This window comes from Pseudomonas sp. 25 R 14 (assembly GCF_900004755.1).
In the GTDB taxonomy this organism is placed as follows: Bacteria; Pseudomonadota; Gammaproteobacteria; order Pseudomonadales; family Pseudomonadaceae; genus Aquipseudomonas; species Aquipseudomonas brenneri.
This window is the reverse complement of the sequence record NZ_CVTS01000052.1, coordinates 172,776-228,285: the sequence shown is the minus strand read 5'-3', so window position 1 is coordinate 228,285 and position 55,510 is coordinate 172,776. Positions and strand designations below refer to the sequence as shown.

Sequence of the window (55,510 nt, the reverse complement as noted above, 5' to 3'; positions counted from 1 at the left end):
CATCGCTGCGCCCAGCACCAGCCAGATCAGGTAGAACATCTTTTCCCCCTGGTCCAGGGAAATTCCGCCGAGGGAAATGGCTGGCAGCCCGCCGACGCCGGTATGGCCACCCAGGGGTTCCAGGGTGCCGAACAGATAGTAGAGCGAAAGCCCCCAGGCGATGGTGCCCAGTGGCAGGTAGTGCCCGGACAGGCGCAGGGTCAGGGCGCCCAGCATCAGCGCCACCGTCACCGTCAGGGCCACGCCCACCAGCAGAGTCAGCCACGGCGAGGCACTCGCCCATTGCAGCCAGGTCGGCAGTTGCTCGGCGGTAGTCAGCCATGCCGTGGTGTAGGCCCCAAGGCCGACAAAAGCGGCCTGGCCAAAGCTGGTCATGCCGCCGACCCCGGTCAACAGCACCAGGCCAAGCACCACCAGGGCATACAGGCCGATGTAGTTGAGCAAGGTCACGTAGTAGGGGGCGAGCACCAGCGGCGCCAGACCCAGCAGGGCAATCAGTCCGAGGATCAGGTAGCGTGGTTTCATTCGTGTTCCTCCACGTGACGGCTGGTGAGGGAGCGCCACAGCAGGAACGGAATGATCAGGGTGAAGACAATCACTTCCTTGTAGGCGCTGGCCCAGAACATCGAGAAGGCTTCGATCAGGCCCACCGCGAGGGCGCCCAGGGCTGCCACGGGGTAGCTGACCAGTCCACCCATGATCGCACCGACAAAACCCTTGAGGCTGATGATGAAACCGGAGTCGAAGTACAGGGTGGTGATGGGGGCGATCAGAATCCCGGACAGGGTGCCGATCAGGGCGGCCAGGACGAAGGTGCTCTTGCCGGCCATCTCCGGGGAAATGCCCATCAGGCGTGCGCCCATGCGGTTCACTGCCGTGGCGCGCAGGGCCTTGCCGTACAGGGTGCGCTCAAAGAACACAAACAAGCCGATGATCAGGCCCAGGGACGCGGCGATAATCCACAGCGTCTGGCTGTTGAGCGCCACCGGGCCCAGTTCCAGGCCTTGTTCGGAGAAGGGCCGGGTTCGCGCGCCTTCCGGGCCGAACAACAGCAGGCCCATGCCCACCAGGCTTACATGCACTGCAATCGAGACAATCAGCAACACCAGCGAGCTGGCCGAGGCGATGGGTTGGAAGGCCAGCCGATAGATCAACGGCCCCAACGGCACGACCAAGGCCAAGGTCAGCAGGGCCTGCAACGCCATGGGCAGTTGTGCCAGCGGCAGGTTGTTGACCAGGCCCACCATCGCCGCCGCGTAGGCGATCTTTACCAGGCTCTTGCGCGGCAAGCGCCAGGCGTGGGGGCGGCGGATCGAGGCGAGCAGGTCGAGGGCGCCATCGAGCAGGGTCAGGGCCAGCAGCAGCCAGACCAGTGCAGTGGGCTGGCCCGCTTGCAGGCTGGCCATGGTCAGGGCGCCATAGGTGACGAACTCACCCTGGGGGATCAACAGGATCCGGGTCACGGTAAACACCAGGAGAATCGACAAGGCCAGCAGCGCATAAATGGCGCCATTGGTGATGCCGTCCTGGCCAAGCAGCAAGGCTATCTGGGCATTCATAGGGCAACTCTTTGCACGGGGTCATCAGGCTTGCGGCGCCCGTCGGACACGGCTGGCCGAGCGGGCGATGGGGTGCGCTCTCAGTCTTTAAGCAGGGTCCAGGTGCCATTTTTCACCTGGATCAACTCCCGGCCTCGTTCATCGAACCCGCTGTGGTCGTCCGGGGTCATGCTGTAGACCCCTTGGGTGCCCGCCAACTCGTGGGTGCTTTCCAAGGCGTCACGCAGCGCCCGGCGGAACTCCACGGTGCCCGGCGCGGCCTTGGCGGCAGCCAGCGGGATTGCCGCTTGCAGCAGCAGGCCGGCATCGAAGGTATTGGCGCCGAAGGTGGCGGGCTTGCTGCCATAGAGTTTTTCGTAGTTGGCGGTGTAGTCCGCAGCGATTTTTTTCGACGGATTGCTGTCGGGGATTTCATCGAGCACCAGCATCAGGCTGGCGGCGAGGATCGTCCCTTCGACTTTCTTGCCACCCAGCTTGAGGAAGTCCGGTAGCGCGGCGCCATGGGTCTGGTAGACCTGGCCACGGTAGCCCTGGTCGAACAGCGTGGCCTGGGGCATTACGGCCGGGCTGCCAGGCGCGGCTACCAGTACCGCGTCGGGGCGTGCGGCGAGCACTTTCAGGCTTTGCCCGGTGATTGAGGTGTCCTGGCGCTGGAAGCGTTCGTTGGCGACGATCTTGATCCCATGCTCGGTCGCCAGCGCCGTGGCTACCTTGGCCCAGTTCTCGCCATAAGGGTCGGCGGTGCCAATCAGGCCCAGGGTTTTTACCTGATGCCTGGCCATGTGTTCGAACAGCGCCTTGGCGATCAGTTCGTCATTTTGGGTGGTCTTGAACACCCATTTCTTCTCTGCCGTCATCGGCAGGATCACCGCCGCAGTGCCCACGGGCGACAGCAGCGGGACCTGGGCCTGGGCGACAAACGAGATCACTCCGATGGCATTGGGCGAGCCGCTTGGGCCGATGATCGCATCCACGTTGTCTTCGCTGATCAGCTTCTTCAGGGCCTTGACCGTGGCCGTCGGGTCGCTGCCGTCGTCCAGCGCGATGTAGCGGATGGCCTGGTCCCCGACCTGGGTCGGCAGCAGCGCCACGGTGTTTTTCTGTGGCACGCCGATCATGGCCAACGGGCCTGCGGCCGAGGTGATCACGCCGACCGTGACTTGCGCCTGGGCCAGGGATACGCAGGCCGCACTCAGTAGCAAGGTGGACACAGCTTTTTTCAAGAGCATGGAGTTCTCCGAAGCATTGCAAGGCTAAGCAAGCGCCCGTCCCTCGGCCCGTCGCCGCTTGAACAGCGGTCGCGATGCGCGATGGAGGCGAGCCCTTGGCGGTTGCCGCAACGGCGCGAGCCGCTGTTGATGGGCGAGTAGGGCGATAGCAGGTTGCATGCCAGAAAAATTCGGGACAGCGGTGTGAAGCAGGGTTTATCCCGGGCAGTGGACGTTGTGTTTGTCGTTCCGTGGCGAGACAAACCAGCGTTATGCGAAGGCGCTAGCTCGCGGTTTTATCGCTGTTTTTTATGATTTTTTAATTTAAAAAACATGCAAAAACTTAGACTTATATCGATGGGTTTTGTTGCGAAAAAACAATCGGTAATTTTTCGTTTCTGCGCATTTTTTAAGATTTTTTGTGCTTCAGGTAAACAGAAGGAAAGCGTGGGCGATGTTGTATTTATATTTTATGTGTTTGAAATATAAGTATTTATTTTGATTTTTATTTTTTGTTTTGCGTTTTTTAGAGTGTTACCGAAATGCACGGCTCCGGTGCATCTCGTGGGAAATGTGCACCGAAAATACCCATATTTTAAAATAGATAATTCAATTGACATTTCACGTAAATATTATGATTTTAGATTTAAGCGTTGGGCAGGGGTTGATCTGTCCAGTCCACTGACAGGCGACGCGCAGGCGTCACAACATTGAGCGGGAGGTGGCATGACTATCGTCGTCGAGCATATGGCGTTGGGGGGGAGTGGTCTGTCGGTGATGGTCAAGGACACGATCGACATCGCAGGCTTTGCAACCCGTGCTGGCAGCCAGGCTTTGGAGAGCGCAGCAGCGGCGCAGGAACATGCCCCAGTGGTCGAGGCCCTGCTCGCGGGCAACTGTCGGATTCTCGGCAAGACCAGCCTGCATGAGTTGGCCTTTGGCACCACGGGGATCAACCACTGGAGCGGCACCGCCGACAACCCGCTGTACCCCGGGTTGATTCCTGGCGGCTCCTCCAGTGGTTCGGCGGCGGCGGTTGCGGCAGGGCTGGTGGACTTCGCCCTGGGCACCGATACGGGTGGCTCGGTGCGTGTGCCGGCCGCCTGTTGTGGCGTATTTGGCCTCAAGCCGACCTTTGGCCGGATCAGCCGTGCGGGGGTGATGCCCGGCGTCTCCAGCCTCGATTGTGTCGGCCCCTTTGCCGCCAGCATGGAACTGTTGATCGCGGCCATGCAGGTCATTGACCCTGGGTTTATTGCCCAGTCCTGCCCACCCAATCTCAGCATCGGCGTGGTGCCCGTCACGGCGCACCCGCAGATCCTGCAAACCCTCGACGCGGCATTGGCCCGCAGCGGTTTTGCCCTGCACCCAACGCCGCTGCCTGGCATGGAGGCGGCCTACAACGCGGGCCTGGCCGTGATCAATCGTGAGACCTGGAACGCCTGTGGCCACCTGCTGCCCAGCGGCCTGCTGGGCGCGGACATCGCAGCACGCCTGCAAGCCGCGGCCTTGACCAGCGACGAAGCTCTGCAGCAGGCCGAACAGGTGCGCGAAGCGTTCACCCATGAGGTGGACGCGGCCCTGGCGCAGCACCCGATCCTGGCCTTGCCCACCCTGCCCGATTACCCCCTGCAAGTGGCGCAGGCGGCAGATACCCGCGCTGCCATCGGCATGACTAGCCTGGTGCGCCCCTTCAACCTCACCGGCCACCCAGCCCTGAGCCTGCCGTTGCAAGGTCCGAGCGGCCTGCCAGTGGGTCTGCAACTGATCGCCGGCAAAGGCCAGGACGCGTTGTTGTGCGCCGTGGCCCTGATGATTTCGCAACGCCTAGAACAACAATCAGCCTGATTCTTTTTGGAGGTATTCCATGACTGCACTCCGTGCACAAAGTCCGAGGTCCGACCTGTCGATCATCGACGGTGAAGACTTCCAGCAACTGTTGGATGTCATCCGTCGGCGCGCGCGTAGCGGTGAGTTCGACCAGCAAAAACACATCAGTCAGGACATCATCGAGCGCTTCCGCACCCTGGGCGTGTATCGGGCCCTGGTACCCAAGCGTTTTGGCGGGGACGAGTGTTCGCCGGCGCAGTTCTGCCAGATGGTTGAAGACATTGCCCATGCCGACGGCTCCGCCGGCTGGGTCGCGAGTTTTGGCATGAGCCTGGTGTACCTCTCGGCCTTGCCCCTGGCGAGTATCGAGCAGGTCTACGCCAACGGCCCGGATGTGGTGTTCGCCGGAGGGATCTTCCCGCCGCAACCGGCCGCGTTTGTCGACGGTGGCCTGGAGGTCAACGGGCGCTGGAAGTTCTCCAGCGGCTGCATGGGCGCCTCGTTGATCGGGGTTGGTATCGCCCCGAAAAACGGCGACATGCTCGGCCTGCCACGCATGGCCGTAATGCCCAGGGACAAGGTGCGCATCGAGCAGACCTGGGACGTGACCGGGCTGATCGGTACCGGCAGCCACGACCTGGTGGTCGAGGGCGTGGTGGTACCGGAGGAGTGGACGTTTGTGCGTGGCGGGCCGTCGAGCCTGACCGAGCCGTTGTTTCGCTACCCGTCGCTGTCGTTCGCCACCCAGGTGTTGTCGGTGGTCGGGCTGGGCGTGGCGCGTGCTGCACTGGATGAACTCAGTGGCATGGCCAATGGGCGCATTTCGGTGACTGGCGCGCCGTCCTTGTCCGATCGCCCCCTGGCCCAGGTGGAAGTGGCCAAGGCCGAGGCGGCCTTGCTTTCGGCGCGGGCCTGGTTCTACCAGGCCATCGATGATGCCTGGAGCAGCATCCTCGCCGGCGACCCGGTGTCGGTGGAACAAACCAACCTGCTGCGCCTGTCGTCGACCCATGCCACCCGCGTGGCCGCTGATGTGGCGCGCACCGCGCAGATGCTCTCGGGGATGAGCGGGGTGTACCGCAGCAGCCCGCTGTCGCGCTTCGTCAACGACGCCCAGGTCATTACCCAGCACGCCTTTATGGGTGACATGACTTACCAAAGCGCCGGTGCGATTTTCTTTGGCAACAAGCCGTTGCCCGGCTACCTGTGACGTTCAATTCTCAAGAAAAAAGGTGACTGCAATGAGCGATACCAAAGCCTTGCGCGTGCTGTTTTGCATGGGCATCAACCAGAATTTCTTCGACGCGCCGCGGGACGAACAACTGCAAGTCTGGGCGGCGTTCAGCCAGATGTGGAATGGCATCCATGACCTGCCGGGCGTCAAGGTGTTCGGCAACATGGATGACGACCAGAGCATGGTCGGCCCGTCCGCCGGCTACCCCTGGACCACCTACCTGCTGGCGGACGTGCCGGATATCGCCAGCGTGCATGCGGCTTGCAACCTGTTTCGCAGCACCCCGGTGGGGGACGGCACCTACAAGCTGTGGAAGTACTGCAAGGTCGAGGCCCGTACCGGCCGCGAACTGATTATCCAGCGCTGAGGCCCGGCTATGAACGACTCACTCCAAGCCCTGGAACAACGCCTGGACGCCCTGGAAAGTGCCAACGCCATCCGTGCCTGCATGAACCGTTACATGCAGCTGTGCGACGACCTGGGCGCCCACTCGCCACTGGACGAACTGGCCGGCCTGTTCACCCCCAACGCGATCTGGGAAGGCAAGGGCAGCAAGTACCAGGAGGCCTTTGGTGGCTATCACGGGCGTTCGGCCATTCGCGGGATGTTTGCCACCTACATGGTCGAGCCCGCGCACTTTGCCCTCAACGTGCACTTCCTGACCAGCGAACAGATTGAGGTCCGGGGCCTGCAGGCCGGCGGTGCCTGGGTGATGTTGCAGACCTCGACCTTTGCCAGTGGCGCGTCCCATTTGAACAGTGCACGGCTGAGCGTGACCTTCGAGTGTGAGGACGGCCAGTGGCGGATCGCCCATTTCCAGACCGAGAACCTGTTCAGCCGCCCCGTGAGCCTGTGGAACCACAGTGCCCGGTTGCCGGTGCCCCATAAGCCGGGTGAGTGAAACCCGCATTCAAGTGAGTCGGCCCGGCGGGTCGACGAGGAGACATCGTGAATAACCTGATTCAAGCCGTGAACCTTGAAAGTTGCCCGTCCGAACGCGTCCTGCCGGACCGGGTGCACACGTCGCTGTACACCGATGCGCAAGTCTTCGACCAGGAGCTGGAGAAGATTTTCTACAAGACCTGGATCTGGGTCGGCCACGTCAGTGAAATTCCCGACGCGGGCAGCTACAAGACCACCTTCGTCGGCAAGCAGCCGGTGATTGTGGTGCGTGACCGCAAGCAGGCGATCCATGTGCTGCTCAACCGTTGCCGCCACCGCGCCGCGACGGTGTGCGAGCACAAGAAGGGCAAGACCAACAGCTTCGTCTGTCCCTACCACGGCTGGAGCTACGCCCTCGACGGTTCGCTGCGTGGCGTGCCTCATCCGGAGAGTTACGCCGACATGCTGGACAAGGGTGAGCACCCCTTGGTGAGCCTGCGGGTCGAGCAATACGCGGGGATGATTTTCGCCACTTTCAACGACGCCATCGAGCCGTTGGAAGACTTTCTCGGTGCGGCGAAAAAATGGATGGATCTGTTTATGAAACAAGGCGGTGGCTACCCGATCAAGGTCGCCGGAGAACACCGCTTCCGCTTCCCCGGCAACTGGAAAATCCAGCTGGAAAACACCACCGACGCCTACCACTTCCCGTTGGTGCACAAGTCGTTCCTGTCGTCGGTGGATAAGCAGACCGAAGAGATGCTCAATTTTGTCGGCGGCAGCGGTTATGTCGAGGACCTGGGCAACGGTCATAGCGTGATGGTGATGATCCCCGACCTGATCGACCTGGAAGCCAACCTTGAGTTGCCGATCCCGGCGCGTTTCGAAGAACTGGCCGGGCAACTGCGCGAAGAAGGGCATGACGAGCAAGCAGTGCGGCGCATCGTCCGCGCCGTGGGCGGCTCGGGGTTCAACCTCAATCTGTTCCCCAACATCGCGTGCTCAATGGCGTTCTTCCGGGTGCTGCAACCGATTGCCGTGGACGAGACCGAGATCCACCACGCAGTGATCACCATGGACGGCGGCCCGGCGGTCGCCAACCGCTACCGCTTGCGCCTGCATGAGCACTTCCAGGGGCCGATGGGCTTTGGCACGCCAGACGACTCCGAGGCGTGGGAGCGGGTGCAGAAGGGCGCCAGTGCCGGCACCGACCTGTGGGTCATGCTCAATCGCGGCCTGGCGGGCGAGCAGGCCAGCACCGATGGCCTGGTCAGTGATGTCAGTGCCGAAACCGGCATGCGCGCCGGCTATCAGCAGTGGAAAAAAATGATGTCGGCCCAGGAGACCCAGTGATGATCAACCTACAACTGCTCAACCAGGCCAGCGCCTTTATCTGGCAAGAAGCGGACATGCTCGATCACGGTGAGTTTGAATCATGGCTGGCGCTCTGGACCCAGGATGCGACCTACATCATCCCCATCGACCCGCTGGAAACCGACTTTGAGAACACCCTCAACTATGCCTATGACGACCATCACATGCGCCAGTTGCGGGTCACACGCCTGACCAGCGGCGAGTCGATTTCCACCACGCCACGGGCGCGCACCGTGCGCACGCTGTCACGGTTTCGCCTGCTCGCCGATGACGGCAAAACCGTCACCGTGCGCTGCGCACAGAACCTGCGCGAATGCCGCAAGGACGTGCTCAAGCACTACACCGCCGATATCACGTTCGAGCTGCTGCGTGACGGCGACAGTTTCAAGATCCAGCGCAAGCTGATCCACCTGATCAACTCCACCGACACCCTCGCCGGTATCGGTTACATCCTGTGAGGGCGCCGGCATGACACACATAGCCTTAGTGACGGGCGCTGCCCAGGGCCTGGGGTACGCCATCGCCGCCCAGTTGTACGCGGCGGGGTACGCGGTGGTGCTCAGCGACCTTTCCCTGGAGGCGGCAAACGCCAGCGCCCGGCGCCTGGACCTGAGCGGCGAGCGCGTGTTGGCGCTACGTCTGGACGTGGGCTGCAAGGCCGATTTCGAGCAGGCACTGGCGGCGACCCTAGAGCGTTTCGGCGCCCTGCATGTGTTGGTCAACAATGCGGCCATGACCCTGGCAACGCCGTTGATGCAGATCAGCCCCGAGGAGTTCGAGCGGGTCACCAACATCAACCAGCGCGGCACCTTTGTCGGTTGCCAGGTATTGGGGGCTTACCTGGCTGACCAGGGCTATGGGCGGATCATCAACATGGCGTCCCTGGCCGGGCAGAACGGCGGGACTGCTACCGGTGGGCATTACGCGGCATCCAAGGGCGCGATCATCACTCTGACCAAGATCTTCGCCAAGGAACTGGCGGCACGCGGGGTGACGGTCAATGCCATCGCCCCGGGGCCGATCGACTCGCCGGCAGTGCATGCCGTGGTCGCGCCCGAGCGCATGGAGCAACTGCTCGAAGCGATCCCGGTCAAGCGCCTGGGCAGTGCCGATTACATCGGTCGCCTGGTGGTGCAACTGGCGGAACAGGATGCCTATTTCGTCACCGGAGCGACCTGGGACGTCAACGGCGGGCTATTCATGCGCTGATGCGACAACGGGCCGACCGTGATCGGCCTTGGCCAATAATAACCAGCGGAACGAGCCGATATGAGCGTGCAAACATTATTGAAAGTGGTGGTGCAAAAACGCCAGGAACAGGGCCAGGGGGTGGTGGTCCTCGACCTGGCCGACCCTGATGGCCAGGCGTTGCCGGCCTTCGAGGCCGGGGCCCATGTGGACATTCACCTGCAAGCGGGCCTGGTCCGCCAGTACTCGCTGTGTGGCGACCCGGCCAATTCCCGGGTCTATCGCCTGGGCGTGTTGAAAGATCCGGGCTCGCGCGGCGGCTCCCTGGCGGTACATGAGCAACTGCTCGAAGGCCAGGTGGTGCAGATCAGCGCACCGCGCAACCTGTTTCCCCTGGCGGCCGATGCGCAACGCTCGATCCTGATCGGCGGTGGTATCGGCATCACGCCCATGGTGGCCATGGCGTATGCCTTGCAGGCCCAGGGGCGGGAGTTCCAGCTGCACTATTGCGCGCGGTCACGCAGCCTCTGCGGCTTTATCGATGAGCTGCAGCACGCGTTATTCGCGTCGCGGGTACACACCCATTTCGATGACGAAGACCAGGGTCAACGGCTTGACCTGCAAGCGGTGCTCGGAGTGCCCGGCGCTGGGGTCCATGTCTACGTCTGTGGGCCGGCCGGCTTCATGGATTGGGTCATCAGTGAGGCGGCCAAGGCCGGTCATGCCCAGGACCATATCCATCGTGAGTACTTCCAGGTCGAGGTCGACAGCAGCGGCCAGGGCTTTGAAGTGGTCGCCGCGCGCAGCGGCAAGCAGGTGCAGGTGCAAGAAGGCCAAAGCATTCTCGACGCCCTGGCCAGTGTCGGTATCAAGATTGAAATCTCCTGCGAGCAGGGGGTGTGCGGGACGTGTCTGTGCGATGTGCTGGAAGGTGAGCCCGACCATCGGGATGTCTACCTCACCGACGACGAAAAGGCCGCCAATGACCAGATCCTGGTGTGTTGCTCGCGGGCCAAATCGAAAAAACTGGTGCTGGACATCTGAATTGGCGGAGGGCAAGACCATGGTAGATACAACAGGTTTTCGCAATGCAATGGCATTGCTCGGCGGCGCCGTCTCGGTGATCGCCACCGATGGCGCAGCCGGGCGCTTCGGCTTTACGGCCTCGGCGGTATGCAGCGTGACGGATCAGCCGCCGACCCTGCTGGTGTGCATGAACCGGGCGTCGACGTCCAATATCAACTTCAAGAGCAACGGTGTGTTGAGTGTCAACGTACTGACAGCCGATCACCAGGCGATTTCCGGGGTGTTTGCCAACCGTGACATGAACACCGAGCAGCGTTTTGCCTGTGCCCAGTGGGTGACCCTGGAAAGTGGCGCGCCGATTTTGCAGGAGTCGCTGGTGAGTTTCGATTGCCGCATCGCCCAGGCCCATGAGGTGGGCTCCCATACGATTTTCTACTGTGAGGTGCTGGGTATCTGCAATGGCGAAAGCCAGGAAGGCCTGGTGTATTTCAACCGTGCCTATCATCGCCTGGGGGACGCATCGAAGGCCGCTTCTTGATCGTTGCCAACTAACTTGTCCGGTTCTCTAAAACAACAATAAGCGTGCTCCGCACGCATGCGTCTTTTTGCAGCAAGTGGTTATAAAAACAAGACTGCGGATTAACTGCCCATTAGTTATCTGCCCCACTCAAATGTTTTGCGCGCATATAAAGGAACCACCGATGCCTCTTGAAAATAGAATGGCCCGCGACTGCGTGTTCGTCGGCCTGCTGGGCTGCCTGACGCCGCTATTTGCCCACGCCGACTTTATCAACGACCGTCAAATCAGCCTGGGCCTGCGCAACTTTTACCTGGACCGGGACTTTCACCAGACGGATGCACCCAAGTCCCGGGTCGGCAGTTGGACCCAGGGTTTCGACTTCAAGGCCGCCTCAGGCTACACCGAAGGCCCTATGCAGTTCGCCCTCGATCTCTACGGACAGTATGCGTACCGCCTGGACGGCGGTGGCGGGCGTGGGCCGGACTCGGTGATCCCGTACGACGACAGCCGTGGCGAACCGGTGCAGGACTACGGCCGGGCGGCGTTCGCGGCGAAAGTTCGCTATTCGAAAACCGAATTGAAGTTGGGCGAGCACCGCCCGACCTTGCCGGTGGCGTATTACGACGATACCCGGCAATTGGTGACCACATTTAATGGGGTCAGTATCGAGTCCAAGGACATTGATAAGTGGACATTGACCGCCGGGCGTTTCAACCAGATCAGTTCACGGGAATCATCCGACCGCGAAAAAATGTACCTGTTTAATGGCCCGGATATAAAACGCCGCAGCGCCGGCCTGAACTTTGCCGGTGCCACTTATGCACTGACCCCACAGTTATCGGCGACGTATTTCTACGGTCAGTTGGAAGATATCTACCAGCAGCAATACTTCGGCCTGAGCCATGACCTCGACCTGGGTGGCGGCTATGCCTTGAAAAGCGACCTGCGTTATTTCGATAACCGCGAAGATGGCAAGGCGTTGTACGGAAACATCGATAACCGCTCCTATGGCCTGATGACCGCCTTGAAAAAGGGCGGCCATACTTTTGGCGTCGCCTACCAGCGCATGCTCGGTGACAGTGGTTTCCCCACCATCAACGGCTATGCACCCCAGCCGTACCTGGTGAACTGGTCCGTGGTGTCTTACGTCAAGCCCAATGAGAGCTCCTGGTCAGTGAGTTATGACTACAACTTCGCAGCGATGGGCGTCCCGGGGTTGAAGTTCAAGACGCGCTACTTCCGCGGGACAGGCATCGACCGTGGCAACAACGCCCTGGACCAGAACGTGGAAAGCGAACGCTGGCTGGCCCTTGGCTATGTGGTGCAGGCCGGGACCTTCAAGAACCTGGGGTTGGAGTGGCGCCGTTACGACGTCAAGACCCGTTATGGCAACGGCAGCGCGGCGGGGCCGGATTATACGGAGACACGCTTGATTACGACGTATGTGTTCAAGTTCTGAGGTGGGCTGAGGCGATTAGATATCACTCCACTGGGCTGGCAAGGAGTATGCAACTCGTTGCCAGCCAAATCACAGACAAAGAAAAGCCCGCGATGGGGAGTGCGGGCTTAAAGGTTTTCACTAGGAGCTGGAATCACCCTAGGCGCCCGACTGTGAAAGGGATGTGAAAGCGCCAAGCAATTTGCGTGCGCGCTGATCAGCGATGTGTCGATAAGCGATAAACCCCCACTGGCCACTGCACCAGGGATTTGCCCTTGTTGAACAGCGCAACGCGGTCCATTTGTGGGGTAGGCAGCCACAGCACTCCGTCCTTGTCCAGGAACGGCGCGTCAACCCAATGCAATCGCTCGTCCACGATCAGGGTTTCGATCTGCCCGTCAGTGCGGCGTACGCGAATGGCATCATGGGCCAGGTCGGAAAAGTACAGGTTGCCCTGTGCGTCCATGACCGAGCCACCGGTTGCGGGGATATCGGCAAAGAACTCAACCCGCGCGGCCAGTTGTTCCGGGCTCAGTGCCGGGTTGGCAAGGTCTTGGATACGCACCTTGGACCAGGGGCCTTGCAGCGGGCCGTAATACAGCCAGATGCCATCAATGCTGACTTCCAGCGGATCGGCGTTGACGCGCAGGGGGGCACCATCGGGAGCCTTGACCACCTGGTTGCTGAGGATCAAGTCCCGGTCAGGCCGGGCGACCACCGATGCATGTTGGTTCAATACACGCCGGGCAGCGCCGGTCTTCAGGTCCACCACAATAATGCCGGCATTTCCCGCATCGGTGAGCAAAGCCATGCCGGCGCTGAAGCGCACGTCATCCACATAACTGCCGGCTGTGGCGATGTCCGCCCCGAAGAAGTAGGTCCGAACCACCTTGTTTGTAGGCAGATCGATACACACCAGCTTTGCGCCCTGGCTGACGGGGTTGCCGCCGAACTCGGGCGAGCCGGTATCCACCACCCACAGTTTGTCGCCTTCCAGGCGCAAGGCATTGATGTTCACAAAGGCATTGGTTGCATCCAATCCTGGCGCCCAGTTGTTCCAGGCACTGTTTGGATAGGCGCTGTGCTGGCCATTCTGGTCAACTGCCGTCAGTTGCGGGCCCTGGGTGCCGGTCCAGCGTGGCCCCGATAGAAACGTGCGGCCGCTGTAATGCGCCACGGCATTCCAGATCTGCCCGGAGCTTTGGACTGCGACGCCCAGCTCGGGCTGTTTGACGGTGCTGCACCCGATAAGCAGTGCCAGCATCGCAGCGCCCAGCAGCAAGCGGGTCATGGCCGTGCGCCCCCGGCGCGGGCACAGGTTTCCCATAACTCTGTGAGGCGTTGATGGAGGGTGTGCATGAATTGGCTGACGGTGGTTTTCGACATGGTGATTCTCCTGCATCCGGTATGTGACCTAACGAGGAGATAGCTTGATTGTTCGTGTTTACCTGAAAAAGCCCAGGTTCAACGCATTCAGTTTCTTTAAAATATTGATAATCCTCACTTGAACATCACAACACGCGACGTTCGTTGCGCAATGTTTCTCCGAGTGAGAAACTGGCCTAATTGTGAACAGTTATCATCCACTGCCTATGTCATCTTCTTCCGCGCGCATCCTGGTCATCGAGGATGACGTCGAGCTGTGCTCCCATCTTTGTACCCATTTGAGCCGACGCGGTTTCGCCTTGAGCAGCGCGCATCGCGGTGATGAAGGCTTGAGCATGGCGCTGGACCCAGCGGTCGAGCTGATCCTGCTGGATATCATGCTGCCCAACGAAAACGGCCTGAATGTGCTGGCGCGCTTGCGCAACGAGCGGGGCACACCAGTGATTCTGATGTCGGCACTGGGCGCCGAGCAGGACCGCATCATCGGTTTCAGCCAGGGCGCGGATGACTATTTGCCCAAGCCCTTCAGCCTCGCCGAGTTGGATGTGCGTATCGACGCGTTGCTGCGGCGTGTGGCGCTTGATCGCGGTACACCTGTCTCTAGGCCGCTATGGCTGGACCTGGATGTAAATGCCCGTGATGTTCTATTCAACGGCTGCCCGGCAGGCCTGACCGCTTCGGAGTTCCGCTTGCTGTCCACCCTGCATGAGCACGTCGGCGAACCCTTGTCCAAGGCGTTCCTGTACCAGCATGTGTTGCATCGCGCCTATACGCGGCTGGATCGTGGCCTGGATGTGCATGTGTGCAATGTGCGCCGCAAGCTGGCGGCAATTAATTTGCAGGGCGTGCGCATCGAGGCGGTGCGCCATCAGGGGTATGTGCTGCTGTGTGAAGGCTTGGGCTGATGCAGCGTCGGCATCCACTGCTATGGAAAATGGCGCTGTTGCAAGTGTGTTTCTGCTTGCTGCTGGTCTGGTTGGTCTGGGGCTGGGGCTTGCAGGTCGAGCGCAGTACTTATTTTCTTGCAGAGCCTGACCGCGCGGCCCTGACCGCCTATGCCGCGCAGGCCGAAGAGGTGGCCGCAACCGGTGACGCCAAGGCCGTGGAGCAATGGCGCCAGACCCTGCAGCAACGCGAGCAGACCTGGGTCGGCGTGCTCGATCCGTTCCTGCAAAGCCTTGGCACACAACCGCTGACGGCGGCTGAGGTCAGCCACCTGACCTTTATGCGCAAGCCCAGTTGGCCCATGAGCAAACGCCTGGAGGATGAACTGCCCTATGTCAGCATCGCCTTCCCTCAACACCCGGAGCGTGGCCGCTTGGTCATGCAGTTGCCCGAGCGCTTGCTGCCACCGGGGCTGACGCCGTGGACGCATCTGTTTACCCACGGTGTGGTGCCGGTGGTTTTGGCCTTGGGCCTGGGCCTGTTGCTGTATCGCCACTTGGTGGTGCCTTTGAGCGAATTGCGCGAGCGTGCGAACGCCCTGAGTGGCGGTGACCTGGCGCCGCTGGCCAGCAGTGCCGTAACCCGTCGCGGCGACGAGTTGGGCGAGTTGGCGCGTGCCTACGAACACATGGCCGAGCGCCTGCGGCAAAGCCTGCAACAGCAACGCCAATTGTTGCGCACCTTGTCCCATGAAATCCGCACGCCCCTGGCCCGCTTGAAAATCGCCAGCGAAAGCGGCCTGGCGCGCCAGCAGTTGGAACAGCGGCTGGCGCGCGAGGTCGAGGAGATGCGGCGCCTGGTGGATGACTCCCTCAACCTGGCCTGGCTGGATACTGAACGGCCGCAGTTGCAGGCCGAAGATGTACGAGTGGCCTCGGTGTGGGAGGCGCTGGTGCAGGACGCGCATTTTGAGACGGACTGGCCATTGCAGGCGCTGGTGTGCGAGGTCGGTGAGGAGTGCGAAGTCAGGGTTCACCTCAACAGTTTCGCCCAGGCCCTGGAGAACATCCTGCGCAATGCAATCCGCCATTCCCCCCCAGGCGGTGTCATTCGCTTGAGCGGGGCACGTGAAGGCGAGACGTGGTTGCTGACCATCGAGGATCAGGGCGCTGGCGTTGCCGAGGCCGACCTGGAGCGGATCTTTGAACCCTACCTGCGCCTGGACGGTACGCCCGGTAACGGGTTTGGCCTGGGCTTGAGCATTGCCCGACGCGCCATCCAATTGCAGGGCGGCCAGTTATGGGCCAGCCAGGGCGGGCAAGGTCTGCGCATGCACCTGCGGGTGGCTGGGGCAAATGTTTAGAAAGTTAATGTTCTTTACTCGCAATTGCATCTAATTATCATCTGCGATCTTTGCTGGCCTACCGCTATCGGTGGGCTTGACGTTTCGGAGATCCCCTCATGCACCGCCTGCCGCCCCTGTCCCTGCTTGCCCTGAGTATTTGCAGCCTGCTGCCCGCCAGCAGCTTTGCCGCCGAGCCCGAGGCCCCTGCGCGTCTTGAGCTGCAAACCCAGACCGTCCTGGGCACGGCGCAGGAAGAGATCAAGCAGGCGCCCGGCGTGTCGATCATCACCGCCGAAGACATCAAGAAGCGCCCGCCGGCCAACGATCTGTCGGACATCATCCGCACCATGCCCGGCGTCAACCTCACGGGCAATTCCAGCAGCGGCCAGCGCGGCAACAACCGACAGATCGATATCCGTGGCATGGGCCCGGAAAACACCCTGATCCTGGTTGATGGCAAGCCGGTGGGCAGCCGTAACTCCGTGCGCTATGGCTGGCGCGGCGAGCGTGACAGCCGTGGCGACAGCAACTGGGTGCCCGCCGACCAGGTCGAGCGGATCGAGGTCATCCGTGGCCCGGCTGCCGCCCGCTATGGCAACGGCGCCGCCGGTGGCGTGGTGAACATCATCACCAAACAACCCGGTACCGAGACCCACGGTTCGGCGACGATCTACCACAACTTCGCCCAGCACAGCGCCGAAGGCGAGACCGAGCGCATGAACTTCGGCCTGAACGGCCCGCTCACCGACACCCTCAGCTACCGGGTGTACGGCAACGTGGCGAAAACCAATGCCGACGACGCCGATATCAACAGCGGTCATGAGTCCAAACGTACCGGTAACCAGGTCGGCACCTTGCCGGCGGGGCGCGAAGGGGTGCGCAACAAGGACGTCAACGGCCTGTTGAGCTGGAAGATGACGCCTGAGCAGACCTTGGACCTGGAAGCCGGTTTCAGCCGCCAGGGCAACATCTACACCGGTGACACCCAGAACACCAACAGCAACGCCAACGTGAAAAAACTGCTCGGCCACGAGACCAATGTGATGTACCGCGAGACCTACGCCGTGACCCATCGCGGCGACTGGGACCTGGGCACCAGCCTGGCCTACCTGCAATACGAGAAGACCCGCAACAGCCGGATCAGCGAGGGCCTGGCGGGTGGCACCGAAGGGATCTTCTCCAGCCGCGACTTCAATACCAGCGTATTGCGTGACCTGACCGCCCACGGTGAAGTCAGCCTGCCCTTGCATGCCGGGGTGGACCAGGTACTGACCGTGGGCACCGAATGGGTCGAGCAGCAACTGGATGACCCCAGCTCCAACGTGCAAACCACCACCGCCGGGGGCAGCGTGCCTGGGCTGGCCGGGAGCAACCGCAGCAGCTCGTCCTCGGCGCGGATCTTCTCGGTGTTCGTCGAGGACAATATCGAACTGCGCCCTGGCACACGCCTGACCCCGGGCCTGCGCATGGACCACCACGACGTGGTGGGTGACAACTGGAGCCCGTCGCTTAACCTGTCCCAAGTGCTCACCGACACCCTGACCCTGAAAGCCGGGATCGCCCGTTCCTACAAGGCGCCCAACCTCTACCAGCTCAACCCCAACTACTTGCTGTATAGCAATGGCCAGGGTTGCTACGGGCAGACCACCAGTTGCTACCTGCAAGGCAATGCCGACCTGGATGCCGAAACCAGCGTCAACAAGGAGCTGGGGATCGAGTACCGCAATGACGGGGTTGTGGCGGGCCTGACGTACTTCCGTAACGATTACAAAAACAAGATCGAGTCGGGCCTGACTCCGGTCGGCAGCGCCAGCGGCGGCACCGGCACCACGGCCAACGCGAGTATCTTCCAGTGGGAAAACGTGCCCAAGGCCCTGGTCGAAGGGCTGGAAGGCACCCTGGCCCTGCCGTTGACCGAGCAGTTGAACTGGACCAACAACTTCACCTACATGCTGCAATCGAAAAACAAGCAGACCGGCGATGTGCTGTCCGTCGCGCCCAAGTACACCTTGAACTCGATGCTCGACTGGCAGGCCAGCGATGACCTGTCCCTACAAATGAGCGTGGCCTGGTACGGCAAGCAAACCCCGAAAAAATACGACTACCACGGCGAGCGCGTGACGGGGTCGGGCAACAACCAGCTATCGCCGTATGCTATTGCCGGGGTCAGCGGTACGTACGCCTTCACCCAGAACCTGAGCCTGACGGCCGGCGTCGACAACCTGTTCGACAAACGCCTGTGGCGCGAAGGCAATGCCCAGGGTGTAGCGAATATCGAAGGGGCAGGCGCCGCGACCTATAACCAGTCCGGTCGTACCTTGTACACCAGCCTCACGGCGTCCTTCTGATGGGGCGCCTGATCAGCCTGGCGCTGTTGCTGATGGCCCAGGCTGCCGTCGCCAAACCTGCACCTGATCAGTTGATGGATGCGCCGGTGTTGCGTGAGGCCAGTGCCTACAGGTTCAGCACCCTGGAGCTGGAGTCGGCGGATGGCGCTCGCCATTACCGGATCTGGCTGGGGCAGCCGCCTGCGGTGAGTGACGCCAGCCCGGTGGCGTACCTGCTCGATGGCAACGCCGCGATGGCCGCGCTGGACAGCCAGGGTTTGAATCAATTGGCGCAGAGTGCGTCACCGCCGGTGTTGGTCGCCGTGGGTTATGCCACGCCGCTGCGCATCGAGCGCAATGCACGCACCTTCGACTACACGCCAAGGGTCGGCAGTGCCGTGGAGCAACGGGATCCGTTGACTGCGGTGCCCAGTGGCGGTGCGGATGTATTTTTGGATTTGCTGAGCGGAAATATCCGCCCGCAGGTCAATCAGCGTCTGGGTATCACCCCGCAGCGGCAATTGCTATGGGGCCACTCCTATGGCGGCCTGCTGGTGCTGCATGCCTTGCTGACGCGCCCGCAAGCCTTCGATGACTACGCCGCCGCGAGTCCTTCGTTGTGGTGGAATCAAGGCGTGGTGAGCGCCGAGTCTCAAGCTCTGGCACAACGCTTGAACGGCAGCCGGCCGCGCTTGCTGCTGATGCGTGGCGACCTGGAACCGGCCAGCCCGGCCAGTGTGTCGCCGTCCAAAGAGGCCAGCGACACGGCGTTCAAGACGCTAGTGGGCAGCCTGCAACAGGTCCATGGCTTGCAGGTACGCCAGCAGACCTTTGCCGGATTGGGCCACGGCCCGATGTTGCCGGCATCGTTGCGCTACACATTGCAGATGCTCAGCCAAGGCAGTCATGCCCGCCAGAGTGGTTCGCCCTCGTCATCCAGCGTCCAGTGAGGCAGGCCGGGCATGATCTGCACGCCACCGACCCAACGTGTGTGGCTTGCATGGTCTGGCCAGTACGCGCGGCCTTGCAACACCCTGGCGCCCAGCGGTGTCAGGGTCAATGTGCGGCCGGGCCATGGCAGATCAGCCTCGGACTCCGTCAGCAATGGATCGGCTCCGTCGATCAAGGGACGCAGCAGGGCATGAAACATCATGTCGCCGAGAAAGGGCAGGGGCTCACGCTTGGCCATCAACTCGGCGAACACCCGGGCAAACGCCGTGGGGCCGACCTCGGCGAGATACTGCAGGGCCAGGCGCTCGGTCAGCGACAGGCCATCGCGAGCGCCTGGTAGCTCCTGTAACTGCCGGCGCAATGCCGGGGCCAGCAAGGGCAGGCAGGGATGAGTGGCGTGGGCCAGTTGCGCCAGATTCACTGGCGAACTGTTGCAATAGGCGGCCCATGCTTGCCGGGCCAGTTGGCGCATGGCTTCATCGACAGGTCGCCGTTGTGGCCACAGCCAAGCCAATACCGGTGGCGCCAATTGGCCGATGCCGATAAAGCGTTGCACGCCGGGGATGCGGTCGACTTCGATCAGTTCCAGCCTGGTGGGCACGCGCTCAAGCCCGGCCAGCGCACGGATCAAAAACAACTGGTCATAGGCATCGGCCTCGCACCACAGCACGCTGTGATCGGCACTGCCCAGTTCCTCAAGATGCTGGTATTCGTCGTCCAGGCGGCGTGCGGCATCTGCCAGGTCTAGGGCAAACGCCTGGCTGATGAACCGCGCCCGCGTTGCCCGGTAGGCCTCGCCCGGCAAGGCCTGGACCGGGCCCATGCACAGCGGATCCGTGAGCATCCGAAACCGTCCCTTGAACCCCGCCACACCAAGGCTGTGGGCAATATCATTGCCGCAGCGCCAATGGGTGGTGCGCGCTTCATCGCTGGCCTCGAAACCTGGGTGGTTGGCGGCAAAATCCACGGCGTCCACATGGGCCTTGAGCTTGGGCCAACTGCTGAAACCCAACTGCCGGGCAACCAGCCATTGAGCATCGGAAAGGGTCGGTGGCAGGTTGGCAACCTGCGCCAGTTCAGCGGGCGCCGTGCCTTGTTTCATACGCTGCAAAAGCTCCTTGGCGCGCTTGCGCTGCTGCTCAAGGTTGATACGACCGTCAGTGGCCGGTGAGGCGGGGCGTTGCGACATACGATCTCCTTGCACAAACCTTGTCCGCTTTAAGGTTGGGAGTCGTAGTGATGGGGTATGCAGTCATGTCCTGGGCGCAGCCCTTTCCGCGGAAGGTGGCGTAGAGGGCGCCTGGCGCGAATATAGGCAGGGGAGAGGTTGATTGCAAGGCGTTCTGTTTCCAGATGTTGAAATATGCAACTTCTCCAAGAGCCGGAAAAACCGTTGAGGTAGCCTTGTTTCCTACAGACAACAAGGAGTCGTCATGCAACGAAGAACCATCAATCCCCCGACAGTCTTCAACTCCCTGCAATACGGTTTCAGCCAGGCCATGGAAGTGCGTGAGGGGCGGCGTATTCTCTTGTCTGGTCAGGTAGGCGTGGACGCTGACGAACGCACCGTCGGCCCAGGCATCGCCGAGCAGACCGCCACGGCCCTGGACAATATCGAAAAGGTCCTGGCGGCGGTCGAGGGCGATCTGTCCCATGTGATTATGCTGCGCCTGTACATCGTCGAGTCCGCCCGCGATCAGCAGGAACCCATCGCCGCCGCTTTGCGCGAGCGTTTTCCGCGCAACCCGCCGCCGTCGTCATGGATCATCGTCAGCGGTTTGTCGCTGCCCGAGTGGTTGATCGAGATCGAGGCGGAGGCGCTGATCCCAGGGTAATCAATAACGCATCATGACCGACTTGAGTTCGGTGTAGTCCTCGATAAACGCACTGCCAAACTCGCGGCCAATTCCCGAGGATTTGTTGCCACCGAATGGTACGGCCGGGTCGAGCAGGGTGTGCATGTTGACCCACACCGTGCCGGCGTTGATGGCCGGGACCATACGCAGGGCCTTGCCCAAGTCGTTGGTCCACAGGCTGGCGCTGAGGCCGCCGGCAGTGTGGTTCATCAGTGCCAGCAACTCGTCCTCGTCGTCGTAGGGCAGGAACGTGGCGATGGGGCCGAAGGTTTCTTCGGTGAGCAGCGTATCGTTGATGCTGTTGGCGAGGATCACCGTGGGCTCGACGTAGCAACCGGGTCGATCCATCGGTTGGCCGCCGTAGATAATCGTGTTGTTTTCGGCGCGGGCGGTGGCAAAAAAACCTTCCAGCTTCGCTTGGTGTTGGCGATGGGTGACCGGGCCGAATTCGGTGCGCTCATCCAGCGGCGAGCCGATATTCAGTGCGCTCAAACGCTGGGCCAGGGCCTCCATGACTGGGTTGATTTGCGAGCGGTGGACGAAGAAGCGCTCGGCCGCCGCACAGATCTGCCCCGAGTGCAGGAACCCGGCCTCGATAATGCCGTTGACGGCGGTTTCCAGCGGCACATCGCGTAGGAACGCCGCCGCGTTTTTGCCACCCAGCTCCAGAGTCGCCCGCGTCAGGCCGGCGCCCATGGCCGCGCGGCCGACCGCAATGCCGGTGGGCACCGAACCGGTGAACGACACCTTGTCGGTGCCGGGGTGTTCGATCAGCCCCTTGCCCACCTGGCCACCGCCGGTCAGCACGTTCAGCACACCGGCGGGCAGGCCGGCTTGCACCGCCAGTTCGGCAATGCGCAGCAGGGTCAGCGGCGTGAATTCGCTGGGTTTGATGATGATGCTGCAACCGGTCACCAGGGCCGAGGCGAGTTTCCAGATGGCAATCATGGTGGAGAAATTCCACGGCACGATGCCGACCACCACGCCGACCGGTTCGCGCAGGGTGAAGGCGGTGTAGCGCTCGCCGGCAAACGAGGGCAGCGACGGGGTGAGGGTCTGGCCGCTGATCTTGGTTGCCCAGCCCGCGTAATAGCGCAGGAAATGCGCGGCCTGGTCCACTTCAAAGGCGCGGGAAATCTGGATGATCTTGCCCGACTGGCAGGTCTCGATCTGCGCCAGTTCCTCGCGGTTTTGCTCCAGCAGGTCAGCCAGTTTCAGCAGCACATTGCCACGTACCGCCGGGGCGGTTTGTGACCACTGTTTGAAGCCGTGCCGGGCAGACGCCACGGCCAGCTCAATATCAGCCGCTTGCGCATCGATCACCGTCGCGATGACCTTGCCGGTGGCGGGGTTGATTACCTCCAGGGTCTGGCTGGACTGGCTGGGGACGTAGTGGCCGTCGATGAACAGGCCATGGTCTCGACGCAAGAAGGCTTCGACCTGGGGCAGCAGCGCGATATCGCTCATGGGGTGTTCCTGATCAAAAAGGAAAGCCTGAGGCTAACCAACGCGCAAGGTCACGGCTTGACTGTGCCTGCCGGGGCGTATGTCTGTGGCTGCCATGAGGGGGGCAGAGCGCCCCTGTGGGAGCGAGCAAGCCCGCTCCCACATTGGGATGGCGGTAAGTATCCATAGCTCAGAACGGCACAGCGACCACCAACTGGCTGTACACATTGGTGCCATTGCCGCCGACCTGGTTGCCGCCGGTGTCCTGGTCCTTGTCCGGTTGGTACAGGCCAATCAACGGCGTGATGATCAGGTGGTCATTCACCGCCCATTCGGCATACAGGTCCAGCTCACGGCCATCGAGGTCGAGCATGTTGCGTTTGCTCACGGTCGTGTAGTCGAAGAACAGCGCGCCGAGGGTCAGGTTGTCCAGCGGCTTGACCTTGAGTGCCACATGTTGCACCGAAGTGTTGGTGTTGTAGGGGCCGGAGTAGTTGCCTGCCACTTCGCCCTGGACCCAGGTGCCAAAGCCCCGGTTGAAACCGGCAAACAGTGCATCCCAGTTCTTCGAATAGCGCGCATAACGGTAGGTCAGGTCCGGCGACCAGGGCAGGTCGGCAAAGGTATAGCCGGCTTCGGCGTACCAGGCTTTTTCCGGCCCTGGATCCTTGTCCTGCCAGGCGTATTCGAACGAGAAGTGCGCATTGTCGATCCCGGCATTCCCGCTGCCGCGCAGGCTGTAGAGGTTCATGCCCTTGCGTTGCTTTTGCACGTCACTGGCATAGCGTTCGTCGACATCAATGCCATGCAGGTACGTCAGGCCCAGGGTGCCCGGTGCGGCGCTGTATTCCAGGGTGCCGATGGCCATTTCGGTCAGGGCCTGGGCGCGGTTGTCGGACTCGATCCACATCAGGCTGCCATGCAGGCCGTCCTTGCCGCCCAGGCGCACCACCGCTGCCTTGTCGAAGGCATGCCGCGCCGCGATGTAATAGGCGCCACCGCGATCGAACTCACCATCGGCCACGCCATTGCCCAGGTTCGGGCCGTCGTCATTGATGATAAAACCATCGCCCACGGTGATGATCTGGCGCCCGTACGACAGGTCCAGGCCATCCTTGCCCAACGCGGGCAACAGATTGCCCGAGCGCCAGCCGGCAAAGGCTTCCTCGAACTTGGTGGTGCGCTCGCTGCCGTCGGTCACGCGGGAAGCATCGCCATCGCCCCAGGTACCCGAACTCACCAGATTGGTGGTGCCGTACACACTGCCCAGGTCGCCCAGGCGCTGGTCGATGCTCACGCCATATTTGATAAAGCCTTCACGCCAGGTCGAACCGCCCGGGCTGCCCTCGTAGTTCTTGCGGCTGTTGAACATCCCGTACACCGCGAGAAAGTTGCCGGTGACGGTGGTGTCGTCGTCGGCATACAGTTCGATTGCCTGGGCCGCAGGTTGGCCGATCAACAGCGCCAGACCCAGGCCGACGACCGGGTGCAGGTGGTGGGTTTTGCGTGTGTGCTCCATTGTTATAGTCCCCAGCAAGATGAAGTTGAGGGGGCATTAGGGCGAGCGTCGGCAGCGCAAGTCTTTCACCTGCGTGCCAGGCAATTGATCCTGGCCGCCAGGCCGCGAGCCCTGGCAGGGAGCAACAAAACCAGCGGCAGCCAGGGGCAAGACGATCAGGTTGGGCGGGGCGCACAGTGCAAGCACTTCTAAAAATCCCCTTCGAGGATCTGCACCATGTCGATCAATGACAGACTTACCGCGCACCTGAACCGGGGCACGGTGGGTTTTCCCACCGCGTTGGCCAGCACCATTGGCCTGATCATGGCAAGCCCGGTGATTCTCACCGCGACCATGGGCTTTGGCATCGGCGGCAGCGCGTTTGCGCTGGCCATGCTGATCGCCGTGGTGATGATGCTGGCCCAGGCCACCACCTTCGCCGAGGCCGCATCGATCCTGCCCACCACCGGCTCGGTGTACGACTACATCAACTGCGGCATGGGTCGTTTCTTTGCGATCACCGGCACCTTGTCGGCCTACCTGATCGTGCATGTGTTTGCCGGCACCGCCGAGACCATCCTTGCCGGCGTCATGGCCCTGGTGAACTTCGAGCACCTCAATACCCTGGCCGAATCCGCCGGCGGCTCCTGGTTGCTTGGGGTCGGCTTTGTGCTGGTGTTTGGTGTGCTCAATGTGTTCGGTGTCAGTGCCTTTGGCCGCGCCGAAATCATCCTGACCTTCGGTATGTGGACCACCTTGATGGTGTTTGGCGTGCTGGGCTTGATCGCTGCGCCGGCGGTGCAACTGGACGGCTGGTTTGGCGAATCCCTGGTGGGCAGCGACCTGGTGACGGTGTTGTCCCTGGTGGGCATGGCGATGTTCATGTTTGTCGGCTGCGAGTTCGTCACCCCGCTGGCGCCGGACTTGCGCCAGTCGGCCAAGGTCATGCCGCGGGCAATGATGCTTGGCCTGATGGGCGTGGCGACGTGCATGTTCATCTACGGCGCGGCGATGAAACGCCAGGTAGAAAACGTGGTGCTGGACGCGGCCAGCGGCGTGCATTTGCTGGATACACCCATGGCGATTCCACGCTTCGCCGAACAGGTGATGGGGCAGATCGGGCCGCTGTGGCTGGGGGTCGGCTTTCTGTTTGCGGGCGCCGCCACCATCAATACCTTGATGGCGGGTGTGCCACGGATTCTCTACGGCATGGCGGTGGATGGCGCGTTGCCGAAGGTGTTCACCTACCTGCATCCACGCTTCAAGACCCCGGTACTGTGCATCCTGGTAGCGATGTTGATCCCCTGCCTGCACGCGCTGTACCTGGGCGGTAACACCGATAACATCATGCACCTGGTGCTGGCGGCGGTGTGTGCCTGGAGTTTTGCCTACCTGCTGGTGACGGTGTCGGTGGTGATCCTGCGCATTCGTCGTCCCGACTTGCCGCGTGCGTACCGCTCGCCGCTGTTCCCGTTGCCGCAGATCCTGTCCAGCGCCGGCATTCTGCTGGGCATGTGGTTTATCACACCACCGGGGATGAATCCGGCGGATATCTACATCCCGTTCGGCGTGATGCTGGGCGGTACTGCGGTGTATGCGCTGTTCTGGACCCTGGTGGTGCAGAAGGTCAATCCATTCATGCCGGCGTCGGTGGAAGACGTGCTGGCCAAGGAGTTTGCCAATGAACCGGGTCACACTCACCACGGCTATGTCAGCGCTGCGGCAAAAACTGTCTGAACTGTTCAGCGCACAACGGGCGCCGGCGGGCTATCAGCCGGGGCGCACCCTTGGGCAACTGCGGCGCAACCTGGGGCTGGCACGGTTCGAGTGGGTCTCGCCGACCCTGGCGCGGGCCATCCTGGACGATGACAGCCTGCACCTGGAAATTTGCGAGCGCACCGAGTCGCAGCTGTTGATGCACCTGGTCATGAGCGAATTCAGCCTGCGCCTGCCTGCCTCGACAGAGGGCGCGGCACACTTTGAATTGCACCATGGCGGGGCCATCCGGCGCACGGGGATCTGCTGTCGGCAACGTACCGGCGAACGCGCATTGTTGGGGCAACTGCAGGCGTGTTTGCAGCAGGACAGTGCCCTGCATGGGGCATTGATGCTCCTGGATTTCAAGCGCCTGCATATCGAGCTGCACGGCCGTCAGTGGCTCGTGCGCCTGGAGCATATGGGCGGCAGCGAGGTGGTCAACCGCATGCCGGCCTTTCGGCGCTACATCGCCTTGAGCCGCGTGCAGCGGGATGCGCTGCTGGCTGTGCTGGCCGGCCTGCAACGCGTATTGCGCACGCTCTGATTGGCATTATTAGTGCTAACACAATGGCAGACAGGTACTTGTTGCGCGCATATAGGTAACATGTTAACTATTGCCCGACAAAAATAATAAGCCATTGTGGAGACACCCATGGGTATCCAACAGAGTGCACAACAGGGGCTCGACACCTGGAACCGCGACTTGCGTGCGATGTGCGGCCACTTCGACACCGAACTGGCTTTCAACCGTTCGCTGTTTATCGGCGAGTTTTCCATGCTTTCAAGCGGCGGGTTGCCCTTGGCCAGCCTGCGTACCAACGCCGGTCTGATCAAGCGCCAAGTGACCAATCCCGACCATGATAACGACCAGGATTGCTTTTTGGTCAGCCAGCGCAGCGGCTATTCACAGGTCGTGCAGAACGGCCAGCGGGTGCAACTGGCCCCTGGCGAACTGCTGCTGATGGACTCGGTGGGCTCCATTGAAATCACCCCGTTCGGCTTGATCGAACATATCTCGCTGTCGTTGCCGCGTGCCCAGGTGTGCAAGCAGATGGGCAGCCAAGCGAAGACCTTTGGCAAGATTTCCTCCAGCAAAGCCTGTGGGCGCATGCTGCATGTGTTGATGGACCAATTGTGCAAGGGCAGCGAAGGCGCCGAGGATGAGGTCGAGGCGTTGCAGCGTGCTTTTGTGTCGCTGCTGGGCTCAGCCCTGGAGCAGGATGACGACGCGCGCGACGACACCACCGCGTTGCAAGGCAACAACCTGCGCAGCTACGTGCAGAAAGTCATTGATGAGTCCTTGAGCCAGCCTGGCCTGAGCCCTGTCGGCCTGGCCAGCCGCTTGAACATCTCGGTGCGTCATTTATACCGGCTGTTCGAGGAGCAGGACGACAGCGTCTGCCGTTACATCCAGCGTGCGCGGCTCAAACGCAGTGCGGATGACTTGACCAACCCGTTCTTGCGTAGCGAGTCGATCACTTCGATTGCCTATAAATGGGGCTTTACCGATTCGGCGCATTTCAGCCGTTCGTTCAAGAAGCAGTTTGACCTGTCGCCCAAGGCATTTCGTTCCAGCCGGATGGCCTGAACTCCAATCATCAACCACCACACACCGAATGTGGGAGCGGGCTTGCTCGCTCCCACATAGAGCAAAGTAGTTATACGACCGCGAAGTAGTGTTTGACGAAACTCTCGCTCAGCACTTCCCACAGCACTGGCGTGCCCTGGGTCACGAACCAGCTGTCGCCCGCTTTGTAGGTGGTGGTTTGGCCGCTGGCCTCGTCGGTCAGACGCACTTCGCCGGTGACCACCGTGGCCTGTTCGTTAAACGGGTAGACCATGCGGAACTTGCCCTGGGTGGTGCCGAAATAGGCGCTGCTGACCTTGTCGGTGGGCGCACCAAAGGTCATTTTGCCGAAGGCCTTGAGTTCGCCTTCGAGGATTTCGGAACCGAGATCGACAACGGTGCCCCAGGCGTCGAGTTCAGACAGTTGGATATCTTTTTTGAGGGTAACAAGGGTCATTGCAGTTGCTCCAGAGGGATAAAAAAGGGGTTAGCGGCGACCATTCCAGTAGCCGGACAGTTGGTGCCAGGATTTGCCGGCGGTCAGCAACAGTGGGCGGATCGCGTCCTTGCCGATAATCGTCGGGCGATGCACCGAGCTGACCAGGTCATAGCGCGCCGAGCCTTCGCTCATGCCTTCGGCCAGGACCTTGCAGATGATGTGGCTGGGGGTGACACCGAAACCCGAATAACCCTGGACGAAGAACGCATTGCTGCGTCCCGGCAGAGTGCCGATCTGCGGGAACAGGTTCGGGCTGCAGGCCATCGGGCCACCCCAGGCCAGGTCGATCTTCACGTCCTTGAGGTAGGGGAAAATTTTCAGCATCAGCTTGCGGTTCCAGGCTTTCAAGTCGCCGGGAATGTGCTCCACCAACGGCGTGGCAGCGCCGAACAACAGGCGGTTCTCGTTGGTCACCCGGTAGTAGTCGATCACCGGACGGATATCGCTGTAGGCCCCGCGAATCGGGCTGATGCGCTGGATCAGCTCTTCGCTCAACGGCTCGGTCATCATCTGGAAGGCGTAGGTGTTGATGGTCGAGCGATGCAGCTCCGGCTCCAGCTTGTTGAGGAAACTGTCACAGGCCCACAACAACTTGCTGGCCTTGACCGAGCCGCGCCCGGTGCGCACGGTGATGCGCTCGCCGTAGCTGACTTCCAGTGCCGGGCTGTTCTCGAAGATCCGCACGCCATGGCCGGCGAGGGCGGTGGCTTCGCCCAGCAGCAGGTTCAGCGAATGCACATGCCCGCCACCCATGTGCAGCAGGGCGCTGCTGTAGGCGTCGGAGCCGATGATCTGCTTGACGTCGGAGCCGCCGAGGAAGCGGATTTCATGTTTGCTGTTGATCGACTTGAAGTCTTTTTCCCAGGCCCGCAGGGTCTTTTCCTGGCGAGCGTTGAAACCCATGTAGCCATAGCCGTGGCAGAAGTCGGCATCGATGTTGTACTTGGCGATACGGTCCTTGATGATGTCGGCGCCCAGGTCGCTGATCTCGAAGACTTGGCGCAGACCGTCCTCGCCCACGTCTTTCTTGATCTTCTCCAGGTCGTGGCCGATGCCGGCCATGATCTGCCCGCCATTGCGCCCGGTGCCGCCAAAGCCCAGGTAGCGCGCTTCCAGCACGACGATATTGGCGATGCCTTTTTCCGCCAGTTCCAGGGCGGTATTGATCCCGGAAAAGCCGCCGCCAATCACCACGACGTCGGCCTCGATGTCCTGTTCCAGGGTGGGAAAGCTCAGGTTGTACTTCTTGGTAGCGGTGTAATACGTAGGGGTTTCGATGTTGATCATGGCGCAGCCTGAAAAGTGAAGGAAGGCTCTAAAGCAGTGTCTTCATTAGGGCCCCTGGCGCGATCATTGTCTTGATCCTGCGTGCCGGGGCTTTTGATTCAGCGCGCCATGGACGTGCGCGACCCCTAAGTTATAGCGCGAGCGCGGGGCGGGGATGTTAGAGTTTCGTTAAAACATTAACTAAATATCACGTGATTCTGACTTTATGCTCAAACCCCGGCAATCCCTGACCCTCACCCTGTTACAGGCCCGCGAAGCGGCCATGAGTTTTTTCCGCCCATCGCTGAACGAGCACGGCCTGACCGAGCAGCAATGGCGGGTGATCCGCATCCTCAATCAGCACGACGAACTGGAGATTTATCAACTGGCGGAACTGGCCTGCATTCTCAAGCCGAGCATGACCGGTGTGCTGGTGCGCATGGAAGCGGCGGGGATGATCCACCGGCGCAAGGCCGAGCAGGATCAAAGACGGGTCCTGGTGACCCTGGCGGACAAGGGCCGGGCGAGTTTTGCGTCCATGAGCCAGTGCATGGAGGCCAACTATCAGCGCTTGCAGGAGCAGTTGGGGGCACAGAAGTTACAGACCTTGCTGGGGCTGCTCGATGAGCTGAAAAACATCAAGCGCTGAACACCACAGCCCCAAAATGTGGGAGCGGGCTTGCTCGCGAAAGCGGAGTGTCAGTCGATACATTCGGTGACTGAACCACTGCTTTCGCGAGCATTGGGTCCTGTGGTGTTTGAAGATTATCAGTACACGCCACCCGTGCTGACCGGTGCCTGGGTGCCTTTGAATTTCCCCACCAACCCTTGCAACCCACGCATCAGCACGGTGGTATCCACCCCGACCGCGACAAACCCGGCCCCCAGCTCGATATAACGCCGGGCCAGTTTCTCATCGGCACTGAGAATCCCCGCAGCCTTGCCCGCCTGGCGAATCCGTGCGATGGCATCTTCGATGGCGGCTTGCACATCCGAGTGCCCCGGATTGCCCCGGTGCCCCATGGATGCACTCAAGTCCGCCGGGCCGATAAACACTCCATCGACGCCTTCAACGGCGGCAATCGTATCCAGGTTCGCCAGGCCTTGCAGGCTTTCGATCTGCACCAACAGGCACATCTGCGCATCGGCCTGGTCCAGGTAGCCGTCGATGCTGTTCCAGCGCGAAGCCCGCGCCAGGGCGCTGCCCACCCCGCGTATGCCCTGGGGCGGATAACGCATGGCGCGCACCAGCTCCCGAGCCTGGGCGGCGCTTTCGACCATCGGTACCAACAAGGTCTGTGCGCCGATATCCAGCACCTGCTTGATCAACGCGGTATCACCGATCACCGGGCGAATCACCGCCTCGCTGGCGTAGGGCGCCACGGCCTGCAATTGGCCGAGCATGCCGCGCAGGTCGTTGGGTGCGTGTTCGCCGTCGATCAACAACCAATCGAAACCGGCATTGGCCGCCAGCTCCGCACAGTAGGCGTCGGCCAGCCCGAGCCACAGGCCGATTTGCGCTTCACCGCTATTGAGCCGCTGCTTGAAGCGGTTGACAGGCATGTCCATGAAACAGTCCTCCTGAGGTCAGACGAAACGGCAGGAAATCGAGCCGAGCATGTCGTAGTCGACATGGAAGGTGTCGCCCGGGCTGGCCGCCACGGGGCGGGTGAAGGAACCACCGAGGATGATCTGCCCCGGCAACAACGTGACGTCGTAGGGCGCCAGCTTGTTGGCCAGCCAGGCCACGCCCTTGGCCGGGTGGTTGAGCACGGCGGCCGAGACCCCGGACTCTTCTATCACGCCGTTGCGGTACAGCACGGCCGGTACTTTGCGCAGGTCGATCTCGGTCGGGCGCACCGCACGGCCACCCATGACCACGCCCGCATTGGCGGCGTTGTCGGAGATGGTGTCGAACACCTTGCGTGTGGCCTTGGTGTGCGGGTCGATCTGCTGGATGCGTGCGTCGATGATCTCCAGGGCCGGGATCACCCACTCGGTGGCGTCGAGCACATCGAAGATCGTGCAGTTGGGTCCCTTGAGTGGCTTGCCGAGGATAAACGCCAGCTCCACTTCGACCCGCGGCACGATAAAGCGCTCGAACGGAATGTCGGTGCCTTCCTCAAACAGCATGTCGTCGAGCAGCGCACCGTAGTCCGGCTCGGTGATGTTCGACGATACCTGCATGGCCCGCGAGGTCAGGCCGATCTTGTGCCCGACCAGCTTGCGCCCGCCCTTGATCTTCTGGGCGACCCAGGCGCGCTGGATGGCGTAGGCGTCCTCGATCGTGATGCCTGGATGATCGAGGGAAAACTGGCGTACCTGTTCGCGGCTGCGTTCGGCGTGGTCCAGTTGGGCGGCGGCTTGCAGGATGAGCTGTGGATCAAGCATGACGAAACTCTCTTACTGAGGATTGACGATGGCGGCGTTGGTGCGCAACACCAGCAGGCCGCCAAGGGCGATAAACAGCGCCAGCACATACAGGGCCAGGCTCGCGCTTTGGGTAGTGTCGCGCATCCAGCCGATCAGGTACGGCGCGAGGAACGAGGCGATGCTGCCGAACGAACTGATCATGGCGATTCCGGCGGCCTGGGTGCAGTTGGACAGGAACGCCGGTGGCAGTTGCCAGAACATCGGCAGCGCGGCGCTGGCACCCATGCCGGCGATGATCAGGCCGCTCATCACCAACAGCGGATTGCCCGGTGCCAGGCCGGTGATGGCGATGCCCACGGCGGCCATCAGCAACGGTACGCACAAGTGCCAGCGGCGTTCGCGGTTACGGTCCGAGGAGCGTCCGCAGCCGATCATGAAGAAACACCCGGCCAGGTACGGCACGGCACTCAACAGGCCGACCTGGCTGTCACGGCCGATGCCGGCGCCATGGATCAGGGTGGGCATCCAGAACGCCAGGGTGTTGACTGCCAGCATCACGGCAAAATAGATCGCGACCAGCAGCCAGACTTGTGGGTCGCGGATGATCCCGCCAAAGGAGGTAATGGATTTGCGTTTTTCCTCGGTACTCAACTGCTCGCGCAGCTGTTGCTTTTGCGTGTCGTTGAGCCACTTCACCGTTTCAAAACTGTCCGGCAGGCACTTGAGGACCACCAGGCCCAACAGCACTACCGGTGCGCCTTCGATCAAGAACATCCACTGCCAGCCGCGCATGCCGCCAAAGTCGTGGAAGTTCTCCAGGATCGCGCCGGACAGTGGCCCGCCAATCACCCCGGCCATGGGTACGGCGATGGCGAACAGGGCGGTGATCTGCGCCCGGCGACGGGCCGGGTACCAACGGTTGAGAAACACCAGGATCCCCGGGAAGAAGCCAGCCTCGGCCACCCCCAGCAGAAAACGCAGGACATAGAAGCCGCTGGCGCTTTCGACCCACAGCATGCTGGTGGACAGGATGCCCCACACCACCATCAGGCAGGCAATCCAGCGCCGTGGGCCGACGCGGTCCAGGGCGATGTTGCTGGGCACACCGAACAGCGCGTAGGCGATAAAGAACAGGCCGGCACCAAAGCCATACACCGTGTCGCTGAAGTGCAGGTCGGTGCTCATCTGCATCTTGGCGAAGCCGATGTTGATCCGGTCCAGGTGGGCAAACAAATAACAGATCAGCAACAACGGCATCAGTCGCCAGGTGACGGTGCTGTGGGTGCGATCATGCTCGGCAAGGGTGACGCTGTGGGCGGTATTGGCTGTGCTCATGATGTTGTACTTTTTGTCTGAGAGGCCGTTGGGGAGGCGAGACTGCACCGTCAAGCGAATGAAACCCACTGTAGGCGCGAGCTTGCTTGCAAAGACCTCAAGGCCATCGCGGTTATCCAGCAGGCACGCGTTATCGTTGACGATCTTCGCGAGCAAGCTCGCTCCTACAGGTGATCTCGTTCAGTTGATGGATATCAGCCCGCCTGGTTGTTTAAAAACGCGTGGACGTTGTTCTGCTTGAAGTTCAGTTGCGGGTGCAGCTCGATCATCTCGAACGACAGGGCCAGCAGCCGTTGCGCCTGCAAGGCGGCGAAGTGTTCGGTGATCACCGTGAACAGGACTTGCGCCACGGCCTGGCGGGTCGGCAGGTCGCGGCCGTGGCCGACCTTGAGGGTCATGTGGACGAAGGCGTAGTCGTGCTTGCCATCGGCCATGCGCCAGGTGTCCAGGCGTACGGCGCGGCTGCGGATACCGCCCAGGGGGAACACGCCACTGTCTCCCAGCACCTGGTGGACCTTTTCAAACAGCCCCGGCAGGTCAGCCTGGGGTTCGAGGTTGTCGGTGTATTCGGCGATGAAATGCGGCATGCAAAGCCTCCTTCTGTACGCGATTCAATGTGGGAGCTGTCTCGCCGGGCGAGACAGCTCCCACATGTATTCAGAGCGGAAAAATGGCGTTGATCTGGCCGGTGCCGGAGCTGCCGAATGGCTCGGTGATGATTTCGGCCGGGCGGTTGTATTCCGGCCCGCCGAGCAACCCCAGGAGCATCGCGGTGTCGTGCATCTTGCCTTCGCCAAAGCAATGCTCGGCGTAGTCCGGGAGCATCGCGCAGAACTCCTTGAAGCGGCCTTCGCGCCACATCTGCACCACGTGCATGTCCACTTGCTTGTCGAACTCGCGGGTCCAGTTGTGGATGTTGGCTTCGGCCTCACGGTCGTCGGAGAAACGGTGCGACAGAGAGCCGGAAGCCAGCACCAGCACCTTGCGATCACTCTTCTCGATGGCCCGGCGCACGGCAGCGCCAAAGGCGAAGCTGTCTTCCAGGCGATGCCAGGCGCACCAGGCGGCGATGGAGACCACGTTGAATTTCTGTTCTTCGGGCACATCCATGTGCATGTAGCGCATGGGCACCAGGGTGCCGTATTCCAGCTCCAGGCTCGGGATGTTGTGGTTCATGGTGCGCACCCCGGCCAGGTTGGCTTCGGCGGCGATCAGTTCACCCAGTTCCGGGCAGCCGGGGTAGGCGTACTCCATGTTCTTGATGAAGTGCGGCAGCTCATTGCTGGTGTAAGTGCCCTGGAAGCGCTCGCCACCGTTGACGTGATAACCGCTGTTGACCAGCCAGTGCACATCGAACACCACGGCGGTGTCGGCCCCCAGCTCACGGGCGCGGCGCCCGATCTCCTTGTGCCCGGCAATCGCCGCGGCGCGACAACCGTGGTGCTTGCCTGGCAGTTCTGACAGGTACATGGAAGGGACGTGGCAGATTTTCGCCGCCAGGACTACTTCACCCATGATGACTCTCCTCAATTCATTATTCTTGTTGGTGCTCTGCGGACCCAGTAGGAGCGAGCTCGCTCGCGAAAAACGCAAGGTCGCCGCGTTAACCCTGACAGCCAGCGTTATCGTTAACGACCATCGCGGCGGTGCGGCGATCCGACAAGCCCGCTCCTACAGTTACACGCCCCAGCGCGGGATGTGATGGCTGCCCATGGAGATACACACGTTCTTGATCTCTGCGAATACTTCAAAGCTGTACTGGCCGCCTTCACGGCCGGTACCGGAACCCTTGACCCCGCCGAACGGCTGACGCAGGTCGCGCACGTTCTGGCTGTTGATGAACACCATGCCGGCCTCGATGCCACGGGCCAGGCGATGGGCCTTGCCGATGTCCTGGGTCCAGATATAGGACGCCAGGCCATACTCGGTATCGTTGGCCAGTCGCAGTGCCTCTGCTTCGTCCTTGAAGGGGATCAGGCACACCACCGGGCCGAAGATTTCCTCCTGGGCGATGCGCATGTTGTTGTTTACATCGGCGAACACGGTGGGCTGGATAAACTGCCCGCGTGCCAGGTGCGCCGGCAGGTTGGCCGGACGTTCCAGGCCGCCCGCCACCAGGCTTGCGCCTTCTTCGATGCCAATCTTGATGTAGCCGGTGACTTTGTCATAGTGGGCTTGAGTGATCATCGAGCCGACCTGGGTGTTCGGGTCTTGCGGGTCACCGACAATCAGGCGCTTGGCGCGGGCGGCAAATTCGGCGACGAACTGCGGGTATACGCTTTCCTGGATAAACACCCGGCTGCCGGCGGTGCAACGTTCGCCATTGAGCGAAAAGATAGTAAACAGCGCGGCATCCAGGGCGCGTTCGAGGTCGGCGTCTTCAAAAATCAGCACCGGCGACTTGCCGCCCAACTCCATGGAGTATTTTTTCAGGCCGGCGGTCTGCATGATTTTCTTGCCGGTGGCGGTGCCGCCGGTAAAGGAAATCGCCCGCACATCGGGGTGGCGCACCAGCGCATCGCCGGCAGTGGCGCCATAGCCCTGGATCACGTTGAGCACGCCATTGGGAATCCCCGCTTCAACCGCCAGGCGCCCCAGTTCGTTGGCGGTCAGCGGCGACAGCTCGGACATCTTCAGCACCGCTGTGTTGCCCAGGGCCAGGCACGGTGCGGTCTTCCAGGTGGCGGTCATGAACGGCACGTTCCACGGCGACACCAGGCCACACACACCCACCGGTTGGTAGAGGGTGTAGTTGAGCATCTGGTCGTCCACCGGGTAGCTGTGGCCGTCCATGCGCGTGCAGACTTCAGCGAAGAAATCGAAGTTGTGCGAAGCCCGCGGGATCAGCACGTTCTTGGTCTGGTGGATCGGCAGGCCGGTGTCCAGGGTTTCCAACTCGGCCAGGCGGGGCACGTTCTGCTCGATCAGTTCACCGAGCTTGCGCATCAGGCGCGCACGTTCCTTGGCCGGGGTATTGGCCCACTTGGGGAAGGCTTCCTTGGCGGCAGCCACGGCCTGGGCGACTTCCTCGGCGCCGCCGCTGGCCACTTCACCAATCGCCTCGCCAGTGGCGGGGTTGTAGTTGATGAAGGTGTCTTTGCTTTCGACCTCACGGCCGTTGATCCAGTGTTTGATCATGGTGTTCAAGCCTCTTTGGCGGCGGTGAAAAAGTCCGCCTCACTGACAATTCGGTTGACCAGGCGGCCGACACCTTCGACTTCCACCACCACTTCATCGCCTGGCACCACATCGGCCAGGCCTTCGGGGGTGCCGGTGGCGATCATGTCGCCGGGTTGCAGGGTCATGAAGCTGGACAGGTATTCGATCAGGTACGGGATATCGAAAATCATGTCGCGGGTGCTGCCTTCCTGGCGCAGTTCACCGTTGATCCAGGTGCGCAGGGTCAGGTTGCTCGGATCTGGCACATCGGCCACATCGACGATCCACGGGCCGACCGGGGTGGTGGCATCGCGGTTTTTCACCCGCAGGTTGGGGCGGTAGTAGTTTTCCAGGTAGTCGCGGATCGCGTAGTCGTTGCACACGGTGTAGCCGGCCAGGTACTCCAGGGCGTCCTCGCGCTTGACGTTGCGCGCCGGCTTGCCGATCACCGCCACCAACTCGCACTCGTAATGCATGTAGACGATGTTGTCGGGGCGCCAGGTGACCTGGTTATGCCCGGTGTAGGTGCCTGGCGACTTGACGAACGCCAGCGGCTCGGTCGGCGGGGCGAAGGCCAGTTCGGCGGCATGGTCGGCGTAGTTCAGGCCCAGGGCGAACATAGTGCCGGTGGCCGGTGGCAGCCACTCGACCTGGTCTTCGGCCAGCAACCGACCGTCAGCCAGGCGCACAGCATTGAAATCTTCGACGTGGACCTGATGGACCTGGCCTTCAAAACGGATACGCGCGTGTTTCATGGGTGTTCCTCGGCCTGGATGTGGTTGACCAGGCGGCCCAGGCCGCTGATCTCGACTTCGACGGTGTCACCGGGCTGCACATCCACCCGGCCTTCAGGCGTGCCGGTGATCAGCACATCGCCCTCATGCAGGGTCATGAATTCGCTGATTTCGGCGATGAGGCGGGGAATATCACGCACAAAGTTGGCGGTGGTGTTCTGCTGGCGCAGTTCGCCGTTGACGAACAGCTTGAGGCTCAACTGATGCGGGTTGGCAATCTGTTCGCGGGCCACCAGTTGCGGGCCGAGGGCGCAGAACCCGTCACGGCACTTGGCTTTGACGGCGGGGCGGTAGTAGCTGTCTTCCGGCAGGCTGAATTCATTGACGATGGTGTAGCCCGCCACATAGTCCAGGGCATTTTCCACGCTGACGCGGCTGGCACTTTTACCCATTACCACGCCCAGGGCCGGGCCAGGTTGCAGGCGCTGGCCAGCAGGATGAAACACCACGCCGTCATGACTGTTGCGTGTATTAGGCGTCTTGATAAACAGCACCGGCTTGACCGGCGGCTTCTGGTACGGCGGCTGTTCGAATTCAGCGAGACGCTGGTTCAGCAAGCCCTGGTAGTTCAGCGCGACGCCGAACAGGGTGCCGCTGGCAACATCATGCAGGGTACGGCTCATGGATTTCTCCTGGCGATGGCGACTGCTCTGGAGGCAGTTCGTTAATGTGTTAACGTTATAATTAATATGTTAACTACCGTCAAGCGTGGCAAAATCATCGGGTGCAAAAAACAATAAAGAGATGCCTGTGAAACCGATCCCCAATATCAACATCGGCCAGGTCTACGACCAGCGCTACAGCGATGCCGACGTGCATTACGACCGGCTTGGCAACCTGGCGGGATTTTTCGGGCGCAACATGCCCGTGCATCGCCATGACCGGTTTTTCCAGGTGCATTACGTCAAGAGTGGCGCGGTGCGGGTCTACCTCGACGACCAGCAATACCTGGAATCCGGGCCGATGTTTTTCCTGACGCCACCGACGGTGGCCCATGCCTTCGTCACCGAAGCCGACGCCGACGGCCATGTATTGACCGTACGCCAGCAATTGGTGCGGGCGCTGATCGATGCCGACCCAAGCCTTGCGCCCGGCCCGCAAGTGCCGCCGGCCTGCGTGGCGCTGGCTCGCCTGGGGTCGCAGTTCCAGCCCGAGATCAAGCGCCTGGAATGGTTGTTTGACGAGTTGTGCAACGAAATCAACAGCGCCGGAGCCGGTCGTGCAACGGCCTTGGAAAGCCTGACCCGGCTGATCATGATCAGTTTGCTGCGGCTCAGTGCCAACTCCCTGGAAGCGCGCCCGGCGCGTCATGAAGACCTGCGCATCTTCCATCGCTTCAATGAGCTGATCGAAGACCACTATCTGCTGCATTGGCCGCTGTCGGCCTACGCCGAAGCCATCGGCGTCACCGAAGCGCGGCTCAATGACGTATGCCGGCGCATTGCCGACCTGCCGTCCAAGCGCCTGGTGCTTGAACGGCTGATGCAGGAGGCCAAGCGCCTGTTGCTGTTTACCGGCAGTTCCGCCAATGAAATCTGCTACCAACTGGGCTTCAAGGACCCGGCCTATTTCAGCCGGTTTTTCCAGCGTTATGCGCAGGCCACACCGGGGGAATACCGCCTGCGCCAATCCGGCCTGCGTTGATCACCACAGCGCCAGGCTGTAGCCGACGATGATGCGGTTTTCGTCGATATCACTGGTCAGGCCGTTGCTGGAGCGCAGCGTTGCGTTACGCAGCCGCACGTTGACGTTCTTCAGTGGCCCGCTCTGCACGGTGTAGGTCAGGTCGGTATCGCGCTCCCATTCGCGGCCATTGCGCACGCTGGCGGTCTGCACATGGCTGCCATCGACATAGCGCGTCATGAAGGTCAGGCCCGGCAGGCCGAAGGCGGCGAAGTTATAGTCGTAGCGCGCCTGCCAGGCATCGGTCTGGGCCTTGGTGAACACGTTGATGGTCACCAGGTTGACCGAGTAGGGGTCCAGGCCCGGGTAGGCGAAATCGCCGTCGCCCGAGAGGTTCTGATAGCCCAGGCCAACCTTGTGGCCGCCCATCGACAGGCTCAGCATGCCGTTGAAGAAACGGTTGTCGATCCGCCCACCGTCCACCCGTGAGGCGCCACGCAGTGCATGGCTGCCTTGCTCGCGCGTGTCGAAGTAACGCAGGTCGCTGCGCAGGTTGATGCCTTCGGCCAGCGGCAAGTCATGTACCAGGCCGATAAAGTGCTGGCGGTAGATATCCTGCATCTGCGCGTAATAGTAGGTCGTCGCCAACTGTGGGGTGATTGCATAGGTGCCACCGGCGAGGTCCAGGTGGCTGCTGTCGACGCCAGCGTAGCTCATCTGATCGTTGCTGGACGAGTCGCGCAGGTTCTGTTTTTCCAGGCGGCCGAGGTTCAGGGTCAGTCCGGCGATGTCCTGGGAGGTGAGCAGTTCACCGGTGTAGGTCGAGGGCAGCAGCCGGGTGTCGTTGTAGGCGGCGACGGGTAACTGCGGTTGCAGGGTGCCGGCCTTGAGCACGGTTTTCGACACCCGCACCTTGGCCGTCAGGCCCAGTTCACTGTAGTTGTCGACGGGCTGCTGGCTGGCGCCATAAGGCAGCAGGCCGGTACCGCGCCGGTCACGGCTGGAGTCGAGCTTGACCCCCAACTCGCCCAGGGCATCCACGCCAAAACCCACCAGGCCTTCGGTGTAGCCCGACTCCAGGCGCAGCACAAAGCCCTGGGCCCACTCATCGGCCTTGTTCTGCGGCGCGTTGGTTTGGCGAAAGTCGCGGTTCATATAGAAATTGCGCAGGTCGAGGCTGGCCTTGCTGTCCTGGATAAACTCGGCGTAGGCGCTCAAGGGGCTGAACGTAGCGCACAGGCCGGCGCTGGCCGCCAAGGGGAGGAGGCGCAAATGCATGACAGATTCCTTTTGTTGTTTTTGTAGGTATCACCCTTCTGATCGCTGAAGGGATTGGCATATTGTTAACATGTTATATTTATTGTGGGTAGAAAATTTGTGCTTCTTGTAAATAATTCATATCGAGATTAACGAGTTTGTGCGGCGGCCGGCTTGCATGCCCATGGAGCCGACCCTAAGCTTCGACGCTTCGATCTCTTTTGCGCGTGAACCATGTCCACTCCCAGACCTTCCCTGACACTGACCCTGCTGCAGGCCCGCGAAGCGGCCATGGCGTTTTTCCGGCCGTTGCTCAATGAACATCAATTGACCGAGCAGCAGTGGCGGGTGATTCGTATCCTGCGCCAGCAAGGCGAACTGGAAAGCCATCAACTGGCACACCTGGCCTGCATCCTCAAGCCGAGCATGACCGGCGTCCTGGCACGCCTGGAACGCGACGGCCTCGTGCGCCGCCGCAAGTCCAGCGAAGACCAGCGCCGCGTGTTCGTGAACCTCACCGAGCAAGGGCAGCAGTGCTTCGTCGAGATGAGCGCCGGGATGGAAAGCAATTACCAGAAGATTCAGGAACAGTTTGGCGAAGAGCAGTTGCAGCAGTTGCTTGAACTGCTCAACCAGTTGAAGAACATCAAGCCTTAATCGCTTGTAAACGCCGGCTTGACTGGCGATGGCGCGTCGTAGGCAGGTCAAACAACCATGGAAAGACGGCAATTCAGCGGCGGCATGAAAGGCAAGAACCTGCGCTACCTGAACGAAACCCCGGGCCAGGCCCCGCGCCTGATCCGTGCGGGGTTTGTGCTGCTGGAGCATTTCTCACTGCCGGCCTTCACCCAGGCGCTGGACACCTTCATCACGGCCAATCTGTTACGTCCGGGGCTGTTCACTTCGCGCACCTTCGGCCTGGGCGAGCAGGAGGTGATCAGCGACCTGGGCCTGGTGATTCGCCCCGACGCACGCCTCGATAACAGCGCGCTGGCGGAGCTTGACCTGCTGGTGATCTGCGGCGGTTACCGCACCCAGCTCAAGGCCAGCGAAACCTTCATCGAACTGCTCAAGGCTGCGGCGCAACAGGGGGTGATCCTTGCCGGCTTATGGAACGGTGCGTGGTTCCTCGGCAAGGCCGGGGTGCTGGACGGCTATCGCTGTGCCATTCACCCGGAACATCGCCCGGCCCTGACGGAAATCGCCAAGGCCACGCAGGTCAGTAGCGAGCCCTATGTGATCGACCGCGATCGCCTGAGCGCATCCAGTCCTTCGGGGGCGTTCCATATGGCCCTGGACTGGATCAAGAGCCTGCACGACAAAGCGTTGGTGGAAGGTATCGAAGATATCCTGGCCTTTGAGGAGTCGCGCTACCGGCGGATCAAACCCGCAGAAAATATCTGCGTCAGTGCGCCGTTGCGCGAGGTGGTGCGCCTGATGGATGCCAACCTCGAAGAGCCCCTGGCCCTGGAGCAACTGGCGCTGTATGCCGGGCGGTCACGGCGCCAGTTGGAGCGCTTGTTCCGCGAGCAATTGGGTACCACGCCGCAGCGCTATTACCTGGAACTGCGCATCACCGAGGCGCGACGCTTGTTGCAGCACACCGAACTGTCCCAGGTCGATGTGCTGGTGGCCTGCGGGTTTGTGTCGCCGAGCCACTTCAGTAAATGCTACAGCGCCTATTTCGGCTATCGGCCGTCGAAGGAAACCCGCCTGGTCAAATAACCCGTCATTACACAGAGTGCGTCGCCTGTTTGAGCGCGGGAGCACGCTTGACGCAATGAGCCAGGGCCTGCTCGATATCGGCCAGCAAGTCCGCGATATCCTCCAGCCCCACCGACAACCGCACCAGGCCTTCAGAAATTCCGTGCTGGGCACGTTGTTCCGGGGTGTAGGTGGAGTGGGTCATGCTCGCTGGGTGCTGGGCCAGGGATTCGGCATCGCCCAGGCTGACCGCGCGGCTGAACAGCTTGAGCGCGTTCATGAAGCGTCGGCCCGTGGTGATCCCCCCCTTGAGTTCGAAGGCAATCATGCCGCCCGACAGTTTCATCTGACGTGCTGCCAGCTCGTATTGTGGGAAGGAGCGCAGGCCGGGGTAGGTCACCGACTCCACGGCCGGGTGGGCCTGCAACGCTTCGGCCACCGCCTGGGCATTGCTGCAATGACGATCCATGCGCAGGGCCAGGGTCTTGAGACCACGCATCAGCAAAAACGCATCCTGGGGCGACAGCACGGCACCGGTCAGGTCTTTCAAGCCTTGCAGGCGAATCCGTTGCGCCAGGTCGTGGCGGCTGACGGCGATACCTGCGGTGATATCGCCATGGCCGCTGAGGTACTTGGTGGCCGAGTGCACCACCACGTCGGCACCCAGTTCCAGCGGGCGTTGCAGGTACGGGGTGCAGTAGGTGTTGTCGATCACCACAGTAATGCCGGGTTGCTGGTGGGCGATCTTGGCCACGGCGCCAATGTCGATCAATTGCAGGTTGGGGTTGGCCGGGGTTTCGCAGTAGATCATGCGGGTCGCAGGAGAGAGTGCGGCGCGCAGGGCGTCGAGGTCCGACAGGTCGACATGGCGCACCTTGATCCCGAACTCGGCGATGCCGTGGTGCAGCAGGGCGAAGGTGCAGCCGTACAGCGTCTGGCTGACGATCACTTCATCGCCGGGGCGCAACAAGGTCCAGAAGGTTGCCGCAATCGCCCCCATACCGGAGCTGAACGCCACTGCGGCTTCGCCACCTTCCAGGGTGGCCATGCGCGACTCCAGCAGCGCCAGGGTCGGGTTGGAGATACGCGTGTAAAAGTGCCCGCTTTCTTCACCGGCAAAGCACCCGGCGCCGTATTCGGCGGTCGGGAAGGCAAAGGTCGCCGACAGATAAATCGGCGGCACCAGGGCACCATGGTGGTCTTGCGCATCGTAGCCGTAGTGAATGGCACGGGTGGAAAAGCCGAATGTGTTGTGTTTATTTTTCATGTCGGACGCTCCTTATTTCCTACAATGCTATGCTCATAACCGAGGCCGAACGTTGCCTACTTTGCCGAGAAAAACCTGTGGCGAAGGATGAAACCCCATAAAAATAATGATTTGAGGCAAGACATGCCCAGCAGTCTGGACCGTACCGACAAAGCCCTGCTCAACGCCCTGCAAGGCAACGCGCGCCTGACCGTCGCCGAACTGGCCGAACGGGTGTCCCTGACCACCTCGCCGTGCTGGCGCCGGGTCAAGAACCTTGAAGACAGCGGTGTGATCAGCGGCTACCAGGCGATTCTTTCGCCCAAGGCCCTGGGCTACGGGGTGACGGCGTTTGTCAGCATCATGATGGACACCCACTCCAAGGAAATCGCCCGGGCGTTTGAACAGCGGCTGCTGGATATCCCGGAAATCGTCGCCTGCCATAACGTATCCGGGCGCTATGATTTTTTGCTGGAAGTGGTGGCCAGGGACCTGGAGTCCTTCGGCGAATTTGCCCGCGAGGTGTTGCAGACATTGCCGTGTGTGAAGGAAATATATTCGAGTTTTTCCTACAAATCGGTCAGACCGTTGCGGGTGATTCCGTTGCCGGGGTGATAGGACGGGCGTGAGCCTTGTGCAGGGCTTTATTCTTTCCTGCTCGTTTCAAAGACAAATCGTATTTCTTGCCCCGCCGTAACCCTTCAAGTTCATGTTTGAAGCGAGCACCACGCTGTTCGGTTCAGCTTTGAAAAAGGGTTACTGGCTCAGTGAGGGTATTTATGTCCGCAGTTACACCACGAGTAAGCAGCACGTTCCAGGATATTGACCAGTTCCGGCATCGCGATGACCGCGGCGGTACGATCAAGCACAACGGATTGCAGTCCAAAACCACTGAAGAGGCCGCACGGCAGCTGTGGCGTAGAAGTCCCGGATGGCCAGATAAAAACGGTGACGGCACGTACGATGTCAGCTACGAGTTTCTATCTGCTCCCGCTGATAAAAAACTGAAACGGGGTGGCAGGTCAGGGTTCACATCGATCCTTGAAAATCAAAGGAAGCAAACCGAACTCAGCCTTCAATCAATTGCCGATGTCGCAAACGTCAAGTTCAACGAAGGGCCTAGGACCGTCAAGAGTGAAGGGCATATTGCAATCGGTAACTATGGTCAGAGATTTGATAAGAATAATAAATCCATCGACGCTCAACCCCATACGGAACTGCCGGATAATAAAGGCCGGGGAGGCGCTGTCTGGTTTGTGAACAATGCTGAAGAAATGTCGGTGCCCAAGGCTCACCATGGTGATGCCGGTCGCCACACGATCACCCATGAACTGGGCCACGCGATGGGACTTACGCATCCGGGTAACTACAATGGCATTCTTGATCGGTCGAAGATCGACTCCCATGAGGACTCTCAAAGCCATAGCGTCATGAGTTACCGGGGTGAACGAACGACCTATGCCAATCACGGTGGTTTCCGGGCATCGGCTCCCCAACTCGACGATATTTCTGCCTACCAATCGAAATATGGCGCCAATCACCAAACCCGCAAAGACGACACCACTTACGGCTTCAATTCCAATACCGATCGTGACTTCCTCAGCGTCAATACCAAGGACGACAAAATGCTCGCCGCCATTTGGGATGGTGGTGGTAATGACACGCTAGATTTTTCGGGCTACGTCCAGGATCAAAAAATCAGTCTCAAAGAGGGTACGTTTTCCGATGTGGGTGCTCTTAAAGGCAACGTTTCCATTGCTTATGGCGCCACTATTGAGAGCGCCATTGGCGGGTCAGGCAACGACTGGCTGATCGGTAACGCCGCGAATAACGAGTTGCGCGGTGGTGACGGGAAGGATGTGCTCTACGGCGCCGAGGGGGCTGACAGGTTGTGGGGCGGCAAGGGCAATGACACCTTTGTCTATGGCAAGATCAACGAGTCCAGCGCGGCGGCACCGGACCGGATCGAGGATTTTGTCAGCGGCCAGGATAAAGTCGATGTATCAGGTATCAGGGTGCAATTGGGTGATAAGCCGCTGCAGTTTGTCAGCCGGTTTTCCGGGGCGAGCGGTGAAGCCATCGTCGCCTATGACCGGCGGTTGAACCTGAGCACGTTGCAGATTGCTGGGGAGCCCAACGATCCGACCTTCGTGCTGCAAGTGCAGGGTGAACTGCGGCGTAGCGATATCGTGAGCTGACCGTCAGAGGTGTCCAAGGGCTGTGGCCCAGTCCTGGCTGTTGAGTACGCCCAGTACCTTGAGCTTGCCGTTGCTGCGCACCTGGACAAACAGCGAACTGCCGTATTCGGCACCGTCAGCATGGGGGTAGCCCAGTACCCGCTCCAGGTCGCCGATGCATTCACTATGGGTGACCAGTAGCAGGTTGCGTCCGGCGACCTTGCGTGCAGGCAGGTCGTGCGTGAGTGTGGCGCCACACAAGGTCAGGCGGTCAGGTAATACATGGACGTCGCCGAACATGAACTGTGAGGTTTGCACGGTGCGAGTGGTAGGACTGCTCAACACATCGCTGTGGGACATGCCCAGGGTGCGGAACGCGGAGCCCACGGTGGCTGCCGAGACGCTGCCGGATCGGGTCAGGCCATCCGCAGGGCCCAGGCACGGATTACTGGAGCGGTCGCAGCGTTCTGCATGGCGCACCAGCACGATCAGGTTGCCACTGCGCCAGGCCGCCAGGGCCCCTGAAGTGACCAGGCGATTGTCGGCCCCCAGATCCTGCGGTGAAGTCGGCCAGAGCATGGCCCCCATCACTAGCAGGCACAGGGCGATGAGTGCGATGAACCGCAGCCACAGCTGTCTGAGCGTTTTCGCCAAGCCCCGATCTGCGCGGGGTTTGGCCTGGATCATGTCAACCACACTGTTCACCCTGGGAAGCTTTGGTATTGCCTTTGGCGTTGGCGGGCAATCTAGATCCCGGGGCGTGGGCAGGCAGTGAAATCAATGTGAAAAAATCGCGCGGCGCACGGTTACTACTGTAGGAGCGAGCTTGCTCGCGAAAAACCTCCAGACGACACGTTCATTCTGGATAAACCGTGCATCTCTGAGAGCTTCGCGAGCAAGCTCGCTCCTACAAAGTTGGCATTCGGGGGGAGTTATGACGGACTTTCTGTAGGTCTTGATCGCTCGCATAGTAGGCAACTTCCCAAATGTAATCGACAAGCCGCTTTTCATCCCTGGGCTTGTGCCAGGTCCGTTCTGCTTACTTATATTCCTACGCCCTATTCATTGCATCAGGGATGCGGGCGATGGCGCAGGCGTATATCAATGACCGGACCATAGATTTTCACAGCTTGAAATCCAGTTTGCTCAAGGACTCCTACAATCAACTGTCGGCGCAGTTCGATGCGTTGAACCTGCACTTGCGCCACGGCCTGGTCACACCTGGGCAGATGGTGATTATTCCCAATGACTACGGCATGGCCTGCACCTTCAACGATGCCTGGTTGATGCGCCATGCCGAGGACATCCGCCGCGGCCTGGAACAGGACACGGCACTCGGGACAGCGGTGGTCGGCAAGTATGATTTGCTGCAAAGCCTGCTCGGCTACAGCTCTTTAGGTGTCGGCAGTGCCACCTCGGCATGGGGTCGGCATCTGGATGAGGTCAAGCACACGCTGGAGGAGGTTGAACGGTTGCACCGACAGCTCAAGGACGGGGTGCTGGATCGCAACAATTTTGTACGCCATCGCCAGGTGTTGTTCAACAAGCTGGAGGTGCAACTGCAAGGCGCGGCGCGGTTTGGTACCAGTTTGCAGAGCCATAAATCGTTGAAAAAAGTGCTGGGGATTTCGACCAGGAGCTATCTGGATAAGAGTGAGATCGCCGGTTACACCCAGCGCATCAAGAGCATTGCCCAGACGTCGAAGTTTTTAGGCAATGGCACGTATGTGGGGCTGGCGCTGGATGTGGGGGTGGCGGGGTTGCAGATCAAGGAGGCGTGTATGAAGGATCGGGGGGAGCTGTGCAGCAGGGCGAGGTATGTGGAAGGGGGGAGGTTGGTGGGTGGTGTTTCGGGGGCAGCAGCGGGTGGAGCAATCGGGGCTCACCTTGCGCGGTCCATCTGCAACGTTGTCCTGGGTGTGGTTATGAAAGGTCAAGGGAAGTTGGCGTGCGGGATTATCGGAGGCGCTGCTGGTGGGTATGGCGGGGGGACCGAGGGCGGGATTTTTGGAGAAGAGATGGGCGATCTTTTGTACAAGCCAGCAGGGATATAAACATGTCGTTATACACCTTGATCCTGATAGCGCTGGCACTTGGAATGTTCGTTTCTTTGGGCTTGCTCCTATACGCCGAGTATAAAAAACTGGATGAGATAGAAAGCTATTTCAGCGAGAACGAGGCGGTCCAAGGCAACAAGCGTTTTTGGGGAAGGAACACACGTATCGATAGAACCATGCGTATGAGCATACTCATTGGCTTTTTCATGCAGCCCAAAACCCATATGAAGAGCAATGAAGTGAGCAGGGAGGAGTTGGGGTCAGTCCCATTGGCACTCAAACGCTGGGCAACGTGGCCATTTTATTTCTCGGCAATCTATTTCGTGGCTTTGACGGCTTGGGTCATCTGGCGCAAGTGGTAGCCTAGCGAACCAAAGCCCAGCACTGCCTGGGCTTTGTCGTTTCTTCCTACGGCACTGCGCACACCTTTCTCGCATTTATTTCAAAAAATACTGTACAAATATACAGTATAAACCTACAGTCCATCCCAGGTGAACGGATTTCACCGCGCACCAAAGCCACAAATTTTTTAACTATGGATGGATAAAAAATGAAATCAAAAAAAGCCTTTATGCTGGGTGCGGCCATGGCGGCCTCCTGCTTTGTTTCGGCGTTTGCCCTGGCCGAGCAATACCCTTCGCAAACCCCTGCCAAACTGTCCGCGCAGGCGGTCAAGCGTGCGGTCGACCAGGTGCTTAAAATCGGTGGCCAGGTTGATCCGTCGAAGCTTGCGACCGAAATCAAGCAAAAGCTCAAGGCGGCCAAGGCCGGCAAGGCCAGGGCTGTGGCAAGTAAGGCCGCAGTCAGCAGCGCGCCGGTGGATACGGTGGTTGGCGAGCTGAAAAAACCCAATGAGAAACAACTGCAAGGCGCAGCGATTGCAGCCTTTGCACCGTTGTTCCCGACCCTGGATATCAACACCCTGTACAACGTGACCGGCGTGGAAACCGGGGCGGAAGTTGCCTACCACTTCAACCTGGCGCAAAGCGCGCGCATCCAGCTGCAACTGCTGAACCAGAGTGCCGGCACCAATATGTCGCTGAGCCTGTTTCATGACGACGGCCAGGGCAACCTGACGCTACTGGGCACCTCTGATAACGCAGGCAGCGCCGACGAATACCTCAATGGCGTGATGCCCGCCGGCGACTATTACTGGTACATGGTGGCCAACACCGCGAGCAATGGGCAGTTCAGCTTTGGTGTCGCCGTGGACAGCAATATCGACGCCTTCGAGCCCAACGACACTGCGCAAACCGCGTTCGCGTTGCCGGATGCCTTGAACCAGGTGGCCGGTAACCTCGACAGCGTCAACGATGTCGATTACTTCGACTTCACCTCGTTGCGTGGCCAGGGCGTGGGCATGTTCCTGGGCGATGATGGCGAGGGCACTCGCAACCAGTGGATCTTCGAGCGCTTCGATGGCAACAACTGGGTGGTGATCCAGCCGAACAACACCTCCACCTACCCAAGCCTGACCCCTGGCTACACCGTTAAGGTACGGGTACGGGCCAACCCGGCAGTGGCACTCAACCCACAGGCGCGCTACATCCTGTCCTTTGGCTCGGCGCCACGACTGAACCAGAACAATGTGAACGGCGACAACGTGGTGCGTATCCCCAGCTCGATCATGCAACTGGCTACCCAGGCCGCCCGCAGCCTGAGCTGGAGCACCCAATGGTCGGACAGCACCGGCGAGCCGCTGCGCGGCGTGACCCCGGTGCTGCGGGTCGACAAGCGCTTTGATGACACCATCAACTACCACTGGGTCGACTACGAGGCCAAGACTGGCATCACCGGCGCGGCCTCTGGCAGTGTCGACCTGGGTACCTGCTCCGGCGATCTGAATGTGGTCTACCCGGACAGTTCGTCCGGCCAGACGTACAACTGGCGGACCTGGTTCAACATGGGCGGCTGGCGCATCGAGCTCAAGGAGTTCCCGGGCGTGGGCGTAGGCGGCAACATCACGCAGTATGTAAGCCTGGGCCACATTTGCAGCCAGACCATCGTGCGTTAACCCCGCCCACCTCTATAGGCGCCGGCTTGCCGGCGACGAAGCCCTCAAGTCTTGAGGGCTTCGTCGTTTCCTACAAAGCCAATGCCAGCTTCAGCGGCAAGCGCGCCATGCGGGTGTTCTTCAGCGAGCCCAGGTACAGCCACTCGCCATGTTCGCGGGCGCTGGTAATCGGTGAATAGTTGCCCGCGCTGCCATCTTGCAGGTTGGCGACCACCTGGCCCTGTACATCCAGCCCCAGCACAAAGGCTTTGCGTTCGATGGGCTTGGGCACCACCATCAGCGCCCGCACCATCATCTTGCGTATCGCGGGGTAACCGGCCAAGCCATCGAGCAGTGGGTTACGCGGTGAGTACAGCGCCACCCAGAACCGATCCCGACCGTTGAAGGTGAGGTTGTCCGGCAGCCCCGGCAAGTTGTCGATAAACAGATCATGGGTGCCCGCCTTGTCGCCCTTGAGCCAATAGCGGCTGATGCGATAGGCCCCGGTTTCATTGACCAGCACATAACTTTCATCCGGTCCCAGCGCTACGCCGTTGGCGAATTGCAGTTGATCGAGCAACAGCTCGGTCTGGCCATTGTGAAAGTCATAGCGCAGCAGCCGGCCATCGCCACCATGTTCGATGACCGCCTCTCCATCCTGGCCATAACCCCAGCGGCTGGAGGCGTCGCTGAAATAGGCGTAGCGCCCGGCGGCGTCCACCGTCACATCATCGGTGAAACCGAAAGGCACGCCATTGGCGCTGGTGCTCAGGGTGGTCAGTTTGCGCTGGGCGTCCAGCGCCAGCAGGCCCTTGACCCCATCGGCAATGATCAGGCGCCCGTCCGGATGCTGTGCCAGGCCCAGCGGGCGGCCGCCGGTGTTGGCCAGCACTTCCAGGGTCTGGCTGTCGGGCGCGGTGCGGATGATCCGTCCATCATGCAGGCCGGTGACCAGCAAACCCTGGGCATCCACCAGCAACGCCTCGGGCCCGGCAATGTCCTGGGCGCCGATGCGCTGGACATCCTTCAGGCGCAGGTTCTCGCTGTAAGGCCCATCCTGCATCGAGGGTGCCTTGGGCGGCGCCCAATTGACCGGCTGGACCTCGGTGGGCATCAGCAGCAGAAAGGCCACGACGGCGATCAATACCAACAACAGCAAATGACGGAATTTTTGGCTCATGGTGCTTCCCGAGAGTCTTTGGAGGGGCGCGTGGCAGGCTCCCAGTGCAACGTGCCGAACAGATAATCCATCAGCGGCAGCACGATGTTGAAGTTGCGGCCTTGCATCAACTCGCGACGGTGGTGCAACGCGTGAAGTTGGTGCATATGCCGGATCCACGGCAAGCGGGCCAGGGGATGGTCGGGTGGCAGGTGCTCACAGGCATGGAAGATTTCGTAGAGTAGGTAGCCCAGGATCATACATCCGGCGAACAACCCGGCGACGTTGGGATTGAGCTGCTTGAGCAGCCACCAGGCGGGGAGGGTGACGGCCAGGCTGTGGAGGATGATCAGCCAGGCCGGAAACAGGATCACCCGCCAGTCCCTGGGGCTGTCGTAAGTCATATGGCCGGGGGTGAAGAAACTGTGATGATCACCCGTGTGGCGCGCATAGAACAGCTTGGCAAACCCGTGTTTATGATGGCCAAGGTGGCGGTGGACGAGGTAGATACACAGGTTGAAGAACACCAGCGTCAGGGGCACGGCCAGCCATTCCCAAGCCTGAATGTGCTGGGTGCTGCCCCAGGCCATGATGATGCAGAGCAAACCGTAGCTGAGCACAAAGCCGGCATGCAGCCACGGGTTGTAGCGCGGGTGGACAGCGGCGCGGTAGCGTTCGCGAAAGGCCTCGGTGGGATGGGTCATGGCGGTGCTCGTTATATTTTTTGTTGGGGACCAAGCTTAGTCCGGCCTGGGGATATCTCAAGGGGCTTGCACCGCCATCATTTCCTTGTTAGCTTCTGACAAAATGTTAACGATAACATTTGCTCTAAAAATAAAAACAAAACAGAGATCCACGCCATGAAAATGCTTCCGAAAACCCTGTGTTTGTTGGCTCTAAGCATCTCCACCGTCGCCCTGGCCGACACCCAGCCTGCGCCTCTGCGTGTCGGCGCATCCTTCCAGGAAATCAACAACCCTTACTTCGTCACCATGAAAGACGCCCTGCAAGAAGCGGCAGCGACTATTGGTGCACAACTGATCATCACCGATGCCCGCCACGACGTGTCCAAACAGGTCAGTGACGTCGAGGACATGCTGCAAAAAGGTATCGATATCCTGCTGATCAACCCCACGGACTCGGTGGGCGTGCAGTCCGCCGTCAAATCGGCCCATGCCGCTGGTGTGGTGGTGGTCGCAGTCGATGCCCAGGCCGATGGTCCGTTGGACTCCTTTGTTGGCTCAAAGAACTTCGATGCCGGCTTCCAGGCCTGTGAATACCTGGCCAAAAACATCGGTGACAAAGGCAATATCGCAATCCTCGACGGCATCGCCGTGGTGCCGATCCTGGAGCGGGTGCGCGGTTGCAAGGAGGCGGTGGCCAAGCACCCGGAGATCAAGATCGTGAGTATCCAGAACGGCAAGCAGGAGCGTGACCAGGCGCTGACCGTGACCGAAAACATGCTCCAGGCCCAACCCACGCTCAAGGGCATTTTCAGCGTCAATGACAACGGCTCCCTCGGCGCACTGTCGGCCATCGAGGCCAGCGGCATGGACGTCAAGCTGGTCAGCGTCGATGGTGCGCCGGAAGCGATCAAGGCCATCCTCAAGCCTGGCAGCAAGTTCATTGCCACGTCGGCGCAGTACCCACGCGACCAGATCCGCCTGGCCCTGGGCATCGCCCTGGCCAAGAAGTGGGGCTCGCAAGTGCCGGCCACCATCCCGGTGGATATTGCCCTGATCGATCAGGCCAAGGCCAAGGACTTCAGCTGGTAAACCGTCCGTGCCCCACGTCAATCGTGGGGCATCGGGCATCCTTCTGAACGAGAGGTCGGTGGTATGAGCAGTCTTTTGCAACTGGAAAATATCTGTAAGCGCTACCCGGGGGTGCAAGCCCTCAAGTCCATCAACCTGCAAGTGGAGCGCGGTGAGATTCACGCCTTGCTCGGGGAAAATGGCGCGGGTAAATCGACCCTGATGAAAATCCTCGGCGGAGTCGAGCACCAGGACGAAGGGCGCATCCTGATTGACGGCCAGGCGCAGCAGTTCGCCACGTACCGCGATGCGATCGCCGCTGGCATCGGCATTGTGTTCCAGGAGTTCAGCCTGATTCCCTACCTCACGGCGGTGGAAAACATCTTCCTCGGCCACGAGCTGAACAACCGCTTCGGCCTGCTGCGCAAGCGCGACATGCATCAAGCGTCCCAGGCGTTGTTCCAGCGCCTGGGGGTGAGCATCGACCTGCAATGCCCGGTGAAGCACCTGAGCGTGGCCGAGCAACAGTTTGTCGAAATCGCCAAGGCCCTGGCCCTGGACGCGCGGCTGCTGGTACTCGATGAGCCCACCGCCACCCTTACGCCGAGCGAGGCCGAACTGCTGTTCGACATCATGCGTGAACTCAAGCGCCAGGGCGTGGCAGTGATATTTATCTCCCATCACCTGGAGGAGATTTTCCAGGTCTGCGACCGCATCAGCGTGCTGCGCGACGGCGGCAATGCCGGGGTCACCGATGTGGCCGACAGTGATATCGACCGCCTGGTAGAAATGATGGTCGGCCGGCGCCTGGAGTGCAGTTTCCCAGCCAAGCCTACAGCCGAGCGCGGGCCGCTGCTGCTGGAGGTCAAGGACATCCAGCTCAAGCGCAATGGTCCGCACAACCAGTTCCAACTGCATCAGGGCGAGATCCTCGGCTTTGCCGGGTTGGTCGGTTCGGGCCGCACCGAATTGGCCCTGGGCATGATGGGCGCACTGCCGTCAGTGACCAAGGATGTGTGGCTACGCGGGGTAAAAGTCAGCCTCGACGACCCGGCCCAAGCCCTGGCCCAGGGCATCGGCCTGCTACCGGAAAGCCGTAAGAGCGAAGGCCTGATCACCGATTTCAGCATTCGCGAAAACATCTCGATCAACAACCTGCGCAAGTACCAGGGCGCCAGTGGCCTGATCGACAAGACCAAGGAGTGCGCCAGTGTCGATGAACTGATGCGACAGCTATCGATCAAGGCGCCGAGCGGCGAAAGCCGGGTGTTCAACCTCAGTGGCGGCAACCAGCAGAAAGTGGTGATTGCGCGCTGGATCAACCATCACTGCGACGTGCTGGTGTTCGACGAACCCACCCGTGGCATTGACGTCGGCGCCAAGGCACAGATCTACGCGCTGATGCGCAAGCTCACCGAGCAAGGCTACGCAATCATCATGATTTCCTCGGAGCTGCCGGAAATCATCGGCATGTGCGACCGCGTCGCCGTGTTCCACAAGGGCGCCATCGTCAAGGTACTGGAAGCGTCCGCCGTCAACCCACAAGAGGTCATGCGCCATGCAACAGGGGGCTCAAGTGAATACGTCCATTAACCGCGCCGAGACCGGCTGGCTGCGCCTGAACCTGGCGCGGCTGGTGCGCTCGCCAGCGTTTTATCCGTTTATCGGGCTATTGGTGGTCACGGCCGTGATGATCGTGGCCAGTGACAACTTCCTCACTGCCAGCAACCTGTCGAACATTGCGCGCCAGGTGTCGATCAACGCGATCATCGCGGTGGGCATGACCTGCGTGATCCTCACGGGCGGCATCGATTTGTCGGTGGGGCCGGTGATGGCCTTGTCCGGCACGTTGACCGCCGGCCTGATGGTCGCGGGCCTGCCGCCCGGCCTGGCCATTGGCGCCGGGCTGCTGATCGGCGTGGCGTTTGGTGTCGGCAACGGTCTGTTCGTGGCCTACCTGCATATGCCTCCGATCATTGTCACCCTGGCGACCATGGGCATCGCCCGTGGCTTTGGACTGATGTACACCGACGGCTATCCGATTTCCGGGTTGCCGGAGTGGTTCGGCTTCTTTGGCCGCGAAAGCCTGTTTGGCATCCAGGTGCCGATCCTGATCATGCTGGTTACCTATCTCGTGGCTTATGTGCTGCTGCAACACACGCGCATCGGCCGTTATATCTACGCGATTGGCGGCAATGAAGAGGCCGTGCGTTTGTCCGGGGTGCGGGCGGCGCGTTTCAAATTGCTGGTATACGGCCTCAGCGGTTTGACCGCAGCGATTGCCGGACTGGTGCTGACCTCGCGCCTGATGAGTGGCCAGCCCAACGCAGGCATCGGTTTCGAACTGGATGCGATTGCCGCTGTGGTCCTGGGCGGCGCCTCGATTGCCGGTGGGCGCGGGGTGATTGCCGGCACCTTGCTCGGCGCCATGCTGCTGGGGGTCTTGAACAACGGCCTGAACATGCTCGGGGTCTCGCCCTATGTGCAGAGCGTGATCAAGGGCGCAATTATTTTGCTGGCGATCTTTATCAGCCGCCAGCGCCACAAGTAAAAAAACGCATCACCGCAACTCGGCCGCCGTGGCCGCGACGGGCTCTCTCATCTTCAATAAAGGTCAGTACACCATGGATAAGCACACCCAAATGCAAGCCGTCGTCTGCCACGGCCCGAAAGACTATCGCCTGGAGCGCATCGGCAAACCCCAGGCGCGGCCCAATGAATTGGTGATCCGCATTGCCGCCTGCGGGATCTGCGCCAGTGACTGCAAATGCCACTCGGGCGCGGCGATGTTCTGGGGCGGCGACAACCCGTGGGTCAAGGCGCCGGTAGTGCCGGGGCATGAGTTCTTTGGCTATGTGGAACAAGTCGGCGAGGGCGCCGAGGAGCACTTTGAGGTCAAGGTTGGCGACAAGGTGATCGCCGAGCAGATCGTGCCTTGCGGCAAATGCCGCTTCTGCAAGTCCGGCAAGTACTGGATGTGCGAGGTGCACAATATCTTTGGCTTCCAGCGCGAAGTGGCCGAAGGCGGCATGGCCCAGTACATGCGTATCCCCAAGACAGCCATCGTGCACAAGATTCCCGAGTCGGTGTCCCTGGAGGATTCGGCGTTGATCGAGCCGATGGCTTGCGCGATCCATACCGTCAACCGTGGTGACCTGCAACTTGATGACGTGGTGGTGATTGCCGGTGCCGGTACCCTGGGCCTGTGCATGGTCCAGGTGGCGGCACTGAAAACCCCGAAAAAACTGGTGGTCATCGACATGGTCGACGAACGCCTGGAACTGGCGAAAAAATACGGCGCCGATGTGGTGATCAACCCGTCCCGCGACAACGCCCGCGAGATCATCAATGGCCTGACCGACAACTACGGGTGCGACGTGTACATCGAGACCACTGGGGTGCCGGCCGGTGTGACCCAGGGCCTGGAACTGATCCGCAAACTGGGGCGCTTTGTCGAGTTCAGCGTGTTCGGTGCCGAGACCAGCGCCGACTGGTCGATCATCGGCGACCGCAAGGAGCTGGACGTACGCGGTGCGCACCTGGGCCCCTATTGCTATCCGGTGGCTATCGACCTGTTCGAGCGTGGCCTGGTGACGTCCAAGGGCATCGTCACCCATGACTTTCCACTGGATAACTGGGCCGAAGCGTTCGACCTGGCCAACTCGGTGAAGTCGATCAAAGTCCTGTTGAAACCGGCGCCGTGACGATGAACTACGTCATGGGTGTGGACATCGGCACGCAAAGCACCAAGGCGTTGCTGGTGGATGGCGAGGGCCGGATCATCGCCCAGCACAGCCAGGGTTATCGTGTGGATACCCCGAAAGTACGCTGGGCCG

At 60.9% G+C, this 55,510-nt stretch carries 54 protein-coding genes (2 of these 54 only partly in view); 32 read left to right on the top strand and 22 right to left on the bottom strand.

Going from position 1 to position 55,510, the window contains the following annotated elements; all coding sequences use genetic code 11:
* From BFQ03_RS19535 to BFQ03_RS19525, 3 genes are all read right to left on the bottom strand, one after another.
* Positions 1-525: the start of a branched-chain amino acid ABC transporter ATP-binding protein/permease gene (locus BFQ03_RS19535; protein WP_065943774.1), read on the bottom strand. The gene continues 1,266 nt to the left of window position 1, outside the view; only the first 525 of its 1,791 coding nucleotides appear in the window; the start codon lies at positions 523-525; the stop codon falls past the left edge of the window.
* Entirely contained in the window at positions 522-1,559 is a 1,038-nt protein-coding gene (locus tag BFQ03_RS19530) for a branched-chain amino acid ABC transporter permease (RefSeq protein WP_032863775.1), read from the bottom strand. Before BFQ03_RS19530 ends, BFQ03_RS19535 begins: the two co-directional genes overlap by 4 nt.
* Positions 1,560-1,639: 80 nt before the next feature.
* Complete coding sequence (locus BFQ03_RS19525; protein WP_065943773.1) at positions 1,640-2,788, bottom strand: ABC transporter substrate-binding protein; 1,149 nt, start codon at positions 2,786-2,788, stop codon at positions 1,640-1,642.
* A gap of 705 nt (positions 2,789-3,493) precedes the next feature.
* Between BFQ03_RS19525 and BFQ03_RS19520 the strand changes: the two genes are divergently transcribed.
* The 10 genes from BFQ03_RS19520 to BFQ03_RS19475 all read left to right on the top strand — a co-directional run bounded on the left by BFQ03_RS19520 (position 3,494) and on the right by BFQ03_RS19475 (position 12,280).
* Positions 3,494-4,615, top strand: a complete 1,122-nt coding sequence (locus BFQ03_RS19520) for an amidase (RefSeq protein ID WP_065943772.1) — start codon at positions 3,494-3,496, stop codon at positions 4,613-4,615.
* A 19-nt stretch (positions 4,616-4,634) separates the two neighbouring features.
* Complete coding sequence (locus BFQ03_RS19515) at positions 4,635-5,807, top strand: acyl-CoA dehydrogenase family protein (RefSeq protein WP_065943771.1); 1,173 nt, start codon at positions 4,635-4,637, stop codon at positions 5,805-5,807.
* Positions 5,808-5,838: 31 nt separating this feature from the next.
* On the top strand, positions 5,839-6,198 hold the full coding sequence (locus BFQ03_RS19510) for a hypothetical protein (RefSeq protein ID WP_032863767.1): 360 nt from the start codon (positions 5,839-5,841) through the stop codon (positions 6,196-6,198).
* Positions 6,199-6,207: 9 nt separating this feature from the next.
* Entirely contained in the window at positions 6,208-6,732 is a 525-nt protein-coding gene (locus BFQ03_RS19505) for a nuclear transport factor 2 family protein (RefSeq protein WP_065943770.1), read from the top strand.
* A 47-nt stretch (positions 6,733-6,779) separates the two neighbouring features.
* A complete protein-coding gene (locus BFQ03_RS19500; RefSeq protein ID WP_065943769.1) occupies positions 6,780-8,066 on the top strand; it encodes an aromatic ring-hydroxylating oxygenase subunit alpha in 1,287 nt (428 codons plus the stop codon).
* A 2-nt stretch (positions 8,067-8,068) separates the two neighbouring features.
* Positions 8,069-8,545, top strand: coding sequence for an aromatic-ring-hydroxylating dioxygenase subunit beta (locus tag BFQ03_RS19495; protein WP_032863795.1), 477 nt, complete (start codon positions 8,069-8,071; stop codon positions 8,543-8,545).
* A gap of 10 nt (positions 8,546-8,555) precedes the next feature.
* Positions 8,556-9,296: an SDR family NAD(P)-dependent oxidoreductase gene (locus BFQ03_RS19490; RefSeq protein WP_065943768.1), complete on the top strand. Its 741-nt coding sequence runs from the start codon at positions 8,556-8,558 to the stop codon at positions 9,294-9,296.
* 60 nt (positions 9,297-9,356) lie between these two features.
* Positions 9,357-10,319, top strand: a complete 963-nt coding sequence (locus BFQ03_RS19485) for a PDR/VanB family oxidoreductase (protein ID WP_065943767.1) — start codon at positions 9,357-9,359, stop codon at positions 10,317-10,319.
* A 19-nt stretch (positions 10,320-10,338) separates the two neighbouring features.
* Positions 10,339-10,839 (top strand): flavin reductase, encoded by a 501-nt coding sequence (locus BFQ03_RS19480; RefSeq protein ID WP_005787271.1) that lies wholly within the window; start codon positions 10,339-10,341, stop codon positions 10,837-10,839.
* Between the two features lie 163 nt (positions 10,840-11,002).
* Complete coding sequence (locus tag BFQ03_RS19475) at positions 11,003-12,280, top strand: OprD family porin (RefSeq protein WP_065943766.1); 1,278 nt, start codon at positions 11,003-11,005, stop codon at positions 12,278-12,280.
* A 196-nt stretch (positions 12,281-12,476) separates the two neighbouring features.
* Here BFQ03_RS19475 and BFQ03_RS19470 read toward each other — a convergent pair whose 3' ends face one another.
* Positions 12,477-13,550, bottom strand: a complete 1,074-nt coding sequence (locus tag BFQ03_RS19470; RefSeq protein WP_223232700.1) for a major royal jelly family protein — start codon at positions 13,548-13,550, stop codon at positions 12,477-12,479.
* Positions 13,551-13,851: 301 nt separating this feature from the next.
* Here BFQ03_RS19470 and BFQ03_RS19465 point away from each other — a divergent pair, with 301 nt between their 5' ends.
* The 4 genes from BFQ03_RS19465 (at position 13,852) to BFQ03_RS19450 (ending at position 19,152) form a co-directional block, all read left to right on the top strand.
* Positions 13,852-14,550, top strand: a complete 699-nt coding sequence (locus tag BFQ03_RS19465) for a response regulator transcription factor (protein WP_065943764.1) — start codon at positions 13,852-13,854, stop codon at positions 14,548-14,550.
* On the top strand, positions 14,550-15,893 hold the full coding sequence (locus BFQ03_RS19460; protein WP_065943763.1) for a HAMP domain-containing sensor histidine kinase: 1,344 nt from the start codon (positions 14,550-14,552) through the stop codon (positions 15,891-15,893). The genes BFQ03_RS19465 and BFQ03_RS19460 overlap by 1 nt, the downstream gene beginning before the upstream one ends.
* Before the next feature lie 98 nt (positions 15,894-15,991).
* On the top strand, positions 15,992-18,223 hold the full coding sequence (locus BFQ03_RS19455) for a TonB-dependent siderophore receptor (RefSeq protein WP_065943762.1): 2,232 nt from the start codon (positions 15,992-15,994) through the stop codon (positions 18,221-18,223).
* Entirely contained in the window at positions 18,223-19,152 is a 930-nt protein-coding gene (locus BFQ03_RS19450) for an alpha/beta hydrolase (protein WP_065943761.1), read from the top strand. The genes BFQ03_RS19455 and BFQ03_RS19450 overlap by 1 nt, the downstream gene beginning before the upstream one ends.
* Here the strand turns inward: BFQ03_RS19450 and BFQ03_RS19445 are convergent.
* Positions 19,107-20,342, bottom strand: coding sequence for a DUF1835 domain-containing protein (locus BFQ03_RS19445; protein WP_032863750.1), 1,236 nt, complete (start codon positions 20,340-20,342; stop codon positions 19,107-19,109). The two genes, BFQ03_RS19450 and BFQ03_RS19445, sit on opposite strands and share 46 nt — an antisense overlap.
* Before the next feature lie 244 nt (positions 20,343-20,586).
* Here BFQ03_RS19445 and BFQ03_RS19440 point away from each other — a divergent pair, with 244 nt between their 5' ends.
* A complete protein-coding gene (locus BFQ03_RS19440; protein WP_032863749.1) occupies positions 20,587-20,988 on the top strand; it encodes a RidA family protein in 402 nt (133 codons plus the stop codon).
* Here BFQ03_RS19440 and BFQ03_RS19435 read toward each other — a convergent pair whose 3' ends face one another.
* Positions 20,989-22,476, bottom strand: coding sequence for an aldehyde dehydrogenase family protein (locus BFQ03_RS19435; RefSeq protein WP_065943760.1), 1,488 nt, complete (start codon positions 22,474-22,476; stop codon positions 20,989-20,991).
* A 169-nt stretch (positions 22,477-22,645) separates the two neighbouring features.
* A complete protein-coding gene (locus BFQ03_RS19430) occupies positions 22,646-23,974 on the bottom strand; it encodes an alginate export family protein (protein ID WP_032863745.1) in 1,329 nt (442 codons plus the stop codon).
* 216 nt (positions 23,975-24,190) lie between these two features.
* Between BFQ03_RS19430 and BFQ03_RS19425 the strand changes: the two genes are divergently transcribed.
* The 3 genes from BFQ03_RS19425 (at position 24,191) to feaR (ending at position 27,299) form a co-directional block, all read left to right on the top strand.
* Positions 24,191-25,690: an APC family permease gene (locus BFQ03_RS19425; protein WP_032863743.1), complete on the top strand. Its 1,500-nt coding sequence runs from the start codon at positions 24,191-24,193 to the stop codon at positions 25,688-25,690.
* Positions 25,635-26,255, top strand: coding sequence for a DUF3156 family protein (locus BFQ03_RS19420; protein ID WP_065943759.1), 621 nt, complete (start codon positions 25,635-25,637; stop codon positions 26,253-26,255). Before BFQ03_RS19425 ends, BFQ03_RS19420 begins: the two co-directional genes overlap by 56 nt.
* A 108-nt stretch (positions 26,256-26,363) precedes the next feature.
* Positions 26,364-27,299 carry a transcriptional regulator FeaR gene (feaR, locus tag BFQ03_RS19415; protein WP_032863742.1) on the top strand — a complete coding sequence of 312 codons (936 nt, stop codon included), beginning with the start codon at positions 26,364-26,366 and terminating at the stop codon, positions 27,297-27,299.
* A gap of 70 nt (positions 27,300-27,369) precedes the next feature.
* Here feaR and BFQ03_RS19410 read toward each other — a convergent pair whose 3' ends face one another.
* Together BFQ03_RS19410 and BFQ03_RS19405 are read right to left on the bottom strand one after the other, a co-directional pair.
* Complete coding sequence (locus BFQ03_RS19410) at positions 27,370-27,735, bottom strand: cupin domain-containing protein (RefSeq protein ID WP_065943758.1); 366 nt, start codon at positions 27,733-27,735, stop codon at positions 27,370-27,372.
* A gap of 30 nt (positions 27,736-27,765) precedes the next feature.
* The gene (locus tag BFQ03_RS19405; protein ID WP_065943757.1) at positions 27,766-29,064 is read right to left on the bottom strand and encodes an NAD(P)/FAD-dependent oxidoreductase; all 1,299 of its coding nucleotides are present in this window, start codon (positions 29,062-29,064) and stop codon (positions 27,766-27,768) included.
* Between the two features lie 205 nt (positions 29,065-29,269).
* Here BFQ03_RS19405 and hpaR (BFQ03_RS19400) point away from each other — a divergent pair, with 205 nt between their 5' ends.
* The gene (gene hpaR, locus BFQ03_RS19400) at positions 29,270-29,692 is read left to right on the top strand and encodes a homoprotocatechuate degradation operon regulator HpaR (protein ID WP_029294338.1); all 423 of its coding nucleotides are present in this window, start codon (positions 29,270-29,272) and stop codon (positions 29,690-29,692) included.
* Between the two features lie 119 nt (positions 29,693-29,811).
* Here hpaR (BFQ03_RS19400) and hpaI read toward each other — a convergent pair whose 3' ends face one another.
* The 8 genes from hpaI to BFQ03_RS19355 form a co-directional block, all read right to left on the bottom strand.
* Positions 29,812-30,612 carry a 4-hydroxy-2-oxoheptanedioate aldolase gene (hpaI, locus tag BFQ03_RS19395; RefSeq protein WP_065943756.1) on the bottom strand — a complete coding sequence of 267 codons (801 nt, stop codon included), beginning with the start codon at positions 30,610-30,612 and terminating at the stop codon, positions 29,812-29,814.
* An 18-nt stretch (positions 30,613-30,630) separates the two neighbouring features.
* Positions 30,631-31,434: a 2-oxo-hept-4-ene-1,7-dioate hydratase gene (gene hpaH, locus BFQ03_RS19390; RefSeq protein WP_032863733.1), complete on the bottom strand. Its 804-nt coding sequence runs from the start codon at positions 31,432-31,434 to the stop codon at positions 30,631-30,633.
* 12 nt (positions 31,435-31,446) lie between these two features.
* The gene (locus BFQ03_RS19385; protein ID WP_032863789.1) at positions 31,447-32,751 is read right to left on the bottom strand and encodes an MFS transporter; all 1,305 of its coding nucleotides are present in this window, start codon (positions 32,749-32,751) and stop codon (positions 31,447-31,449) included.
* A 194-nt stretch (positions 32,752-32,945) separates the two neighbouring features.
* Complete coding sequence (locus BFQ03_RS19380; RefSeq protein ID WP_065943755.1) at positions 32,946-33,338, bottom strand: tautomerase family protein; 393 nt, start codon at positions 33,336-33,338, stop codon at positions 32,946-32,948.
* A gap of 70 nt (positions 33,339-33,408) precedes the next feature.
* Positions 33,409-34,266: a 3,4-dihydroxyphenylacetate 2,3-dioxygenase gene (gene hpaD / locus BFQ03_RS19375; protein WP_032863731.1), complete on the bottom strand. Its 858-nt coding sequence runs from the start codon at positions 34,264-34,266 to the stop codon at positions 33,409-33,411.
* Between the two features lie 162 nt (positions 34,267-34,428).
* Positions 34,429-35,889, bottom strand: a complete 1,461-nt coding sequence (gene hpaE / locus BFQ03_RS19365; RefSeq protein WP_032863729.1) for a 5-carboxymethyl-2-hydroxymuconate semialdehyde dehydrogenase — start codon at positions 35,887-35,889, stop codon at positions 34,429-34,431.
* 5 nt (positions 35,890-35,894) lie between these two features.
* Positions 35,895-36,665, bottom strand: coding sequence for a fumarylacetoacetate hydrolase family protein (locus BFQ03_RS19360; RefSeq protein WP_065943754.1), 771 nt, complete (start codon positions 36,663-36,665; stop codon positions 35,895-35,897).
* The gene (locus BFQ03_RS19355) at positions 36,662-37,327 is read right to left on the bottom strand and encodes a fumarylacetoacetate hydrolase family protein (protein WP_065943753.1); all 666 of its coding nucleotides are present in this window, start codon (positions 37,325-37,327) and stop codon (positions 36,662-36,664) included. Before BFQ03_RS19355 ends, BFQ03_RS19360 begins: the two co-directional genes overlap by 4 nt.
* A 121-nt stretch (positions 37,328-37,448) precedes the next feature.
* Here BFQ03_RS19355 and hpaA point away from each other — a divergent pair, with 121 nt between their 5' ends.
* Positions 37,449-38,348 carry a 4-hydroxyphenylacetate catabolism regulatory protein HpaA gene (hpaA, locus tag BFQ03_RS19350; RefSeq protein WP_065943752.1) on the top strand — a complete coding sequence of 300 codons (900 nt, stop codon included), beginning with the start codon at positions 37,449-37,451 and terminating at the stop codon, positions 38,346-38,348.
* Here the strand turns inward: hpaA and BFQ03_RS19345 are convergent, their stop codons facing one another.
* On the bottom strand, positions 38,349-39,605 hold the full coding sequence (locus BFQ03_RS19345; protein WP_032863722.1) for an OprD family porin: 1,257 nt from the start codon (positions 39,603-39,605) through the stop codon (positions 38,349-38,351).
* Between the two features lie 213 nt (positions 39,606-39,818).
* Here BFQ03_RS19345 and hpaR (BFQ03_RS19340) point away from each other — a divergent pair, with 213 nt between their 5' ends.
* A complete protein-coding gene (gene hpaR / locus BFQ03_RS19340; protein WP_032863720.1) occupies positions 39,819-40,241 on the top strand; it encodes a homoprotocatechuate degradation operon regulator HpaR in 423 nt (140 codons plus the stop codon).
* A 57-nt stretch (positions 40,242-40,298) separates the two neighbouring features.
* Positions 40,299-41,309: a GlxA family transcriptional regulator gene (locus BFQ03_RS19335; protein WP_083204870.1), complete on the top strand. Its 1,011-nt coding sequence runs from the start codon at positions 40,299-40,301 to the stop codon at positions 41,307-41,309.
* Positions 41,310-41,316: 7 nt separating this feature from the next.
* Here the strand turns inward: BFQ03_RS19335 and BFQ03_RS19330 are convergent, their stop codons facing one another.
* Entirely contained in the window at positions 41,317-42,555 is a 1,239-nt protein-coding gene (locus BFQ03_RS19330; protein ID WP_065943750.1) for a methionine gamma-lyase, read from the bottom strand.
* Between the two features lie 123 nt (positions 42,556-42,678).
* Here BFQ03_RS19330 and BFQ03_RS19325 point away from each other — a divergent pair, with 123 nt between their 5' ends.
* Together BFQ03_RS19325 and BFQ03_RS19320 are read left to right on the top strand one after the other, a co-directional pair.
* Positions 42,679-43,149: an Lrp/AsnC family transcriptional regulator gene (locus BFQ03_RS19325; protein ID WP_032863716.1), complete on the top strand. Its 471-nt coding sequence runs from the start codon at positions 42,679-42,681 to the stop codon at positions 43,147-43,149.
* 164 nt (positions 43,150-43,313) lie between these two features.
* Entirely contained in the window at positions 43,314-44,732 is a 1,419-nt protein-coding gene (locus BFQ03_RS19320) for a M10 family metallopeptidase C-terminal domain-containing protein (protein ID WP_065943749.1), read from the top strand.
* A gap of 3 nt (positions 44,733-44,735) precedes the next feature.
* Here BFQ03_RS19320 and BFQ03_RS19315 read toward each other — a convergent pair whose 3' ends face one another.
* Positions 44,736-45,290, bottom strand: coding sequence for a lipopolysaccharide core heptose(II)-phosphate phosphatase PmrG (locus BFQ03_RS19315; protein WP_308425964.1), 555 nt, complete (start codon positions 45,288-45,290; stop codon positions 44,736-44,738).
* A 506-nt stretch (positions 45,291-45,796) separates the two neighbouring features.
* On the opposite strand from BFQ03_RS19315, the gene BFQ03_RS19310 reads away from it, so the two are divergent.
* From BFQ03_RS19310 to BFQ03_RS19300, 3 genes are all read left to right on the top strand, one after another.
* A complete protein-coding gene (locus BFQ03_RS19310) occupies positions 45,797-46,765 on the top strand; it encodes a hypothetical protein (RefSeq protein ID WP_065943748.1) in 969 nt (322 codons plus the stop codon).
* A 2-nt stretch (positions 46,766-46,767) separates the two neighbouring features.
* Positions 46,768-47,130, top strand: a complete 363-nt coding sequence (locus BFQ03_RS19305) for a hypothetical protein (RefSeq protein ID WP_032863713.1) — start codon at positions 46,768-46,770, stop codon at positions 47,128-47,130.
* A gap of 188 nt (positions 47,131-47,318) precedes the next feature.
* The gene (locus BFQ03_RS19300) at positions 47,319-48,782 is read left to right on the top strand and encodes a hypothetical protein (protein ID WP_065943747.1); all 1,464 of its coding nucleotides are present in this window, start codon (positions 47,319-47,321) and stop codon (positions 48,780-48,782) included.
* A 70-nt stretch (positions 48,783-48,852) separates the two neighbouring features.
* Here the strand turns inward: BFQ03_RS19300 and BFQ03_RS19295 are convergent, their stop codons facing one another.
* Together BFQ03_RS19295 and BFQ03_RS19290 are read right to left on the bottom strand one after the other, a co-directional pair.
* Complete coding sequence (locus BFQ03_RS19295) at positions 48,853-49,941, bottom strand: SMP-30/gluconolactonase/LRE family protein (RefSeq protein WP_065943746.1); 1,089 nt, start codon at positions 49,939-49,941, stop codon at positions 48,853-48,855.
* On the bottom strand, positions 49,938-50,624 hold the full coding sequence (locus tag BFQ03_RS19290) for a sterol desaturase family protein (protein ID WP_032863709.1): 687 nt from the start codon (positions 50,622-50,624) through the stop codon (positions 49,938-49,940). Before BFQ03_RS19290 ends, BFQ03_RS19295 begins: the two co-directional genes overlap by 4 nt.
* Before the next feature lie 156 nt (positions 50,625-50,780).
* Here BFQ03_RS19290 and BFQ03_RS19285 point away from each other — a divergent pair, with 156 nt between their 5' ends.
* The 5 genes from BFQ03_RS19285 to BFQ03_RS19265 all read left to right on the top strand — a co-directional run.
* Positions 50,781-51,695: a substrate-binding domain-containing protein gene (locus BFQ03_RS19285; RefSeq protein WP_032863708.1), complete on the top strand. Its 915-nt coding sequence runs from the start codon at positions 50,781-50,783 to the stop codon at positions 51,693-51,695.
* A 63-nt stretch (positions 51,696-51,758) separates the two neighbouring features.
* The gene (locus BFQ03_RS19280; RefSeq protein WP_065943745.1) at positions 51,759-53,267 is read left to right on the top strand and encodes a sugar ABC transporter ATP-binding protein; all 1,509 of its coding nucleotides are present in this window, start codon (positions 51,759-51,761) and stop codon (positions 53,265-53,267) included.
* Positions 53,233-54,225, top strand: coding sequence for an ABC transporter permease (locus BFQ03_RS19275; protein WP_065943744.1), 993 nt, complete (start codon positions 53,233-53,235; stop codon positions 54,223-54,225). Before BFQ03_RS19280 ends, BFQ03_RS19275 begins: the two co-directional genes overlap by 35 nt.
* 73 nt (positions 54,226-54,298) lie before the next feature.
* Positions 54,299-55,378: an alcohol dehydrogenase catalytic domain-containing protein gene (locus tag BFQ03_RS19270; protein WP_032863705.1), complete on the top strand. Its 1,080-nt coding sequence runs from the start codon at positions 54,299-54,301 to the stop codon at positions 55,376-55,378.
* 2 nt (positions 55,379-55,380) lie between these two features.
* Positions 55,381-55,510, top strand: the start of a protein-coding gene (locus BFQ03_RS19265; RefSeq protein WP_065943743.1) for an FGGY-family carbohydrate kinase. It continues 1,403 nt past the right edge of the window; the window shows 130 of its 1,533 coding nt (coding positions 1-130); its start codon is at positions 55,381-55,383; its stop codon lies beyond the right edge, outside the window.

What these genes read in the sequence shown, in the direction of transcription:
- BFQ03_RS19270 (WP_032863705.1), top strand. Translation starts at nt 54,299, where the DNA reads ATGGATAAGCACACCCAAATGCAAGCCGTCGTCTGCCACGGCCCGAAA.
- hpaA (WP_065943752.1), top strand. Translation starts at nt 37,449, where the DNA reads ATGCCTGTGAAACCGATCCCCAATATCAACATCGGCCAGGTCTACGAC.
- hpaR (WP_032863720.1), top strand. Translation starts at nt 39,819, where the DNA reads ATGTCCACTCCCAGACCTTCCCTGACACTGACCCTGCTGCAGGCCCGC.
- BFQ03_RS19455 (WP_065943762.1), top strand. Translation starts at nt 15,992, where the DNA reads ATGCACCGCCTGCCGCCCCTGTCCCTGCTTGCCCTGAGTATTTGCAGC.
- BFQ03_RS19470 (WP_223232700.1), bottom strand. Translation starts at nt 13,550, where the DNA reads ATGACCCGCTTGCTGCTGGGCGCTGCGATGCTGGCACTGCTTATCGGG.
- BFQ03_RS19465 (WP_065943764.1), top strand. Translation starts at nt 13,852, where the DNA reads ATGTCATCTTCTTCCGCGCGCATCCTGGTCATCGAGGATGACGTCGAG.
- BFQ03_RS19485 (WP_065943767.1), top strand. Translation starts at nt 9,357, where the DNA reads ATGAGCGTGCAAACATTATTGAAAGTGGTGGTGCAAAAACGCCAGGAA.
- BFQ03_RS19290 (WP_032863709.1), bottom strand. Translation starts at nt 50,624, where the DNA reads ATGACCCATCCCACCGAGGCCTTTCGCGAACGCTACCGCGCCGCTGTC.
- hpaH (WP_032863733.1), bottom strand. Translation starts at nt 31,434, where the DNA reads ATGCTTGATCCACAGCTCATCCTGCAAGCCGCCGCCCAACTGGACCAC.
- BFQ03_RS19345 (WP_032863722.1), bottom strand. Translation starts at nt 39,605, where the DNA reads ATGCATTTGCGCCTCCTCCCCTTGGCGGCCAGCGCCGGCCTGTGCGCT.
- BFQ03_RS19450 (WP_065943761.1), top strand. Translation starts at nt 18,223, where the DNA reads ATGGGGCGCCTGATCAGCCTGGCGCTGTTGCTGATGGCCCAGGCTGCC.
- hpaI (WP_065943756.1), bottom strand. Translation starts at nt 30,612, where the DNA reads ATGGACATGCCTGTCAACCGCTTCAAGCAGCGGCTCAATAGCGGTGAA.
- hpaR (WP_029294338.1), top strand. Translation starts at nt 29,270, where the DNA reads ATGCTCAAACCCCGGCAATCCCTGACCCTCACCCTGTTACAGGCCCGC.
- hpaD (WP_032863731.1), bottom strand. Translation starts at nt 34,266, where the DNA reads ATGGGTGAAGTAGTCCTGGCGGCGAAAATCTGCCACGTCCCTTCCATG.
- BFQ03_RS19405 (WP_065943757.1), bottom strand. Translation starts at nt 29,064, where the DNA reads ATGATCAACATCGAAACCCCTACGTATTACACCGCTACCAAGAAGTAC.
- BFQ03_RS19490 (WP_065943768.1), top strand. Translation starts at nt 8,556, where the DNA reads ATGACACACATAGCCTTAGTGACGGGCGCTGCCCAGGGCCTGGGGTAC.
- BFQ03_RS19275 (WP_065943744.1), top strand. Translation starts at nt 53,233, where the DNA reads ATGCAACAGGGGGCTCAAGTGAATACGTCCATTAACCGCGCCGAGACC.
- BFQ03_RS19360 (WP_065943754.1), bottom strand. Translation starts at nt 36,665, where the DNA reads ATGAAACACGCGCGTATCCGTTTTGAAGGCCAGGTCCATCAGGTCCAC.
- BFQ03_RS19330 (WP_065943750.1), bottom strand. Translation starts at nt 42,555, where the DNA reads ATGAAAAATAAACACAACACATTCGGCTTTTCCACCCGTGCCATTCAC.
- BFQ03_RS19510 (WP_032863767.1), top strand. Translation starts at nt 5,839, where the DNA reads ATGAGCGATACCAAAGCCTTGCGCGTGCTGTTTTGCATGGGCATCAAC.
- BFQ03_RS19520 (WP_065943772.1), top strand. Translation starts at nt 3,494, where the DNA reads ATGACTATCGTCGTCGAGCATATGGCGTTGGGGGGGAGTGGTCTGTCG.
- BFQ03_RS19300 (WP_065943747.1), top strand. Translation starts at nt 47,319, where the DNA reads ATGAAATCAAAAAAAGCCTTTATGCTGGGTGCGGCCATGGCGGCCTCC.
- BFQ03_RS19425 (WP_032863743.1), top strand. Translation starts at nt 24,191, where the DNA reads ATGTCGATCAATGACAGACTTACCGCGCACCTGAACCGGGGCACGGTG.
- BFQ03_RS19460 (WP_065943763.1), top strand. Translation starts at nt 14,550, where the DNA reads ATGCAGCGTCGGCATCCACTGCTATGGAAAATGGCGCTGTTGCAAGTG.
- BFQ03_RS19430 (WP_032863745.1), bottom strand. Translation starts at nt 23,974, where the DNA reads ATGGAGCACACACGCAAAACCCACCACCTGCACCCGGTCGTCGGCCTG.
- BFQ03_RS19305 (WP_032863713.1), top strand. Translation starts at nt 46,768, where the DNA reads ATGTCGTTATACACCTTGATCCTGATAGCGCTGGCACTTGGAATGTTC.
- feaR (WP_032863742.1), top strand. Translation starts at nt 26,364, where the DNA reads ATGGGTATCCAACAGAGTGCACAACAGGGGCTCGACACCTGGAACCGC.
- BFQ03_RS19335 (WP_083204870.1), top strand. Translation starts at nt 40,299, where the DNA reads ATGGAAAGACGGCAATTCAGCGGCGGCATGAAAGGCAAGAACCTGCGC.
- BFQ03_RS19320 (WP_065943749.1), top strand. Translation starts at nt 43,314, where the DNA reads ATGTCCGCAGTTACACCACGAGTAAGCAGCACGTTCCAGGATATTGAC.
- BFQ03_RS19475 (WP_065943766.1), top strand. Translation starts at nt 11,003, where the DNA reads ATGCCTCTTGAAAATAGAATGGCCCGCGACTGCGTGTTCGTCGGCCTG.
- BFQ03_RS19530 (WP_032863775.1), bottom strand. Translation starts at nt 1,559, where the DNA reads ATGAATGCCCAGATAGCCTTGCTGCTTGGCCAGGACGGCATCACCAAT.
- BFQ03_RS19280 (WP_065943745.1), top strand. Translation starts at nt 51,759, where the DNA reads ATGAGCAGTCTTTTGCAACTGGAAAATATCTGTAAGCGCTACCCGGGG.
- BFQ03_RS19435 (WP_065943760.1), bottom strand. Translation starts at nt 22,476, where the DNA reads ATGAGCGATATCGCGCTGCTGCCCCAGGTCGAAGCCTTCTTGCGTCGA.
- BFQ03_RS19355 (WP_065943753.1), bottom strand. Translation starts at nt 37,327, where the DNA reads ATGAGCCGTACCCTGCATGATGTTGCCAGCGGCACCCTGTTCGGCGTC.
- BFQ03_RS19515 (WP_065943771.1), top strand. Translation starts at nt 4,635, where the DNA reads ATGACTGCACTCCGTGCACAAAGTCCGAGGTCCGACCTGTCGATCATC.
- BFQ03_RS19445 (WP_032863750.1), bottom strand. Translation starts at nt 20,342, where the DNA reads ATGTCGCAACGCCCCGCCTCACCGGCCACTGACGGTCGTATCAACCTT.
- BFQ03_RS19420 (WP_065943759.1), top strand. Translation starts at nt 25,635, where the DNA reads ATGAACCGGGTCACACTCACCACGGCTATGTCAGCGCTGCGGCAAAAA.
- BFQ03_RS19325 (WP_032863716.1), top strand. Translation starts at nt 42,679, where the DNA reads ATGCCCAGCAGTCTGGACCGTACCGACAAAGCCCTGCTCAACGCCCTG.
- BFQ03_RS19380 (WP_065943755.1), bottom strand. Translation starts at nt 33,338, where the DNA reads ATGCCGCATTTCATCGCCGAATACACCGACAACCTCGAACCCCAGGCT.
- BFQ03_RS19480 (WP_005787271.1), top strand. Translation starts at nt 10,339, where the DNA reads ATGGTAGATACAACAGGTTTTCGCAATGCAATGGCATTGCTCGGCGGC.
- BFQ03_RS19440 (WP_032863749.1), top strand. Translation starts at nt 20,587, where the DNA reads ATGCAACGAAGAACCATCAATCCCCCGACAGTCTTCAACTCCCTGCAA.
- BFQ03_RS19505 (WP_065943770.1), top strand. Translation starts at nt 6,208, where the DNA reads ATGAACGACTCACTCCAAGCCCTGGAACAACGCCTGGACGCCCTGGAA.
- BFQ03_RS19385 (WP_032863789.1), bottom strand. Translation starts at nt 32,751, where the DNA reads ATGAGCACAGCCAATACCGCCCACAGCGTCACCCTTGCCGAGCATGAT.
- BFQ03_RS19310 (WP_065943748.1), top strand. Translation starts at nt 45,797, where the DNA reads ATGGCGCAGGCGTATATCAATGACCGGACCATAGATTTTCACAGCTTG.
- BFQ03_RS19410 (WP_065943758.1), bottom strand. Translation starts at nt 27,735, where the DNA reads ATGACCCTTGTTACCCTCAAAAAAGATATCCAACTGTCTGAACTCGAC.
- BFQ03_RS19295 (WP_065943746.1), bottom strand. Translation starts at nt 49,941, where the DNA reads ATGAGCCAAAAATTCCGTCATTTGCTGTTGTTGGTATTGATCGCCGTC.
- BFQ03_RS19285 (WP_032863708.1), top strand. Translation starts at nt 50,781, where the DNA reads ATGAAAATGCTTCCGAAAACCCTGTGTTTGTTGGCTCTAAGCATCTCC.
- BFQ03_RS19315 (WP_308425964.1), bottom strand. Translation starts at nt 45,290, where the DNA reads ATGCTCTGGCCGACTTCACCGCAGGATCTGGGGGCCGACAATCGCCTG.
- hpaE (WP_032863729.1), bottom strand. Translation starts at nt 35,889, where the DNA reads ATGATCAAACACTGGATCAACGGCCGTGAGGTCGAAAGCAAAGACACC.
- BFQ03_RS19525 (WP_065943773.1), bottom strand. Translation starts at nt 2,788, where the DNA reads ATGCTCTTGAAAAAAGCTGTGTCCACCTTGCTACTGAGTGCGGCCTGC.